Annotated in this window: 41 protein-coding genes and 2 pseudogenes; 21 read left to right on the forward strand and 22 right to left on the reverse strand. The window is 71.4% G+C overall.

Features of this window, described 5'->3' with window-relative positions:
- Together MKW14_RS37655 and MKW14_RS37660 are read right to left on the reverse strand one after the other, a co-directional pair.
- Window positions 1–582 (reverse strand): maltotransferase domain-containing protein (locus tag MKW14_RS37655; RefSeq protein ID WP_240870800.1); only part of this gene is annotated, 582 nt, incomplete at its 3' end.
- A gap of 70 nt (window positions 583–652) precedes the next feature.
- Window positions 653–952: a DUF5133 domain-containing protein gene (locus MKW14_RS37660; protein WP_240870803.1), complete on the reverse strand. Its 300-nt coding sequence runs from the start codon at window positions 950–952 to the stop codon at window positions 653–655.
- A gap of 316 nt (window positions 953–1,268) precedes the next feature.
- Here MKW14_RS37660 and MKW14_RS37665 point away from each other — a divergent pair, with 316 nt between their 5' ends.
- A complete protein-coding gene (locus MKW14_RS37665; protein WP_240870806.1) occupies window positions 1,269–1,778 on the forward strand; it encodes a pep a2 in 510 nt (169 codons plus the stop codon).
- On the forward strand, window positions 1,775–3,922 hold the full coding sequence (gene glgX / locus MKW14_RS37670) for a glycogen debranching protein GlgX (RefSeq protein ID WP_240870808.1): 2,148 nt from the start codon (window positions 1,775–1,777) through the stop codon (window positions 3,920–3,922). Before MKW14_RS37665 ends, glgX begins: the two co-directional genes overlap by 4 nt.
- 26 nt (window positions 3,923–3,948) lie before the next feature.
- Here glgX and MKW14_RS37675 read toward each other — a convergent pair whose 3' ends face one another.
- Window positions 3,949–4,752 carry a VOC family protein gene (locus MKW14_RS37675; protein ID WP_240870810.1) on the reverse strand — a complete coding sequence of 268 codons (804 nt, stop codon included), beginning with the start codon at window positions 4,750–4,752 and terminating at the stop codon, window positions 3,949–3,951.
- Between the two features lie 168 nt (window positions 4,753–4,920).
- Between MKW14_RS37675 and MKW14_RS37680 the strand changes: the two genes are divergently transcribed.
- On the forward strand, window positions 4,921–5,253 hold the full coding sequence (locus MKW14_RS37680) for an ANTAR domain-containing protein (protein ID WP_240870812.1): 333 nt from the start codon (window positions 4,921–4,923) through the stop codon (window positions 5,251–5,253).
- Between the two features lie 21 nt (window positions 5,254–5,274).
- Here MKW14_RS37680 and MKW14_RS37685 read toward each other — a convergent pair whose 3' ends face one another.
- A complete protein-coding gene (locus tag MKW14_RS37685) occupies window positions 5,275–6,069 on the reverse strand; it encodes an RNA polymerase sigma factor SigF (RefSeq protein ID WP_240870814.1) in 795 nt (264 codons plus the stop codon).
- Window positions 6,070–6,327: 258 nt separating this feature from the next.
- Between MKW14_RS37685 and MKW14_RS37690 the strand changes: the two genes are divergently transcribed.
- The 4 genes from MKW14_RS37690 to MKW14_RS37705 all read left to right on the forward strand — a co-directional run bounded on the left by MKW14_RS37690 (window position 6,328) and on the right by MKW14_RS37705 (window position 9,168).
- Window positions 6,328–6,795: a MarR family winged helix-turn-helix transcriptional regulator gene (locus tag MKW14_RS37690; RefSeq protein ID WP_240870816.1), complete on the forward strand. Its 468-nt coding sequence runs from the start codon at window positions 6,328–6,330 to the stop codon at window positions 6,793–6,795.
- Window positions 6,792–7,634, forward strand: coding sequence for an ABC transporter ATP-binding protein (locus MKW14_RS37695; RefSeq protein ID WP_240870819.1), 843 nt, complete (start codon window positions 6,792–6,794; stop codon window positions 7,632–7,634). Before MKW14_RS37690 ends, MKW14_RS37695 begins: the two co-directional genes overlap by 4 nt.
- Window positions 7,594–8,454: an ABC transporter permease gene (locus MKW14_RS37700; RefSeq protein ID WP_240870821.1), complete on the forward strand. Its 861-nt coding sequence runs from the start codon at window positions 7,594–7,596 to the stop codon at window positions 8,452–8,454. Before MKW14_RS37695 ends, MKW14_RS37700 begins: the two co-directional genes overlap by 41 nt.
- A gap of 192 nt (window positions 8,455–8,646) precedes the next feature.
- Window positions 8,647–9,168, forward strand: coding sequence for a hypothetical protein (locus MKW14_RS37705; RefSeq protein ID WP_240870823.1), 522 nt, complete (start codon window positions 8,647–8,649; stop codon window positions 9,166–9,168).
- A 37-nt stretch (window positions 9,169–9,205) separates the two neighbouring features.
- Here the strand turns inward: MKW14_RS37705 and hemC are convergent, their stop codons facing one another.
- Window positions 9,206–10,141: a hydroxymethylbilane synthase gene (gene hemC, locus MKW14_RS37710; protein WP_240870825.1), complete on the reverse strand. Its 936-nt coding sequence runs from the start codon at window positions 10,139–10,141 to the stop codon at window positions 9,206–9,208.
- A 201-nt stretch (window positions 10,142–10,342) separates the two neighbouring features.
- Entirely contained in the window at window positions 10,343–11,527 is a 1,185-nt protein-coding gene (locus MKW14_RS37715) for an MFS transporter (RefSeq protein WP_240870827.1), read from the reverse strand.
- A 131-nt stretch (window positions 11,528–11,658) separates the two neighbouring features.
- Here MKW14_RS37715 and MKW14_RS37720 point away from each other — a divergent pair, with 131 nt between their 5' ends.
- Window positions 11,659–12,648: a DUF5937 family protein gene (locus tag MKW14_RS37720; protein ID WP_240870829.1), complete on the forward strand. Its 990-nt coding sequence runs from the start codon at window positions 11,659–11,661 to the stop codon at window positions 12,646–12,648.
- Between the two features lie 56 nt (window positions 12,649–12,704).
- Here the strand turns inward: MKW14_RS37720 and MKW14_RS37725 are convergent, their stop codons facing one another.
- The gene (locus MKW14_RS37725; RefSeq protein WP_240870831.1) at window positions 12,705–14,279 is read right to left on the reverse strand and encodes a serine/threonine-protein kinase; all 1,575 of its coding nucleotides are present in this window, start codon (window positions 14,277–14,279) and stop codon (window positions 12,705–12,707) included.
- 99 nt (window positions 14,280–14,378) lie between these two features.
- Here MKW14_RS37725 and MKW14_RS37730 point away from each other — a divergent pair, with 99 nt between their 5' ends.
- The gene (locus MKW14_RS37730; protein ID WP_240870833.1) at window positions 14,379–14,849 is read left to right on the forward strand and encodes a MarR family winged helix-turn-helix transcriptional regulator; all 471 of its coding nucleotides are present in this window, start codon (window positions 14,379–14,381) and stop codon (window positions 14,847–14,849) included.
- Window positions 14,850–14,866: 17 nt separating this feature from the next.
- On the opposite strand, the gene MKW14_RS37735 is transcribed toward MKW14_RS37730, so the two are convergent.
- Complete coding sequence (locus MKW14_RS37735; protein WP_240870835.1) at window positions 14,867–15,355, reverse strand: carboxymuconolactone decarboxylase family protein; 489 nt, start codon at window positions 15,353–15,355, stop codon at window positions 14,867–14,869.
- Window positions 15,356–15,432: 77 nt separating this feature from the next.
- Between MKW14_RS37735 and MKW14_RS37740 the strand changes: the two are divergent.
- Together MKW14_RS37740 and MKW14_RS37745 are read left to right on the forward strand one after the other, a co-directional pair.
- Window positions 15,433–15,810: pseudogene (locus MKW14_RS37740) on the forward strand (5,10-methylene tetrahydromethanopterin reductase); the annotation flags it as partial.
- Window positions 15,811–15,851: 41 nt separating this feature from the next.
- Window positions 15,852–16,286: a tetratricopeptide repeat protein gene (locus MKW14_RS37745; RefSeq protein WP_240870837.1), complete on the forward strand. Its 435-nt coding sequence runs from the start codon at window positions 15,852–15,854 to the stop codon at window positions 16,284–16,286.
- 213 nt (window positions 16,287–16,499) lie between these two features.
- On the opposite strand, the gene MKW14_RS37750 is transcribed toward MKW14_RS37745, so the two are convergent.
- The 5 genes from MKW14_RS37750 to MKW14_RS37770 all read right to left on the reverse strand — a co-directional run bounded on the left by MKW14_RS37750 (window position 16,500) and on the right by MKW14_RS37770 (window position 23,662).
- On the reverse strand, window positions 16,500–17,522 hold the full coding sequence (locus MKW14_RS37750; RefSeq protein WP_240870840.1) for an LLM class flavin-dependent oxidoreductase: 1,023 nt from the start codon (window positions 17,520–17,522) through the stop codon (window positions 16,500–16,502).
- Between the two features lie 71 nt (window positions 17,523–17,593).
- Window positions 17,594–18,508 (reverse strand): LLM class flavin-dependent oxidoreductase, encoded by a 915-nt coding sequence (locus MKW14_RS37755; protein WP_240870841.1) that lies wholly within the window; start codon window positions 18,506–18,508, stop codon window positions 17,594–17,596.
- Between the two features lie 96 nt (window positions 18,509–18,604).
- Entirely contained in the window at window positions 18,605–21,361 is a 2,757-nt protein-coding gene (locus tag MKW14_RS37760) for a bifunctional YncE family protein/alkaline phosphatase family protein (RefSeq protein ID WP_240870843.1), read from the reverse strand.
- Between the two features lie 4 nt (window positions 21,362–21,365).
- Window positions 21,366–22,724, reverse strand: a complete 1,359-nt coding sequence (locus tag MKW14_RS37765) for an ABC-2 transporter permease family protein (protein ID WP_240870845.1) — start codon at window positions 22,722–22,724, stop codon at window positions 21,366–21,368.
- Window positions 22,721–23,662 (reverse strand): ABC transporter ATP-binding protein, encoded by a 942-nt coding sequence (locus MKW14_RS37770; RefSeq protein WP_240870849.1) that lies wholly within the window; start codon window positions 23,660–23,662, stop codon window positions 22,721–22,723. Before MKW14_RS37770 ends, MKW14_RS37765 begins: the two co-directional genes overlap by 4 nt.
- 232 nt (window positions 23,663–23,894) lie before the next feature.
- On the opposite strand from MKW14_RS37770, the gene MKW14_RS37775 reads away from it, so the two are divergent.
- On the forward strand, window positions 23,895–24,944 hold the full coding sequence (locus MKW14_RS37775) for a hypothetical protein (protein ID WP_240870850.1): 1,050 nt from the start codon (window positions 23,895–23,897) through the stop codon (window positions 24,942–24,944).
- 24 nt (window positions 24,945–24,968) lie between these two features.
- Here MKW14_RS37775 and MKW14_RS37780 read toward each other — a convergent pair whose 3' ends face one another.
- The 4 genes from MKW14_RS37780 to MKW14_RS37795 all read right to left on the reverse strand — a co-directional run bounded on the left by MKW14_RS37780 (window position 24,969) and on the right by MKW14_RS37795 (window position 34,359).
- The gene (locus tag MKW14_RS37780) at window positions 24,969–26,207 is read right to left on the reverse strand and encodes a cation:proton antiporter (RefSeq protein ID WP_240870853.1); all 1,239 of its coding nucleotides are present in this window, start codon (window positions 26,205–26,207) and stop codon (window positions 24,969–24,971) included.
- Window positions 26,208–26,212: 5 nt separating this feature from the next.
- A complete protein-coding gene (locus MKW14_RS37785; protein ID WP_240870854.1) occupies window positions 26,213–26,698 on the reverse strand; it encodes a cation:proton antiporter regulatory subunit in 486 nt (161 codons plus the stop codon).
- Between the two features lie 104 nt (window positions 26,699–26,802).
- Window positions 26,803–31,998: a family 43 glycosylhydrolase gene (locus MKW14_RS37790; protein ID WP_240870857.1), complete on the reverse strand. Its 5,196-nt coding sequence runs from the start codon at window positions 31,996–31,998 to the stop codon at window positions 26,803–26,805.
- Between the two features lie 294 nt (window positions 31,999–32,292).
- On the reverse strand, window positions 32,293–34,359 hold the full coding sequence (locus MKW14_RS37795) for a SpoIIE family protein phosphatase (protein ID WP_240870860.1): 2,067 nt from the start codon (window positions 34,357–34,359) through the stop codon (window positions 32,293–32,295).
- A gap of 202 nt (window positions 34,360–34,561) precedes the next feature.
- Between MKW14_RS37795 and MKW14_RS37800 the strand changes: the two genes are divergently transcribed.
- The 5 genes from MKW14_RS37800 to MKW14_RS37820 all read left to right on the forward strand — a co-directional run bounded on the left by MKW14_RS37800 (window position 34,562) and on the right by MKW14_RS37820 (window position 42,371).
- Window positions 34,562–37,036 (forward strand): SpoIIE family protein phosphatase, encoded by a 2,475-nt coding sequence (locus MKW14_RS37800; RefSeq protein ID WP_374116656.1) that lies wholly within the window; start codon window positions 34,562–34,564, stop codon window positions 37,034–37,036.
- 427 nt (window positions 37,037–37,463) lie between these two features.
- Window positions 37,464–38,117 (forward strand): hypothetical protein, encoded by a 654-nt coding sequence (locus MKW14_RS37805; RefSeq protein ID WP_240870865.1) that lies wholly within the window; start codon window positions 37,464–37,466, stop codon window positions 38,115–38,117.
- A gap of 275 nt (window positions 38,118–38,392) precedes the next feature.
- Window positions 38,393–41,020 (forward strand): alpha-L-rhamnosidase-related protein, encoded by a 2,628-nt coding sequence (locus MKW14_RS37810; RefSeq protein WP_240870866.1) that lies wholly within the window; start codon window positions 38,393–38,395, stop codon window positions 41,018–41,020.
- A gap of 70 nt (window positions 41,021–41,090) precedes the next feature.
- Window positions 41,091–41,726, forward strand: a complete 636-nt coding sequence (locus tag MKW14_RS37815; protein WP_240870868.1) for a gamma carbonic anhydrase family protein — start codon at window positions 41,091–41,093, stop codon at window positions 41,724–41,726.
- 144 nt (window positions 41,727–41,870) lie between these two features.
- A complete protein-coding gene (locus MKW14_RS37820; protein WP_240870871.1) occupies window positions 41,871–42,371 on the forward strand; it encodes a universal stress protein in 501 nt (166 codons plus the stop codon).
- Between the two features lie 2 nt (window positions 42,372–42,373).
- On the opposite strand, the gene MKW14_RS37825 is transcribed toward MKW14_RS37820, so the two are convergent.
- Entirely contained in the window at window positions 42,374–42,709 is a 336-nt protein-coding gene (locus MKW14_RS37825; RefSeq protein ID WP_240870874.1) for a hypothetical protein, read from the reverse strand.
- Window positions 42,706–43,170: a hypothetical protein gene (locus MKW14_RS37830; protein ID WP_240870876.1), complete on the reverse strand. Its 465-nt coding sequence runs from the start codon at window positions 43,168–43,170 to the stop codon at window positions 42,706–42,708. The genes MKW14_RS37825 and MKW14_RS37830 overlap by 4 nt, the downstream gene beginning before the upstream one ends.
- A 167-nt stretch (window positions 43,171–43,337) precedes the next feature.
- Between MKW14_RS37830 and MKW14_RS37835 the strand changes: the two genes are divergently transcribed.
- A complete protein-coding gene (locus MKW14_RS37835) occupies window positions 43,338–44,762 on the forward strand; it encodes a phytoene desaturase family protein (RefSeq protein ID WP_240870877.1) in 1,425 nt (474 codons plus the stop codon).
- Window positions 44,763–44,903: 141 nt separating this feature from the next.
- Window positions 44,904–48,134 carry a fused isobutyryl-CoA mutase/GTPase IcmF gene (gene icmF / locus MKW14_RS37840; RefSeq protein WP_240870879.1) on the forward strand — a complete coding sequence of 1,077 codons (3,231 nt, stop codon included), beginning with the start codon at window positions 44,904–44,906 and terminating at the stop codon, window positions 48,132–48,134.
- Window positions 48,135–48,237: 103 nt separating this feature from the next.
- On the opposite strand, the gene MKW14_RS37845 is transcribed toward icmF, so the two are convergent.
- Entirely contained in the window at window positions 48,238–49,950 is a 1,713-nt protein-coding gene (locus MKW14_RS37845; RefSeq protein WP_240870881.1) for an IlvD/Edd family dehydratase, read from the reverse strand.
- A gap of 50 nt (window positions 49,951–50,000) precedes the next feature.
- Here MKW14_RS37845 and MKW14_RS37850 point away from each other — a divergent pair.
- Window positions 50,001–50,270, forward strand: a pseudogene (locus MKW14_RS37850) (helix-turn-helix domain-containing protein); the annotation flags it as partial.
- A gap of 99 nt (window positions 50,271–50,369) precedes the next feature.
- Here the strand turns inward: MKW14_RS37850 and MKW14_RS37855 are convergent.
- Complete coding sequence (locus MKW14_RS37855) at window positions 50,370–52,661, reverse strand: FUSC family protein (protein WP_240870882.1); 2,292 nt, start codon at window positions 52,659–52,661, stop codon at window positions 50,370–50,372.
- A 193-nt stretch (window positions 52,662–52,854) separates the two neighbouring features.
- Between MKW14_RS37855 and MKW14_RS37860 the strand changes: the two genes are divergently transcribed.
- Window positions 52,855–53,334, forward strand: a complete 480-nt coding sequence (locus MKW14_RS37860) for a flavin reductase family protein (protein ID WP_240870885.1) — start codon at window positions 52,855–52,857, stop codon at window positions 53,332–53,334.
- A gap of 353 nt (window positions 53,335–53,687) precedes the next feature.
- On the opposite strand, the gene MKW14_RS41130 is transcribed toward MKW14_RS37860, so the two are convergent.
- On the reverse strand, window positions 53,688–53,819 hold the full coding sequence (locus MKW14_RS41130; RefSeq protein ID WP_308314677.1) for a Beta-galactosidase C-terminal domain: 132 nt from the start codon (window positions 53,817–53,819) through the stop codon (window positions 53,688–53,690).
- Between the last annotated feature and the right edge of the window lies 1 nt (window position 53,820).

Below are 53,820 nucleotides of genomic sequence, written 5' to 3' on the forward strand. Positions count from 1 at the left end.
TTCCACCAGCAGCGGCAGCGTCTCGGAGGCCGTCACCAGCTCCCGCAGCGGGTGCCGGGCCAGCACCGCGTCCACCTCCGGCGTCAACGCCCCCGCCAGCCGCGTCGCGATGGGCAGTGAGTCGTCGCGCAGGGTCTCGGCGGCCAGCAGGATCGTGGCGCGCCCGGCGCCCTCGGGCACTCCGGCGGCCACCTTGTCGTACAACTCGGCGCCCTCCTCCAGGACCAGGCCGGCGTCGATGCCGGCCGGGACCTTGATGCGGGCGCGGTGGCGCCAGCTGGCGACCGGGTCGCTCCAGGCCTCCACCCGGAAGGTCCAGCGGCCCTCCGCGGTCGGTGTGACCTCGGCGCCCCAGCGGTCGGAGCCGGGGGCGAGCTCGCGCATCGGCGTCCAGGGGCCGTGGGTGCCCTCGGGATCGGTCAGGACGACGTTCGCGGCGACCGCGTCGTGCCCCTCGCGGAACACGGTCGCGGTGACCTGGAACGTTTCTCCTGCGACTGCTTTCGCGGGACGTCTGCCGCACTCGACGACCGGATGGACGTCGCGCACCGGGATACGGCCGATGGCCGGGATCGAACTCATGGGTGTCACCTCCGCCGTGCTCGAGGCCGGGCGCGGGGCCCGGCCGGGGATACGAACCGCGCCGGAGGGATCACCTTCCGGCGAGAAAGCCGCGGACCTCGGTCGCCGGACCGTGCCGGTCGGCCTCCTCGTCGCGGGGACGCTCGTCCTGCTCCGCCAGATAGGCGACCAGACTCGACCGCAGATAACGCTCGGCGGCGTCCGCGGCCTCGCGGGCACAGCGCTTGCCCATCAACACGCACAGCGTGTACCCGGAGTCCTCGAAGGTGGCCCGCACCGCGCGGTCCGTGGGGGACGCGAGCATGACGCGTTCCCACGCCCGGTACCGCCGCAGTTGGCGGGCCACTTCGGCTTTGGCCGGTAGCAGCATGACGCCCTTCACTTTCGGGGCTCGATGGCGCGTTTCCCGACCGTCGGGCGGCGGCCGTGCGTGGACACGCACGGATCCGTTACGGGCATCGAGATCTGTGACACATGGTGCATGTGCAACAACGCAGCGTCTTGTTGGAAATTCAACCGCGTCGTGCGCACCACCCACCTGGCGTCCGCTCGTGTTGCACGAATGGCGTAGTTCGCCCACGCTTGGGGTGACTCAGGAGCGATCAGTGCTCACGCTTCGTGTTCGGGGCCCCGTCCCACCAGGGGCGAGGAGGAGCGAGAGCTTCGCCGGTGAGGAGCCAACGACGATGAAGACCGCAGTGCCCTGCTACTACCACCTCGACGTGGAAGTCAGTCCGGAGCGAGTCGGACAGGTCAGGCGCATCCTGGCCGCTCACCTCAGGCTCTGGGACCTCGAGACGCTGGTCGACCCCGTCTGCCGCGGCGCCGAGCTGCTGCTGAAGGCCATCGACGAGCACGCGACGGACAAGAACACGTCGATCGAGATGTGGTGGAACGGCCAGCACCTGATCACCGCCATCGGGGAGAACGACTGTGAACTGCGCCCGGACCAGGACCTGCGGTCCTGTCTGCAGCGCATCGCCGCGATGAGCGACGGCTGGGGCTGCTGCGCCACGGACACCGGCAGCAAGGTCATCTGGTTCTCGCAGCGCGCCCGCGCCGGCGAACGCGTCCCCCTCGTACCGGTCGCGCCCGCGCCCAGTCTGCGCGAGGTGCGCCAGGTGCCCCGCGAGGTGCCCGTCGCGGCCCTCGCGGCCCCGGCCCACGGCCCCGGCGTGCTGGTGGACGCCCGGTGACCGCGAGACGCCGCCGCAAGGCAGGGGTGCCCGTGTGGAGCGGGCACCCCTACCCGTTGGGTGCCACCTACGACGGCAGGGGCACCAACTTCGCCCTCTTCAGCGAGGTCGCCGAGCGCGTGGAACTCGTCCTGGTCGACGACCAGGGCGTCGAGAGCACCGCCGCGGTGACGGAGGTCGACGGGTTCGTCTGGCACTGCTACCTGCCGGACATCGGACCCGGACAGCGTTACGGCTACCGGGTGCACGGCCCCTGGCACCCGGAACTCGGCCACCGCTGCAATCCGGCGAAGCTGCTCCTGGACCCGTACACCAAGGCGGTCGACGGGCAGGTGGACAACCACGCCTCCCTCTTCGAGCGCGCCCCGCACGGCCGCTCCCGCGCCGACAGCGCCGGGCACACCATGCTCGGCGTGGTGACCGACCCGGCCTTCGACTGGGGCGACGACCGGCCGCCGGGGCGGCCGTACGCCGAGAGCGTCATCTACGAGGCCCATGTCCGCGGCCTGACCCGCACCCACCCGGACGTCCCCGAGGAACTGCGCGGCACCTACGCCGGCCTCGCCCACCCGGCGGTGATCGAGCACCTGACGGCGCTCGGGGTCACCGCCGTCGAACTGATGCCGGTGCACCAGTACGTGCAGGACGGCGTGCTGCAGGACAAGGGCCTCGCCAACTACTGGGGCTACAACACGATCGGCTTCTTCGCCCCGCACAACTCCTACGCCGCCCACGGCACCCGCGGCCAGCAGGTCACCGAGTTCAAGACCATGGTCAAGGCGCTGCACGCGGCCGGCCTCGAGGTCATCCTCGACGTCGTCTACAACCACACCGCCGAGGGCAACGAGAAGGGTCCCACCCTCTCCTTCCGCGGCATCGACAACGCCTCCTACTACCGCCTGGTCGACGGCGACTGGAAGCACTACTACGACACCACCGGCACCGGCAACAGCCTGCTGATGCGCCACCCGTACGTGCTGCAGCTGATCATGGACTCGCTGCGGTACTGGGCCACCGAGATGCACGTCGACGGCTTCCGCTTCGACCTCGCGGCCACGCTGGCCCGGCAGTTCCACGAGGTGGACCGGCTCTCGGCGTTCTTCGACCTCATCCAGCAGGACCCGGTGATCAGCCGCGTGAAGCTGATCGCCGAGCCCTGGGACGTCGGGGAGGGCGGCTACCAGGTGGGCAACTTCCCGCCGCTGTGGTCGGAGTGGAACGGCAAGTACCGCGACGCCGTACGGGACTTCTGGCGCGGGGAGGAGCACACGCTGGGCGAGTTCGCGTCCCGGCTGACCGGCTCCTCCGACCTGTACCAGCACAGCCGGCGCCGCCCCCGCGCGAGCGTCAACTTCGTCACCGCGCACGACGGGTTCACCCTGCGCGACCTGGTGTCGTACAACTACAAGCACAACGACGCCAACGGCGAGCACAACCAGGACGGCGAGAGCGTCAACCGGTCCTGGAACTGCGGCGCGGAGGGCGAGACCCACGACTCGGCCGTCCTGGAACTGCGCGCCCGCCAGCAGCGCAACTTCATCGCCACGCTGCTCTTGTCGCAGGGCATCCCGATGCTCTGCCACGGCGACGAACTCGGGCGCACCCAGGGCGGCAACAACAACGCCTACTGCCAGGACAACGAAGTCTCCTGGGTGGACTGGGGGTTGAGCGAGGAGCAGCGGGACCTGGGGGACTTCACGCGCCAGGTGATCGCGCTGCGGGCCGCCCATCCGGTGCTGCGCCGCCGCCGCTTCTTCCGTGGCGAGACCCCCGTCCACCCCCGCCGGCCGCTGCCCGACCTGGTGTGGTTCGCGCCGGGCGGCCGGGAGATGACGGAGGAGGACTGGCAGCGCCCGGACGCCCACTCCGTGGCCGCGTTCCTCAACGGCGACGCCATCGCCGAACACGACTCCTGCGGCCGCCGCGTGGTCGACGACTCCTTCCTGCTGCTGTTCAACAGCTACTGGGAGCCGATGGAGTTCCACCTCCCGGACGCCAAGTTCGGCGAGCGGTGGACGACCCTGATCGACACCGCCGCCGCCAAGGGAGCGCCGGACGAGACGGAACACAAGGCCGGCACCCGGATGCTGGTGGAGCCGCGCAGCCTGGTGCTCCTGTCACGCCCCGCCCGCAGAAAATCCTGAGGTGAACGGCCGAGGGGGGCGGGACGCTACCGTTCGCGGCGCGACGTCACCGTGAACTGCGCCCCGTCGGCGTCCCGCAGCACCGCCTCGTCGCTGCCCTTGGTCAGCACGCTGCCGCCGTGCAGTTCCGCGGCCCGCACGCACGCGGTCACGTCCTCGACCGCGAAGTGGACCTGCCAGTGGGGCCGGATGGTCGGGTCGGGCGCCGCTCCGAGCGCCCCGGACTCGATGCGGGCCACGATGTCGCCCTGGCTGCGCAGCACCACCTCGCCGCCCTCGTAGTGCACCTCGCAGCAGCCGGGCCGCTCGGTGGCCCACTCCAGCACCTCGCCGTAGAAGATCGCCGCGTCGAAGGCGTCGCGGGTGTGCAGCCGGACGAAGGTCGGGGCGGCGAGGCGCCACTTGTCCCAGTCGGAGACGAGCTCGCCCTCCCAGATCCCGAAGGTCGCCCCGTCCCGGTCGGCGAGCAGGGCCGCGCGGCCCGGCGGGAAGGAGATCGGCCCGACCGCGGCCGTGCCGCCGCGTTCCTGGGCGCGGGCCACGGCTTCGTCGGCGCTCGGCACGGCGAAGTACGCCGTCCAGGCCACCGCCATCTGCCACATGGAGGCGACACCGGCGATCCCGGCCACCGGCGTGCCGTCCACCATGGCCATCCGGAACCGGTCACCGAGCTTGGCCGAGCGCCACTGCCAGCCGAGCACGGCCGAGTAGAAGTCCTCGGTGGCGTCGAGGTCCCGGCTGGTCAGGCTCACCCAGCAGGGGGCCCCGAACACGGAGTGCGTGGAGACGACGTTCGTCTTACCGCCGCGGCGTGTCGTGTGGTCGTTCATGGCACTCGCGTCCTGGGTCTCGTCCACCGGCGGCCGCCGGTCTGTCACCAGTGTCCAACCGGAACCGCTGGATGGCCTGTCGAGTACCCCGGCGACGGGGCCGAAACTGGCTCCCGCCGCTGCGGCGCCTCGGCTGGCGCGGGGCGCGGCGAGTGCGACCATGGAGGCGTGGCAGCACAGCGCGAGCACTCCGCCCAGACCCAGCGGATCTTCGAGCTGGAGGAGCAGGTCGACCAGCTCAAGGAAGCCGTGGCGTCGCATGCCGTCGTGGACCAGGCGATCGGTATGGTCGTCGCCCTCGGCAGGGTGTCACCCGATCAGGGGTGGGCGGTCCTGAGGGACGTCTCCCAGCACACCAACATCAAGCTGCGCAATGTCGCGGAGCTGATCGTCATCTGGGGCCGCAGCGGCATGATGCCGACGGAGATCCGGGCCGAACTGGAGGACGCCCTGGACCGCCACGGCCCGACACAGGTTCCCGGCGCCCCGTCGGAAGAGTGAGACGCCGGGGTCCGGGACCCCTCAACGGGTCTGGGCCAGCAGCTGCTCCCGCAGCTCCGCGAAGCAGGCGCTGAGCAGACGCGAGACGTGCATCTGCGAGATGCCGAGCTGCTCGGCGATCCGGCTCTGTGTCATACCGCGGAAGAACCGCAGGTAGAGAATGGTGCGTTCGCGCTCGGGAAGGGCCTGCAGGCACGGGCTCGCCGCCACGCGGTCGACCACGACGTCGTAGCCCGGATCCGGTCCGCCGATCGCGTCCGCCAGGGCGTAGCCGTCGGTTCCGGGCATCTCGGCGTCGAGGGACAGTGTGGAGAAGCAGTCCAGGGCCTCCATCCCCATGGTCACCTCGGCCTCGCTCAGGTGCGCCCGCTCGGCGATCTCGGCGACGGTCGGCGCCCGTCCCGGGGTGGTCTGCGACAGGTCCTTCGCCGCCTGCCGCACCCGGTTGCGCAGGTCCTGCACCCGGCGCGGCACATGCAGAGTCCACATGTGGTCGCGGAAGTGCCGCTTGATCTCGCCGGTGACGGTGGGGACCGCGTAGGCCTCGAAGGCGTGCCCGCGGCCCGGGTCGTAGTGGTCGACCGCCTTGACCAGGCCGAGTGCGGCGACCTGGTAGAGGTCCTCCAGGGTCTCCCCGCGCCCCTTGAACCGCACGGCGATCCGCTCGGCCATGGGCAGCCAGATGCGGACCAGTTCGTCCCGCAGCGCCTTGCGCTCGGGGCCGTCGGGCATCCGGGCCAGCCGCCCGAAGGCGTCGGCCGTGTCGGGGGCGTCGTCATGCGGGTGGGGTTTGGCTCTGCTGGTGGTGACGCGCATCGCGCGCACCTCCCTCGGGCGGTGCTGGGTGAACAGACACCGCGGGAGGCGCGGACCGGGCCTGCGGAGACATCCGGGGCCTGACCGGCTCCCACGGACGTGCCTCCAGTCCGAAGCACTTAATTTCTGATGCCCGGGACCACCGCTTTCAAAACAAAAGGGGCAATACGGTAACGGGTCGTCGCCGGGTGGCCGCACAGCGGAGCTTGACTCTCTCTTGAGGTTGGTTACCTCTGCTACAGAGGTAATCTCTTGGATGTGGAACCGGACAACTTCCAACCGGACGACTTCCCGGACGACCTGATCGACGCCCTCATCGGCGTCCAGCGCAGGCTCAGGCGCCGGCTTCGTCAACAGATCGCCCCGCAGCTGCGCGGCGCCGAGGTCGAGTTGCTGCGCCTGGTCGTGACCCGGCCCGGCATCGGCATCTCGGACGCGGCCAAGGACCTGCACCTGGCCGGGAACTCGGTGTCGACGCTGGTCAACCAGCTGTCCCGGCAGGGCTATCTGGTCCGCGAGACCGACCCGGCCGACCGCCGTGCCGCCCGGCTGATGCCCACCCCGGCCGCCGAGGCGCGGATCGCCGAATGGCGCAAACGGCGCGCGGAACTCGTACGCGGCGGCCTCGCCGGGCTCGACGAGACGGACCGGGAGGCCCTGCGCGCGGCCGTCCCCGTTCTGCGCAGGCTGGCCGAGAACCTGCACGAGGAGGCGGAGGAATCATGACGCCGGACGCCCGGACCGAACACGCCGAGGCCATCGCCTGCACCGGCCTCAGGTACGCCTTCGGCGAGACCAACGCGGTCGACGGACTCGATCTGACGGTGGGGGAGGGCGAGGTCTTCGGTCTGCTCGGCCCCAACGGCGCCGGCAAGACCACCGCCATCCGCTGCATCACCACCCTGCTGCCGGTCCCCGCCGGCATGGTCCGCGTCTTCGACCACGACGCCGCCGAGGACCGTATGGCCGTACGACGCCTGCTCGGCTACGTGCCGCAGCAGCTGTCCGCCGACGCCGGTCTCACCGGACGCGAGAACGTCGAACTGTTCGCCCGCGTCTTCGACGTCTCCCGCCGCGAGCGGGCCGCACGAGTCGACCAGGCCCTGGCCGCCGTCGACCTCACCGACGCCGCCGAACGGCTCGCCAAGACCTACTCCGGCGGCATGATCCGCCGCCTCGAACTCGCCCAGGCCCTGGTCAGCGCACCCCGGCTGCTGATCCTGGACGAGCCGACCATCGGGCTCGACCCCATCGCCCGCACCGGCGTGTGGGAGCACATCAACGCCGTGCGCGAAGCCACCGGCATGACCGTGCTGGTGACCACCCACTACATGGACGAGGCCGACCAGTACTGCGACCGGGTCGCGCTGATGCACCGCGGCCGCGTCCGGGCCCTCGGCACGCCCACCGAACTGCGCCAGGGCCTCGCCGACCGCCGGGGCACCGACACCCTGCCGACCCTGGAGGACGTCTTCCGTGACGTCGCCGGCAGCGGTCTCGACGACGAGTCAGGAGATTTCCGCGATGTCCGAAGCACCCGCCGCACCGCGAACCGTGTCGGCTGACGCCCCCCGCGCCGGCGGCATCGACCTGCTCCTGCGGCCGCCCCGGCCGCGTGCCGGCTGGCGGCTGCTGCCCGCCCGGGTCGGGGCGATGTGCGCCGTCGAACTGCAGAAACTGCGCCACGACCGCACCGAGCTGTACACCCGAGCGGTCCAGCCCGCCCTGTGGCTGCTGATCTTCGGCCAGACCTTCACCCGGATCCGGGCGATACCCACCGGCGGCATCCCCTACATCGACTACATGGCGCCCGGCATCATCGCCCAGTCCGCGATGTTCATCGCGATCTTCTACGGCATCCAGATCATCTGGGAACGCGACGCCGGCGTCCTCAACAAACTGCTGGTCACGCCGACCCCGCGCTCGGCACTGATCACCGGCAAGGCGTTCGCGGCCGGCGTGAAGTCGGTGATCCAGGCCGTCGTGGTCGTCATCATCGCCGCGCTGCTCGGCGTGGCCCTGACCTGGAACCCGCTGAAACTGCTCGCCGTGGCGGCCATCGTGGTCCTGGGATCCGCCTTCTTCTCCTGTCTGTCGATGACCATCGCCGGCATCGTGCTGAGCCGCGACCGCCTGATGGGTATCGGACAGGCCATCACCATGCCGCTGTTCTTCGGCTCCAACGCCCTCTACCCGGTCTCCGTCATGCCGGGCTGGCTCCAGGCGGTCAGCAAGGTCAACCCGCTCAGCTACGAGGTGGACGCCCTGCGCGGCCTGCTCATCGGCGTCCACGCGCACGCGGCGCTCGACTTCGGGGTGCTGCTCGTGGCCGCCGCGCTCGGCATCGCCGCGGCCTCCTCGCTCCTGGGCCGGCTGGCCCGCTGATCACACCCGCGGAACGTGATGTGCGGCACGCACGCGTGAGAGGGCGCGTGGCCGGTTTTCGCGATTGTTCCTGCGCACGGCTTGATCAGTGATCAAAGGGGGTGAAGTAGCTGGCCACAGCGCATTCTGCTCATTTGACAGTGCACTGAGCACACAGATAGGAAGCAGCTTGCTGAGGTCGAGAGGTGGACTGTGTACGAGCCGAACGTGGTCGGGGACTGGCAGGAGTACGACGAGCATGCCGGCCTGCGTGTCCGCGTCCACCGTCTGGAAGCGGCCGAGCCCCCGCGCGGACGGGACGACGCGGCCGCCGGGCTGACCTACTTCGCCCTGCGGGTGACCGTCGAGAACCGGGGCGAGCAGGCCTGCACCATCCACCTCGAGGACGGCCAGATCGACGTGCGGATCGGCCCCGACGGCGAGTCCGCGTTCATCGACTGGCGCAACTCGCAGTTCATCGAGGGCTTCGACGTCTACCCGCTGCGCCGCGCCACCGCCGTGCTGTACGCGGCCGGCCCCGAGGACAGCCTGAGCCAGGTCGACGTCCAGATCCAGCTGCGCGTCGACGACGACTGGGCCGACCGCCGGCTGTGGGCGGGCGGCATCGGACTGCACGAGGACTCCGTCGGCGCCCCCGCCGGAACCCTGCGCGAGGGACTGGCCCACCAGGTCAGCAACTTCCTGCGCGACCAGGCCGAAGAGGGCACCGCCTGACGGACGTTCGCCGCCGCCGTCATGGGCGCGGCGGACCTCAGTGCGGGATGCCGTCGATGATCTCCCGGGCGCCCTGACGCAGCAGCGCCACGGCCACCGACGTACCCAGCGTGGCCGGGTCGAGCCGGCCGGCCCACTCGTGGGCGTTGAGCCGGGTCTTGCCGTCGGGGGTGAACACACAGGCGCGCAGCGACAGTTCCCCGGCGTGGTCCACGCGCGCGTACCCGGCGATCGGGCTGTTGCAGTGGCCCTGCAGGACGTGCAGGAACATCCGCTCGGCGGTGGCCTCCCGGTGCGTGCCGGGGTCGCCCAGCCCGCTGACCGCGTCGATCAGCTCGGTGTCGCCCTCCCGGCACTGCAGCGCGAGGATGCCCGCCCCGATGGACGGCATCATCGTCTCCGGCGAGAGGGCCTCGCTGATCACGTCCGTACGGCCGATGCGCTCCAGCCCCGACACCGCCAGCAGCAGCGCGTCCGCCTCGCCCGCCTCCAGCTTGGCCAGCCGCCGGTTGGCGTTGCCGCGGAAGGGCACGCACTGCAGGTGCGGGTGGGTGGCCGCGAGTTGGGCGACCCGGCGCACCGCGGAGGTGCCGATCCGCGTCCCCTCCGGCAGCTCGTCCAGCGTCAGGCCGTCCGGATGCACCAGCGCGTCCCGGATGTCGTCCCGCTTGAGGAACGCGGCGAAGGTCGTCCCCGCCGGCAGCGGACGGTCGGCGGGCACGTCCTTGAGGCAGTGCACCGCGAGATCGGCCTCGCCCGCCAGCAGCGCCGCGTCCACCTCCTTGGTGAACGCGCCCTTGCCCTCCACCTGGGACAGCACGCCCATCCACTTGTCACCGGTCGTCTTCACCGGCACGACCTCGGTGCGCACACCGGGGTGCAGTGCGGCCAACTCGCCGCGGACACGCTCCACTTGGGCCAGCGCCATGGGCGAGTCGCGGGAGACGATACGGATCAGTTCGGGGAGGGACATGCGGACACGATAGACCTCCGGGAGGGGGTGTCCGTGCCGTATCGCCCCAATAGGGACGCGCATCACGCCCCAGAAGTGCCCGGCCGTCCGTCGAAGGGACACAGGTCCGCTTCCCGACCGGGCGTACGTCCGGGCTCGGCCGTGTTGACCGGGGTGCGCACCGGACACCGCTGATGCCGCAGCTCACGCCGCTCCTCGGGATCACCGCGACCGGGCGGACGCTGTCGCCGGCTCGGGGTTCGGCCAGGTCAGCACCGTGAGAGCCGCTGCCGTGAGCAGCCCGCCGGCCAGGAAGGCGCCGCGCAGCCCGACGAGCGGCAACAGGCCGCCGCCCAGGAGTGCCCCGGCGGCCACACCCACGTTGAAGGCGGCCGAGTTCGCCGCCAGAGCCGTCTCGGTACGGCCGGGGGCGACCCGCAGCACCTGGCTCTGGGTCGCCATGAACACGGGCCCCACGGACGCGCCGAGCAGCATGAGCAGCGCGACGGCCGTCACCTGGTCGCTCCCGCCCGCGTACAGGCCCAGCAGGGCGGCCGCCTGCGCCGCCACCGGCACGCTCAGCGTGGCGCGCGGGAAGCGGTCGAGCAGCGGTCCGGTCAGGGTGACCCCCGCCAGTCCCGCCACCCCGAAGGCGAACAGCACGGCGCTGACCGCGTCCTCGCCGAATCCGCTGACCTCGTCCAGGAAGGCCACCACGTACGTCCATCCCGTGAACGTCCCGGTCACCGACAGCGCGGTCGTGGCGAGGACGACGAGGAACCGGCGCCGGTCCGGCGCGGCGCCGTACGCGGCGTGGCTCTCGTGCGGACGCGATGTCGGCAGCAGAGCGGCGACGACCAGGAGCGAGACCAGCGCCAGCGCCCCGAGCACCGCGAACGGCGTCCGCCAACCCCCGTGTCCGCCCAGCCAGGTCCCGGCCGGAACCCCGAGCACCGTGGCCAGCGAACCGCCCACGGACAATAACCCGATGACGCGCCCGCGCCGTTCGGGCGGAAACAGGCCGACCGCCACGGGGCCCATCACCGCCCAGAACAGCGCCTGCGCCAGCGCGGTCGCGACGCGCGCCACCAGCAGCAGCCCGTACGACGCCTTGGTGAGCGTCGAGGCCCAGCAGCCCACCGCCAGCACGCCCAGCAGCCCGGCGAGCAGATACCGGCGGGGGACGGACCGGGTGACATGGGCGACCGGCAGCGAGACCACGGCCACGGTCAGGCCGTACCCGGTCACCAGCGCGCCCACGGCCGTGAGGGAGACACCCAGGTCGTCCGCCATCAGGGAGAGCAGGCCCACGGGCAGGTTCTCGGTGGTGTTGAAGGTGAACGCCGCCAGCATCAGCGCCGCGACGACGGCGGCCCTGCGCCAGTGGGCCGGAGGCGGGGTACCCATCCGAAGGTCTCCGTGGTGGTGTCGGTGTCGGGGGACGGCCAAGTGCGGCCGGGCGCAAGGGTGCTGGGTCCAGGCGACGGCTTCTACTGTTTCGTTCGGGATCGAATCGCCGACCGCCGACGGAGGCCGCTATGCCGTTGACCCTGCATCTGGGCACCGAGGACCTGACGCGCTGCCGGTTCGCCATCTCGCCGCTGTGCCAGACCCACGAGGCGCTGCGCATGCTGCGCCGCCCGGCCCGGCACGGCTACCACCACACCTGGCTGCGCCGGATGCGCCGCACCCTGGCCGGCCTCGACCTGTCGCCCCTGTGGCTGTTCATCCCGCGCGCCGGCGGCTACACCCCCGACTTCCTCGGCCCGCCCCCGCAGGAACCCTGCCCCTCCATCGAGGACGAACTGGCCCGGATGCGCGCCACCGACCCCGCCCTTGCCCGCGCCGAGATCGCCCGCTCACTCGCCTGTACGCCCGGTCTGGCCGAGTCGCCGCAGGGCCGCGCCGCCCTCGACGATCCGGCCGCGACCGTCCGCCGGCTGGCCGACCTCACCGAACTGGCCTGGCACGCCCTGCTCGCCCCCGACTGGCCGCGCCACCGTGCCGTCCTCGCCGCCGACATCGCCGACCGCTCCCGCCGGGCGGCCGAGGGCGGCCTCGACGCCCTCCTCACCGACCTTCACCCCTGCATCGACTGGGCCGGTCACACCCTCACCCTGCGCATGTACGGCGACCTGGCCGAGGCGCAGCAGGCCGACGGACGCGGCATCCTGCTCATGCCGAGCGTCTTCGTCTGGCCGGACGTGGTCAGCGGCTTCGCCCGCCCGTGGCAGCCGACGGTGATCTACCCCGCCGTGGGCATGGGGCGCTTCCACGCCGCGCCGGCACCACGCCCGCCCGCGGCCCTGGCCCGCCTCCTGGGCCGCCAACGCGCCGCGCTGCTCACCGACTTGACCCTCCCCGCCGCCACGACGGAACTCGCCGAACGGCACGGTCTGGCACCGTCCACGGTGTCGGCCCACCTGACGTCCCTGCGGCAGGCGGGGCTGCTCGACGCACGGCGCGAGGGCCACTACGTGCGCTACGAGCGGACGGCGCTGGGAGACGCGCTGGTCACCGGCGGGTAGGGCGTTGTGGTGGCCGCTTGTCGATCGGGCCTGTTCAGGTCGGGGCGAGGCTGCCGTCACTCCTCGGCGGGTACCACCCGCGTCACCCTGCCCTGGGGATCGGCTGCCACGTAGCAGGTGCCGTAGTCGTCGCTGAGGTAGACGGCCATGCCGGCGGGGGAGTTGGTGAAGCGGTTCGGTGACTGCAGGAGCAGATACTGACTTGTCGGTTTGTCGACATGGCACTTCTTCTCGGCGAGCGCGAGCAGTGAGGGCACCGCGTCCCAGTTGAAGCCCTTGAGACTGACGGGCTTCTCGGCCCCCAGGGAGCCGCTGATGATGCCCTTCTTCACTCCCTCGCCGGGGCGGTAGGTGTAGGTGTCGTAGTGGCTCTGGCTCCCGGGGACCATCATCCGCATGGACACGTACTCGGGATAGACGTTCAGAGAGCCGAAGCTGTCCCTCCCGGTCTTGTCCTCGACCGCCTTGATCGCGGTGCGGATTCCGGTGGGCGTCAGCATGCCGTTGGCCAGCGTCGACGTCGCGCTGGGTGCGGGTGACCCGAGGGAGGCGGAGGCCGAGGTCGTGGGCGTGGAGTGGGGAGCGGGGCTGGAGGACGCCGACGCCTTCTTGCCGTCCCCGCCGGACAGGGCCACCCAGGTCACCGTCCCGACGAGCAACGTGCCCGCCGCGACCGAGGCGAGCACGGCACCGCGCCGTCGACGCGGGCCGGGCACGACCGTGCTGGACTGCGGCGGTAGCGGCGGTTGCGGTGGCGCGAGGGGATAGGAGGTCGTGGCCGGTCGGGCGACGTCCGTGGCCGCCACGGCCAGCAGCCCGTCCACGGCCTCCGCGCCCGGCCGCGCGCCGGGATCCCGCACCAGCAGGCGTTCCAGTACGGGCGTGAGCGCCCCGGCCTGTCGGGGTGGCGGCACGTCTTCGTGGAGTACGGCGGCCAGCGTGGCCAGGGTCGTTCCGCGCTGCAGCGGATGGTGCCCCTCGACGGCCACGTACAGCATCATCGCCAGGGACCACAGGTCCGAGGCGGGTCCGCCGTCGCCGCCGGAGATGCGCTCGGGAGCCATGTAGTCCGGGGTGCCGATGATCGAACCGGTGGCGGTCAGGGCGGTGGACTCACGGATCGCGGCGATGCCGAAGTCGGTGAGCACGGGCCTGCCGTCGGTGCGCAGCAGGACGTTGGCGGGCTTCACGTCGCGGTGCTGGACGCCGACCGCGTGGGCCGCGCGCAGCGCGTCCAGCACACCCCGGCCGATGCGGGCGGCCTCGGCGGGTGCCATGGGGCCACGTGCCAGCCGGTCGGCGAGGGAGCCGCCGTCGACCAGCTCCATGACGATCCAGGGACAGGTGCCCTCGCCGCCGTCGACGATGTGATGGATCGTCACGACGTTCGGATGCTGCACCCGGGCCAGCGCCCGGGCCTCGCGCAGCACCCGTGCGCGCAGCATCCGCGCGGCGTCCGGGTCGTACTCGGCGAGGTCCGGGTCGGCGGGCCGGACCTCCTTGACAGCCACGCTCCGCTGCAGCAGCAGGTCGTGGGCGCGCCAGACCGTGCCCATGCCCCCGCCGCCGAGTCTGCTCTCCAGCTCGAAGCGCCCGTCGACGACCCGTCTGGCGCTCACCCCGTCGCTCATGGCCCCGGAGCTTAGAGGACCCACCCGTACGGCCCCGGGGGTGGTCATGGCGCGCACACGGAAAAAGGGTGAGGTGTCAACCACGTCTACACTTTCCGCATGGAAGAGACGGTGCGCTGGCTGACGTCGGAGGAGCAGCACGCGTGGCGGAGCTTCGTCCGCCTGCACGACAGGCTGTTGGGCCGGCTGTCACGCCGGTTGCAGGCGGAGTCCCATGTGTCGTCCGCGGACTTCGCGGTGCTGGTCGAGCTGTCGGAGGCACCGGACGGGCGGCGGCGGATCCTGGAACTCGCCCGTGTACTGGAGTGGGAGAAGAGCCGGATGTCCCACCACATCGCCCGCATGGTCAAGCGCGGGCTGGTCGTGCGGGACGAGTGCCCCGAGGACGGACGCGGGGCGTTCGTGGTGATCACGGACGCCGGGCGCGAGATGATCGAGGCCGCCGCCCCGCGCCATGTGGGGGCGGTGCGCGAGCTGTTCCTCGACCATGTCACGCCGGCCGAACTGCGCACGCTGGCCCGGATCTCCGAACGCGTCGTGGAGAAGCTCGACGGCGAGGAAGCGCCCTGACCGTGGGACGGTGACGCCTACCCCTCGTGGGCCGGCGGGACCGGATGCTTGCTGAGGATCGACACCCGGTTGAACGCGTTGATCGTGACCGCCACCCAGATCACGGCCGAGATCTGGTCCTCGGTGAAGATCCGCCGGGCCCCCTCGTACGCGGACTCCTGCGCGTCCGCGTCCGTCGGAGCGGTCGTCGCCTCCGCCAGCGCGAGTGCCGCCCGCTCCTGCTCGGTGAAGACCTCGGTGTCCCGCCAGGCCGCCAGGACACCCAGTCGCCGTGGTGACTCGCCCGCGCGCAGGGCCGCCTTCGTGTGCACGTCCAGGCAGTAGGCGCAGCCGTTCAGCTGGGAGACACGGAGGTTGATCAGTTCCACGGTGGTGCGGTCGAGCCCGGCGTCGGCCGCTGTCGCGCGCACCGCCTCGGAGGTCTGCACGAGCGCGTGGAAGGCCTTGGGGCTCTGTTTGTCGATGAATATCCTGCGCGGTGCCGATCCGGTGGTGCGGTCGCTCACTTCGGGTCTCCTCCTGGGCCGTCCGTGATGGCCCGCACGTCGGTGTGTCGTCAGGTGATGGTAGGGCCGACGGCCGGAATAGCCGTGACCGGCCTCGTGTTCCACAGCTTTGGTTGATGTATCAACCTCATGCGGGCGGGGGGATGTCCATGGAGGAGTACATGGAGCAGACAACGCTGACGGTCGGCACCCCCGAGCAGGTCATCGAGAAGACGCTCACCTTCCGCGAGTACGCCGGCGACTACCAGCGCCAGCTGTTCGTCGTGGACGGCGGCGGCATACCGCTGAAGACCGCGCTGGAACAGATCGACATGCTCGGCGAGGAGGTCGTACCGGTGCTGCGCGAGGAGTTCGCCAGGAACCGGCCGGCCGGCGTGCCCGAGGCGCCCACCCACGCGTCCCTGCTCGCCGCTCGTGACGCCGAGCGCGCCCGGGCCGGCGGACCGGTGCCGTGAGCCGGCCCCGCCGCGGACTGCAGGAAGGACGGGAAGGAACGATGACGGACAACAACTTCAACGGATACCTCGCCGGCGACGGCGTGGCACCCGACCGGTGGGCCAGCGCCCTGCACCTGTTCGACAACGGCGCCGGCGTGCCGCACGAGGAGACCACCACGGAGCGCTGGGAGCGGGCACAGCTGCTGTTCGAGGCCCGGGACTACATCGGCGCCGCGCGGTTGCTCGCGGCCGTGGTCGAGGAGGCCCCGGAACAGACCGGGCCCCGGCTGCTGCTGGCCCGTGCCTACTACCACTCGGCCCAACTGCGGCGCGCCGAGGAACAGTTGCGCTTGATCGTCGAGCGCGACCCGGTGGAGCACTACGCCCACCTGATGCTGGGCCGCACCCTGCAACGCGCGGGACGCCCGGACGAGGCGACGCCGTGGCTGCGGATGGCCGCGGCGTTCGCGGGCGAGTTCCCCGACGACGAGTGAGCGCGCGGGACCGAAACGAGGAACGGGGGTCACCGGGCCGACCCGGTGACCCCCGCTCACGCTGTCCGACCGGACGCGGAACCGGCACCGATGAGCGACCCGCCGGTCGAACTCGTCGTCCGCGCCTCCACGGCACCGCCCACCGACAGGGCCGAGCCACCGCACTCGCCCACGCCGGAGTGATCCGAGGCTGCACTGTGCGCCGGTGAGGGCTCAGCGCCAGCCGAGTTCCGGGGCGACGTGGGTGAGGATGCTTTCGAGGACGTGCGCGTTGTAGTCGACGCCGAGCTGGTTGGGCACCGTGAGCAGCAGGGTGTCGGCGGCGGCGATGGCCTCGTCCTCGGCGAGCCGTTTGACGAGTACGTCGGGTTCGGCGGCGTAGGTGCGGCCGAAGACCGCGCGGGTGTCGGCGTCGATGTACCCCACGTGGTCCTTGGAATCGCGTTCCCGGCCGAAGTAGGCGCGGTCCCGGTCGTCCACGAGCGCGAAAATGCTGCGGCTGACGGAGACCCGGGGCTCGCGTTCGTGGCCCGCGGCGCGCCAGGCCTCCCGATAGGCCTCGATCTGCTTGCGCTGCTGGACGTGCAGCGGTTCGCCGCTCTCGTCGTCCTTGAGGGTCGAGCTCTGCAGGTTCATGCCGAGCTTGGCGGCCCACGCGGCGGTCGCGTCGGAACCGGACCCCCACCAGATCCGCTCCCGCAGCCCCTCGGAGTACGGCTCGATCCTCAGCAGCCCCGGAGGGTTGCCGAACATCGGGTTCGGGTTCGGTTCCGCGAATCCCTCGCCCTTGAGCACCTCCAGAAGCACCTCGGTGTGCGCACGGGCCATGTCGGCGTCGGTCTCGCCCTCCGCGGGCCGGTACCCGAAGTGCCGCCAGCCGTCGATGACCTGCTCCGGTGAGCCCCGGCTGATCCCGAGCTGGAGCCGCCCGCCGGAGATGAGGTCGGCGGCGCCGGCGTCCTCGGCCATGTACATGGGATTCTCGTAGCGCATGTCGATGACACCGGTGCCGATCTCGATCCGGCTGGTGCGGGCACCGATGGCGGCGAGCAGCGGGAACGGTGAGCCGTGCTGCCTGGCGAAGTGGTGGACACGGAAATAGGCGCCGTCGGCGCCCAGCTCCTCGGCGGCGACCGCCAGGTCGATCGCCTGCAGCAGGGAGTCGGCGGCGGACCGCGTCTGCGAATGCGGCGACGGCGTCCAGTGCCCGAAGGACAGAAAACCGATCTTCTTCATGGTTGGTTCAACGTTCTACGATCGAGTTCATTCCGGGGCCGCACCGCATCGAAGCCGGAAGGTGCGTGGCATCAAGCGGACAGCGCGGGGATCACCTCGGCGGCGATGCGCTCCGCGAGTGGGGCCGGATCGCCGAGCGGGGTGAACAGGACCAGGCCCGCGCCGGCGTCGATCACCTCGCGGACGCCCGCCACACAGTCGTCCAGGGGCCCGGCGACCGCGGCGGCCTCGATACGGGCGATCCGGCGGCCGTAGATCCGGGCCAGCCCGGCGTTGACCCGCTCCCGCGCCCGTTCGGCGTCGTCGTCGATGTCGATGTAGACCCGCTTGGCGACCGGGAAGTCCGTCCTGCCCGCCTTGGCCGCCTCCTCGGTGACGAACGCGACCTGCTCACGGAACGCGGCCGTGGTGGACGAACCCGCGCCGAAGAACCCGTCCCCCAGCCGCACCGCGCGCCGCAGCGCCGGCTCGCTCGACCCGCCGAACCACAGCGGCGGATGCGGCTTCTGGAGCGGCTTGGGCTCCATCGCGGCGTCCTCGAGCTGCCAGAACTCGCCGTCGAAGGTGACGCTCGGCCGTGTCCACAGCGCCTTGACGAGGTCGATGCCCTCGGTGAACCGCGCGAGGTAGCGGGCCTTGTCCATGCCGAACGCGGCGAACGGCCGGTTCGGGCCGCCGGAGCCGACCCCCACCTCCAGCCGGCCTCCGCTCATCTGGTCGAGGGTCGCCAGCGCCTTCGCGAAGTGGACGGGCTGGTGGAGCGTGCTCACGAAGACGGTCGTCCCCAGCCGCAGCCGGGTCGTGCACGCGGCGGCGTACGTCATGGCCTCCATCGGCGACAGCACCGCCCCGGCGCCGAGCGGCGAGTCCTGCGCCCAGACACTGTGGTAGCCGAGGTCCTCGGCCCGTGCGAGGTACTCGCGGAAGGCTCCCGGATCGAACTCGCCGTCCAGGTAGAACTGGGGGATGGAGATGGCGAAGCGCATGCCTCCAACGTAGCGGTGAACACTGCCGCACGCAGAGGGCCCTCCGGCCGGCGCTGACGCCGGCCGGAGGGCCCTGTCGGGATGAGCTCGGCCCGGTCAGCCGTCGGACTCCGACGACGGGAGGTAGGCGCCGGGAACCGCGTTCGGCGCGTAGACCTTCTTGTCACCCGGGTACGGCTTGGTGAAGTTGTGCGTCTGGTACCAGGTGTAACGGTTCATCTGCTCGGGGTTGGCGTAGTCCGGCACGGCGTTCGGGCCGGTCAGGCGCTGGTGCGAGGCCCAGGCCTTCCACTGCGCCGCGACCGACTGCGCCGCCTGGGGCACCGCGGTGGTCGTCGGCGCGGCGGCCGCCTGCTTGTCCTGCGCCGCCGGGGTGTCCGAACCGCAGGTGGGCTGCGGGCTCACGCCGAGGGTCAGCGAGGTCCGGTTGGGCACCGCGGTGAACGGGGTGTTGTTCGCCTTCTGGGTGAACGCCCCGTACATCGGGGTGGCCGCGCTGTCGAGCTGGTTCATCGGGTGGATGCCGAGGATCTGCTCGATGGTGCGGACCATCGTGATCTGCGAGTAGTAGTGGCTGTCGACAGTGCCGTGGTTGGCGTACGGGCTGATGACCTGGACCGGCGCACGGTGGCCGTCGACGTGGTCGAGACCGTTCTGGGAGTCGTCCTCGACGACGAAGATCGCCGAGTCCTTCCAGTACTTGCTGTGCGAGATCTCGTCGACCATCCGGCCGACCGCGAGGTCGTTGTCCGCGACCTCGGCGGAGGCGTTCGCCGGGCCGCCGGTGTGGTCGTTGGAGAACCAGAACATGTTCAGGTTCGCCGGACCGTTCTTCTCGAAGTCCTGCTTCCAGATCTGTTCCTTGTAGATGTCCGGGACACCCAGGTCGAACAGCGGGAAGCCCTGCACCGCCACCTTGTTGAGCGACGGGATCGCCGAACCGGTCTTGATGGGGTACTGGGTCTGCGCCCCCGTCGCGGCCATGGTCTTGCTGTCGCAGTACAGGTTCTGCCAGGTCGCGCCGGCCGGCTTGGACTCGATCGACTGGAACTCGCCGAAGTCCTTGACGGACTTCCCGGCCGCCTGCGCGCCGGTCCAGATGAAGCCGGTCTTCTGGTGGCCGAGGACGTCGTCCTCGGTGTCGTAGCTGCGCGTGTACTCGCCGGCGGAGGACTCGGTGTACTCCGGGTTGTCCGACTGCATCAGCCAGTTGTGGCCCTCGGCGGAATTCGTGCCGACGTCGTAGAAGTTGTCGTAGAGCCCGAACTGCTGGGCCAGCGCGTGCTGGTTGGGCGTCACGTTCTCGCCGAACGTCGTCAGCGAGGAGTCGCCGTCGCCCTGCGGCAGGTCGCCCAAGACCTGGTCGTAGGTCCGGTTCTCCTTGACCAGCAGGAAGACGTGCTTGATCGTCGAGGGGTCGCCCAGACGGGCCGGGACCGGCACCGGCTTGGCGTGGCTCTTGCCCTTGGCGGTGAGGACCGAGCCGGCCGTCCAGCCGTTCTGCTTGAAGACGTTGGCCGTCTGCGAGCGGACGACGCTGTCGGAGGGCAGCGTGAACCGCGTCAGGCTGGACGTCGTGTCGTGGGTGTTGTGACCGCCGGCGGTGGTGGGGCGGCGGGCGTCGACACCACGGGTGTTGGAGACGATCACCTGCTTGCCGACGGTGGTGATCTCCGCGGGGAAGTAGTCCGTGGGCAGCAGGCCGACATAGCGGGCCGGCTGCTGGGCGGAGGTGTAGCGGTAGACGGCGACGGCGTTGGCGCGGCCGAGCGTCACCAGCAGGCGGCCGTCGTCGGTGAGCGTCACGGCGTTGGGCTCGTAACCGACGGAGGCCTCCGGCCACGGCTGGGTGGCGATGGTCTGGACGACCTTGTCCTTGGCCGTGTTGATGACCGAGACGCTGTTGTCGGCGGTGTTCGTGACGAACACCGTGCCCTTCCTGGCGTACACCGCGGTCGGGTGCAGACCGACGTCGATGCTGCCGACGGCGGCCGACGGGTCGGTCGTGTCGATGACGCTGACGGTGCCGGTGGTGGCGGCGCCGGTGGCGGGGTTGGCCGGCACCTGGGTGCCGTAGGAGTTCATGGTGGTCTCGCCGGCCTTGGCCGGGCGTCCGCCCTCGTTGCTGACGTAGAGCTTGCCGCCCACCAGGGCGAGACCGCGCGGGGCGGTGCCGACGGCCCAGCTCTGCTTGATGGTTCCGCCGGCCGCGTCGATGGCGACGACCCGGTTCTGGCCGTTGACCGCGGAGTACACGGTGGAGCCGTCGGCCGAGAAGACCGCCGCGCCCACCAGTGCGTGCTTGGTGCCGTCGGCCGGGATGGAGACGGTCACCGGGTTGGCGAGGGTGCCGTCGGCGTTGACGGTGAACTTGGTGTAGCCGTCGGCCTGGCCCAGCCACAGCTGCGTGCCGTCGGGCGAGTACGTCGGGCCTTCCTGGCCGACGGAGCCGGACTTGATGCGCAGGTCGTCCGCCGCGTTGGTGCCGACCTTCTGTTTCACCTGCCCCGTCGCGAGGTCCAGGACGACCAGTGAGGCGTCGCCGTCGGCGACCGCCGCGGCCAGGTGGGTGCCGTCGGGGCTGACCGTGGACGACATGATCTTGCCGTCGGTCATGACGGTGCGGTCGCCGTAGGGCTTGATGTACTGGTCGCTGGGGAGCACCTGGCCGTTGCGGGTGACCTGGGCGACCTGCTGGGTGCCGAACTGCCACGTCGAGGCGACGGCGGTCCCCGTGACGCCGAGCGCGACGGTGATGCCCGCCGTCACCAGGAGGGTGCGCCGGCCGACCCGTCTGCCGAAGAGGCTGACCTGCTCTTTCCCGCTGACCCGGCGCTGCCGTGTTACCTGCATGGACTTATCCCTTCGAGGTGGTGTCGAGCAGTTCGACGTTGCCGTCGAACTGCCAAAGGGGGTTCGGGGCGTCCCCGGTGGGGGTACGGACGAGGAAGTAGCCGTTGACTTCCTTCGGTCCGTCGCCGTCGGCCACGAACCGCCCGTCTGAGGCGACGTCGAGCTGGTAGACGGCCGTACCGGCCACCGCGACGTCGGGGAGATGCCAGGTCACGACGCAACGCCAGTCGTTGCCCGCGCCTTCTTGAGCGCCCTGGCCGTCGCTCTTGGTGCACGCCGCCGTGGTCCGCAGCTTCGCCTCCGTGACGGCGGGGCGGTGCAACTGCCGGGTCTGCAGCCGGTAGAGGTGGGCGAACGCGGTGGCCACCGAACGCTGCACCTTGTTCTGCTCGATGCCGGAGCCCGTGGACGGGGTCGCCACGGCGACCACCGCGACGGTGACGGCGGTGAGGGCGGCCGGCGGCAGCAGTCCGACCGTGAGGGCGCGGCGACCGGCGCCGTCGTAGGCCAGGTTGGTGAAGTCCCGCCGCAGGAACAGCAGATAGGCCAGCGCCGTCGCCAGCACGGCCCACACCAGGCTGACCGCGACCCCGATCAGCAGCGGGGCGAGCTGGGCCGGGCTGGTGAACAGGCCGTTCCAGGAGATGAAGGCGTAGCCCGGCAGGGCGAGGCGTACGGCGACCGGCAGCGGCAGCATCTGGGCGACCTGCATGCCGAGCGCGACCAGGGGCGGCAGCAGCAGGCCCATCGGGGAGCGCCCGAGGGCGACCGACCCGAGCAGGCCGAGCGCGGTGAGTGCCAGGGTCGGAGCGAGCGCGCACAGCCACGCCAGCACGACCCGGCCGGCCGCGTCCCCCGGTGTCAGCAGGTGGCCGTCGAGGCCGACCAGCGGCTGGTCGCCGACCGACGCCAGCCCGCCGATCACGCTGGAGCAGACGAGCCCGGCCACCAGCAGCAGGATGACGGTGAGGCTGGCCAGTGACTTCGCCACGAAGATCCCGCGGGGTGAGCGCACCGCCACCAGCAGATGCCGCCAGGTCCCCAGCCGGTCCTCGGCGGCGAACACGTCACCGGCGACCGCCGAGGTCAGCAGCGGCAGCGCCCAGGTGCCCGCGAAACCGAGCATCACCAGCGGCCCGGCCCACCCCGTGGCGTGCATCCAGCGGCCGAACAGCGTGTCGGAGGGCAGTGTGCTCTGCTGACCGACCCCGGCCACGAAGAGCGCCGGCGCGATCCAGCAGGCGAGGACCAGCAGCCGGATCCGCCACTGCGAGACCAGCTTCACCACCTCGAAGCGGTAGCCGCGCGACAGCGGCACGCGGCGCACGACGGCAACGCCGTCTTCGGCGATGGCCGTGGTCATCGGCCGTCCTCCTGGGGCTCGGTGAGGGCGAGGAAGGCGGCCTCCAACGGCGAGACGACGGGCGCCAGTTCGCGTACCGCGACACCCGACCGCACGAGGTGCGCCACCAGTTCGTCGAGCGCGGGCACCAGTGCCCGGACGACCAGTACCTCGGCGTCCTGCCGCGTCCTGGTGTCCTCGACGACCCTGATCCCGTCCGTGTCGTCGGCCAGCCGGCGCGCGGCCCGCGGATCGGAGGTGCGCACCCGGTAGTCGAGTTCGCGGTTCTCCGCGGCCAGCTTGTTCAGCGGTCCGGAGAAGACGACCCGTCCGGTGGCGAGGATGGTCACCTCGGAGCACAGCGCCTCGAGGTCGTCCATCCGGTGACTGGAGACGACCACACCGGTGCCGGCCGCGGCGAGCCGGGTCAGAACCCGGTGCACCTGTCTTTTGCCGGACGGGTCAAGGCCGTTGGAGGGTTCGTCGAGCACCAGCAGCCGCGGTCCGGTGAGCAGGGCGGCGGCCAGACCGAGGCGTTGCCGCATGCCGAGGGAGAAGCCGCGGGCCTTGTCGTCGGCGACGTCGGTGAGCCCGACCTGGTCGAGCACCTCGTCGATCCCCGCCGTCCGCGCGTCGTGGCCCCGGAGTCGGGCCAGCGCCGCGAGGTTCTGCCGGGCGGTGAGGGAGGGGTAGAGGCCGGGGCCGTCCACGAAGCCGGCGACCCCGTCGGGAACCGCGAGCGCCCGCTCGACCGGCGTACCGAGGATCTCCAGCCGGCCGCCGTCGGCGACGGCCAGACCCAGCAGAAGGCCGAGCAGTGTCGTCTTGCCGGCGCCGTTCGGCCCCACCAGGCCGTGTATCTGACCCTGCGTCACATCCAGGTCGACGCCGTCGAGTGCCACGACATCGCCGAAACACTTGGTGATCCCACGCGCCCGGACCGCGAGAAGTGCGTCCATAGTCCCCTCTCCCCAAACCCCCAGGCAACCTAGGGACGGCACACAGCGCGGGCGAGGGACCAGGGTTGAACGTCCAGGGAACGGATCGTCAAGTGATTGGCAAGTACATGAGTACGAAGTACTCGCATCGGCCCAGAACCGGGCAACGCCGTCCGACGCCCGTCAACGGCCGGTAATGCGCCGGTCCCGTGCCGCCCGGCGAAGGACTCCCGATGGGCGGACACTGGAAGGTATGACACGCGAGCCCACGCAACCGTCCCGGCGCGTCGTCCTGCTGGGCGCGGCGGGCGGTCTGCTCGGCGCGGCGGGCTGCGGCAGCGGCACGACCCACACGGCTCCGTCACCGTCGGCCTCCTCCCCGTCGGCCCCCTCCCTGTCGGCTCCGTCACCGTCGGGCACCGCCCCGGCCGGTGCGCCCACGTCGCCGCCGCCCACGACGCAGGCCGCCGCCCTGCCGCGTACGACACCGTGGCGGCCGACTTCCGCGGAGATCACTCCGGCCGCCAAGCTGCGTGCGGTTCAGCTGGTCGAGGCGATCGGGGCGTGGCCGCAGGGCAGGGGCGGCGCGGCGGCGGCCCGGACGCGGGTGGCCGCGCTGAGGCTTCCCGCCTCCCTCGTCGCCCAGGCCGGCCCGCTGCTGCCGGACGCGGACGCCGCTGTCGTGCAGGTGGTCGACGCCCAGTACGGCGGCATCCTCACCGACTCCGCCAGCGTGCTGGTCGTCTGCCGTCAGTGGACGCTCCGGGGCGGCAGGGTCGGCGCCGGCGGTACGACGGTGGACGTACGGCTCACCCGCGCCGCCTCCGGCTGGACGGTCACCGCCCTGCACCCCGCGCGGCCCGGCGCGGCCGTGTCACCGCTGCCGGGCCGCGTCCGCGCGATCCTCGCCGACTCCCGCATCGAACTGCCGCCCGCCGCCCAGGCCGATCTGCGCAGCGGCCGCATCCACGACAGCGTCCTCACCGCGATGCGGCAACTGGCGGGCACCTACCGGATCTACGTCAGCGTCGTCCGCTCCGGCCATCCCCTCGACGTCTTCGGCACCAGCCGCCCCAGTGACCATCCCCGCGGCCGCGCCTTCGACGTGTGGCAGATCGACGGCCACGCGGTGGTCGACCCGGCCACGCCCCGCGGCCTCATCGAACGCTTCATGCGGGACGCGGCGGCGGCCGGCTCCTACAACGTCGGCGGACCCGTCCAGCTCTCCGGTGGCGCCACCGCCAACCAGTTCTTCAGCGACAACACCCACCACGACCACGTCCACATCGGATTCACCGGCTGAGCCCGGCCGCTGCCGTACGACGGTTCAGGGCCGGCCCACCTCGTGCGGTTCCGCGACGGCCGGCTCGCTCTCGCCCGGCGCCTCCTTCGGCCGTTCGGGCCTGCGCGGCCGGTGTGTCAGGGACAGCGCCACCGGCTCCGTGTAGCGGGCGGTGAGCGGGCCCAGGATCACCAGGATCAGGACGTACGCCGTGGCCAGCGGGCCGAGCGAGGGCTCGATGCCGGCGGTGACGGCGAGACCGGCGATGACGATGGAGAACTCCCCGCGCGCGACGAGCGTGCCGCCCGCGCGCCAGCGGCCCTTGGCGGAGATGCCGGCCCGGCGTGCCGCCCAGTAACCGGTCGCGATCTTCGTCGCGGCCGTGACGACGGCCAGGGCGAGGGCCGGAAGCAGGACCGGCGGGATGCTGGCCGGGTCGGTGTGCAGGCCGAAGAAGACGAAGAAGACGGCGGCGAACAGATCGCGCAGCGGGGCCAGCAGGTTGTGCGCGCCCTCGGCCACCTCACCGGACAGGGCGATGCCGACGAGGAAGGCGCCCACGGCGGCGGAGACCTGCAGTTGCTGCGCGAGACCGGCGACGACGAGAGTCAGCCCGAGGACGACCAGCAGCAGCTTCTCCGGGTCGTCGTTGGAGACGAAACGCGAGATGTGCCGTCCCCAGCGGACCGCGACGACGAGGACGAGCCCGGCCACCCCGAGGGCGATGCCCAGGGTGAGACTGCCCGCCGCGATCCCGGCGCCCGCCAGCAGCGCGGTGACGATCGGCAGGTAGACCGCCATGGAGAGGTCCTCCAGCACCAGGATGCTGAGGATGACCGGCGTCTCACGGTTGCCCAGCCGCCCGAGGTCGCCGAGCACCTTGGCGATCACGCCGGACGACGATATCCAGGTCACCCCGGCCAGGACGACGGCGGCGACCGGCCCCCACCCCAGCAGCAGCGCCATCACCGCGCCGGGAAGGGCGTTGAGGGCGGCGTCGACGAGGCCGGCCGGGTACTGGGTCTTGAGGTTGGAGACGAGATCGCTGGCGGTGTACTCCAGGCCGAGCATCAGCAGCAGCAGGATCACCCCGATCTCGGCGCCGATGGCGACGAACTCCTCACTGGCGCCCAGCGGCAGCAACCCGCCCTCGCCGAAGGCGAGTCCGGCGAGCAGATACAGCGGGATGGGGGAGAAGCGGAAGCGCGCGGCGAATCGGCCGAGCAGTCCCAGGCCGAGGATGATGCCGCCGAACTCGATCAGGAAGCGTGCGGAGGAGTGCATACGGCTCACTCCCGCCCGAGTATCGCGGCGGCCGCCTCGACGCCCTCACGGGTACCGATCACGATCAGCGTGTCGCCGCCCGCCAGCCGGAAGTCCGGAGTCGGCGAGGGAATCGCCTCGGCCCGGCGTAGCACCGCCACGATGGACACGCCGGTCTCGGTGCGCATCCGGGTCTCACCCAGCAGCCGCCCGTTCCAGTACGACACGGCGGACAGCTCGATCCGCTCGGCCACCAGGCCCAGTTCGGTCGTGGACAGCAGGTTCGGGCTGTGGTGCGTCGGCTTCATGGCGTCGACCAGTGCCTCCGCCTCGCCCGCGGTCAGCCGCACCGACAGCGCGCACGCGTCGGGATCGTCCGTGCGGTACGCGCTCATCGTGCGGGTGCCGTCCCGGTGCGCCACCACCGACAAGCGGCGCTGTTCGCGCGTCGTGAGGTCGTAACGGACCCCGATCCCTGGCAACGGCGTACTGCTGAGGCGTGGCGCACCCACGGCCGACCCCCTCCGACTTTGACATCTCTTTGGGAAACCTTGAACCCCACCCTACGGGGTGAGGTTCAAGGGGGCCGTGCCGTAGATCAGGTTGTGGATCCGGTTCAGCGAGCGTGGTCGCCGATCGTGAGGACACCCAGGAGCCTGGGGCTGGTGGCGTTGTCGTACACGACGTCACCGTCGGACTTCTTCCAGATCCCGATGCGGAAGTTGTCCGGGGTGTCGGTGGCGGTGACGCGGAAGGCGTAGCCGGACTTGCCGTTGACCGTTCCCGACCCCTGGTACACGGCCTGGTCGCCGGTGACCACGAGCCAGTCGGAGGCGGTCGAGCGGAGCCTCAGCTTCGCCGGGCCGAACTCGAAGGACGCCTCCCCGGCCGGGACGGTGCCCCGCTTCGGGTAGTGGGCGGTGAAGAAGAAGGCTGCCTTGCCGGTCAGGTCCGGCTGGGCGGGGTACGCGCCGGCGGGGGAGGTGAAGACTCCGGTGCCGAACGCGGATCCGGCCGAGCGGTCATAGGCGATGAGTTCGGGAAGGGTCCTGCTGGCGGAGCCACCGTCGTCGTCCGTCACCGTGATCACCGGGCGGCGGATTCCGGCCTTGGCATACGTGTGTTCGGCCCGGCAGCCCGCAGCGGTGACCGTCCCGGGGGTCGGCCTGCCGCCGTCCTTCCAGTCGACCGCGCAGGTGTGGGTGTCGCTCGTCCCCGGGTCCCTGAACCGGGCCGTGACGACCGCCCGTTGGCCGACCGGCACCGCGGATCGCGGACCTTGGGCGGAGGTGATGGCGGGGGCCGCGTTGGTCACCGTGACCCTCGCCGTGTCGTGGCTGCGTCCGCCGGTCAGGGTGACCGTGTAGGTGCCGTCGTCGGTGCACGTGATGGTGGTCCTCGCGGCGGCGGGGTCGGCGAGGGTGCAGGGCGCTCCCTGCTCGACCGTCCACCGCGCGCTGCCCGCACCGGAGAGCGAGCCGTTCAGCGTGATCGCGTCGCCCTCCGCGCCTGCCGCGTTCCCACCGGCGTGCACGATGGTCACCGGGTCGATGCTCGTCAGCGTGGGGACGACCGGCTTGATGAGGCCGTCGGAGTCGAACTCCAGCCTGTCGACGGTCGTTTCGCGGTGTGTGCCGTCGCCGCCGGGGATGGCGAAGCGGTGGTAGGCGATGTACCAGTCGTCGGTGTTCGGCACCTGGACGACCGAGTGGTGGCCGGTGCCCTTGATGCCCAGGGAGAGGTCCTTGGAGAGGATCACGCCCCGCTTGGTCCAGGGACCGGTGGGGGAGGGGCCGGTGGCGTAGGCGACGCGGTAGTTCTCGTCGCGGGTGTCGTTCTCCGACCACATGAAGTAGTAGGTGCCCTTGCGCTTGATGACGAAGGAGCCCTCGTTGTAGCCGCTGGGCGTGATGTCCTTGACCTTCGCGTGGTCCAGCGAGGTCATGTCGTCGTTCAGCGGCACCACGTACGCGTGGCCGTTGCCGAAGTACAGATACGACTGGCCGTCGTCGTCGGTGAAGACCGCCGGGTCGATCATCTGGCCGCTGAACTGCCCTGCCTTCAACAACGGCTTGCCGAGAGCGTCCTTGAAGGGGCCGGTCGGGGAGTCGGCGACCGCGACACCGATGTTGGCGTCGGCGCAGAAGTAGAAGTAGTACTTGCCGTTCCTCTCCGCGATCGTCGGCGCCCAGGCTCTGCTGTCCGCCCAGGAGACGTCGGGACCGAGGTCGAGGATGACGCCGTGGTCCTTCCAGTGGACCAGGTCGGTGGAGGAGTACGCCTTGAACTGCGTGCCGCTCCAGCCGTCGTAGCCGTCGGTGGTCGGGTAGAGGTAGAAGGTGTCGCCGAAGCGGACGATGTTCGGGTCGGCGTTGAGGCCCGGCAGGACCGGGCTCTTCATGACGAGCGCCGAGACCGTCCAGCTGCGCTTCGTGCCGTCGGACCCCGTCACCTCGTACGTCACCGGCTTGCCGAAGTCCTGCACGCTGCCGGAGGCGGGGCTGATCGCCGCGCCGTGGGCGAGGGTGAACTCCGGTGCGAGGGAGGTGAGATCGGTGCCCTCCTTCATCGGCAGCGTGATCCTGCCGTCCGCGTTGTCGACGATGGCGTCGACCTTGAGGTCGGGGTGGGAGACATGGGCGATCCCCGCCGTGTTGCCGCTGAGCTCCATCACCTCGGCGGCCGACAACGCCCGGTCGTAGATGCGGAAGTCGTCGACCTCGCCGCCGTAGTACGGGTCGGCCGAGTACAGCGACCGGCCGATGTAGCCGGTGTAGTCCTTGTGCGCGTCGTACAGTTCGGACGGTTTGATGCTCGTCGTCGTACGGGCCGCCTCGACGCCGTCGACGTAGAGGACCATCGTGCCGGTGGAGCCGTCGAGGGTGACGGTGACGTGCCGCCACTGGCCGGGCGTGAGCTGCGAGCCGGCCGTCAGCTTCGACTCCGCCGACCAACTCGCCTTGGTGATGGCCGAGTAGAGGCTGGAGCCGCCGTTGGAGGGCGTGGCGAAGAGGTACTTGTCGCTGTCCGGCCCGAGCCCGAACAGCCACTGGAAGGCGTTTCCGCCCTGCCACTTGGCGTACGTCGACACGGTGACGCTGTCGGCGTCGTTCAGCACACCGTTCGGGATCCTCACGTACGGCGAGTCGGAGGCGCCGGACATCTTGAACGAGCCGCCGTCGACGCCGGTGCCGAAGGCGGGGGTTCGGACGTACGTGCCGTGGTAGCCGTGTCCGCTGGAGTCGACCACGATGCTGCCGGACGTCTCGTCGAAGCCGTAGTGCAGCAGCAGGTCGGCCGGGACGGCCGGGCCCTCCTCCGACACCGTCACCCGGGCCCGGACCGGGAGCGCGGCGCCGTCGGGCAGGCTGCCCGTCACGGTGAAGGTGCCGGCCTGGGCGTACTTCGACTCGGGCACGTCCTCCCAGGAGACGGCGACAGGGCGCTTGACACCGTCGGCGTAGGTGGCGAGCACCGTGGCCGGCAGGACCGGCCGTTCACCGGTCCGTGTCGTCACCGGCACGTCCTCGACGCTCTCGACCAGTTGGTCCGGCTGGTAGGCGCGCAGCAGCCGGTCGTACTCGGCCTGGGTGACGGGCAGGACGGTGCCGTGGCGCGGCTTGGCCGGCAGGTCGTAGTCGGTGACGGGGGTCCAGTTGCCCGAGTCGAGGTCGCTGGTCTCGAACGGGAGGTAGCCGCGGCCGCCGAACTCGTCCAGGAACGCGTACCACTTGTCCTCGGTGTTCGACTTGAAGACCAACGGCCCCTCGGCGGCGCTCATCACGCCCTTGCCGATCCCCTCGGCGACCGGGCTCCACGAGCCCAGGATGGAGTCGCTCTTCTCCTCGAAGATGAACTTGCTGTTGGGAGTCGAGGAGGAGTTGTTGCGCTCGTCCTTCGAGAGGCGGTAGTACGTACCGTCCTTCTGGATCATCGTGGAGTCGATGACGGACCAGCCGCGGTCGATCCAGACCCTGGGCTCGCTGAAGGTGTAGAAGTCGCGGGTGGTCGCGTACATCATGCGGTTGTACGTGTCGCCGGTGTGCCCGGCGTTGTCGTACAGCTTCGACGCCCAGAAGACGACGTACTCGCCGAGCTGGGCGTCGTAGAACGCCTCCGGGGCCCAGGTGTTGCCCGCGCTGTCGGGGGAGACCCTGACCAGGCGCTGGTTCGTCCAGTGGACCAGGTCGGTGGACTCCCAGACCATGATGGACTTGCTGCCGCTGCGCTGGGCGGCGTCCCAGTCGCCGTTGCCGTAGATCCTCAGGTCGGTGGCGATCTGGTAGAACTTGTCGCCCTCGGGGGAGCGGATGATGAACGGGTCGCGCAGGCCCTTCTCGCCGAGCGTGGAGGTCAGCACGGGCTTGCCGTCGTTCAGCTCCCGCCACTTCAGGGGGTCGTCGCCCTTGCTCAGCGCCGCGTAGAGCTGTTCGCCGTCCGCGGTTCCCTCGCCGGTGAAGTAGCTGAACATGTAGCCCTTGAGGGCCTGTCGCGCGGGGAGTTCGGGGACCTTCGCGGTCAGGACGCGGGTCGTTCGCGCCTCGCCCTTGGTGACGGTGGCGGTCAGCTCGACGGTGGTGGCACCGGCGCCGTGTGCGGGGCGGTGGACGACGCCGTCGGCGGAGACGACGTCCGGAGCGGCGGAGGACCAGGTGACCCGGGTGCCGTACGAACCGGTCGCCGGGAGCGACAGGTTGCCGCGTACGTCGTCGAGGTTGTGGACGGTGAGGTCCTCGGCGGCGTGCTCGGTGGCCGTTTGGTCGTCGAAGTCGGGCAGCACCGTGACGTCGAAGGACTTGGTGTCGCTCACGGCGCCCTTGCGCAGGGTGGCCGTGAGCTTCGCGTGGGCGGCGGGTTCGCCGGCGGCCGGGCGGGTCACCCTGCCCGTGTCGCTCACCACGCCGGTGTCGTCGCTGGCCCAGCTGATCGTGGAGCCGCCGGCCGTCCCGGTCTTCGGCAGGTCCAGGTCGGCGGTCACCGCGCCGGTGTCGCCGAGGCTGAGGGCGGCCTTGTCGTCGGCGACGCCCTGTGTGGCGACAGGAAGGGCGAGCCGGGCGACCTCGGAGGCGTCGAGGGAGCGGTCGTAGACGCGGAAGTCGCGCACGCGGCCCTTGAAGAGCTTGTCGCCGGAGTAGAGCGACTTTCCGATGTAGTTGCCGGTCGTGGTGCCCGAACCGATGGAGCCGGGGGTGATGGTGACCGAGGTGTTGCGGCCGACCTCGACGCCGTCCTCGTACAGCACGCCCGTGGTGCCGGCCTGGGTGTAGGTGAGGTGCTTCCACACCCCGCGGCTGAGGTTGTGCGCGTCGGCGGGCTTGGTGGTCTGCTCCGTCGACCAGTTGCCGGTCGCGATCGAGGTGCGCAGGGAGTTTCCGGTGGTGAAGAGGTAGCCGTTGCCGTTGCCGCCGCTGGAGTTGCCGAAGCCGTAGAGGAAGTACGGCGTGGACTGGGCGGAGTCGATCAGCACGTCCGTCGAGACGGTGATCGCGGACATGCCCTTCATGACGTCGTTCGGCACCTTGATGTAGGTGTCGGAGCCGTTGAAGGCGAGTCCCTGCCCGGTGGCCGACCAGTCGGCGGTGCCGTTCACGGTGCCGTCGCGGCCGTTGCCGGAGGCGTCGGGGACGGTGCTTCCGGAGTCCGCGTCGAGCTTGTACCAGAGGGCCAGCCCGTCGGCGACGTCCGAGGTGTCCGCCGCGTGCGCGGGGGAGAGCGGTGCGGTGAGGCCCAGGAACAGCGACACGGTGGTCAGACCGGCGAGCCGGCCGGCCCGGCGTCTGACACGGGTGCGCCGGCGTGCGAGGTACGTCATGTGGGGTTCCTTGCGGAGGCATGGCTGACGGGGGGAGCAAGGCAGGGGAAGCCGGCCGGGAACGGGCGCCTCGGCCAGGGGCGCCTGATCGTTTCGGCTGGGTGACGTCGTGTTGCGAGAGTGTCAATCGAAGGTCATGCCACCGTCAAGAGGTTTCGAACAATGTCCGACCAGCCGCACACGTTCACTGTCGGGTCTCAACTGCCCGTCGGTCAGAGAGCGTTCTCGTACGTCCTTCCGGCGCCGACGCGGGCAGAGCGACGGCGCCCGACGCGGCGAGTGCGGTGCCCTTGCCTACAGGGCCCGGGCGATGAGGAGGGCGACGTCGTCGTAGTCGTCGGGGTGGCGCAGGCCGTAGAGCAGGAGGTCGCAGGTCTCCTCCAGGGGGCGGTGCGGCTCGTCGAGGAAGCCGAGCAGGGTCTGCAGACGGTCGTCGATGGAGTGGTGCCGGGTCTCGACCAGGCCGTCGGTGTAGAGGACGAGCAGATCGCCGGGGTCAAGACGGACCGAGGTGGTCTCGAAGGTGATGCCGCCGACACCGAGCGGTGCGCCGGAGGGCAGGTCGAGCAGCTTCGGGGCGTGACGGGGGCCGACCAGAGCGGGCGGCATGTGGCCGGCGTTGGCGAGCAGGCACTCGCGGGTGCGGGGGTCGTACACGGCGTAGAGGCAGGTGACGATGTAGTGCTCCAGATCGCAGGTGATCTTGTCGAGGTGGCGGAGCACGGAGCCGGGTTCGAGATCGAGGTCGGCGTAGGCACACGTGGCGGTGCGCAGCCGGCCCATGGTGGCGGCGGCGTCGATGCCGTTGCCCATGACGTCGCCGACGACCAGCGCGGTCTTGTCGTCGTCGAGCGGGATGACGTCGTACCAGTCGCCGCCGACCTCGCTGGTGGCCTGGGCGGGCTGGTAGCGGGAGGCCAGCTCCAGGCCCGCGTGCTGGGGCGGATGATCGGGCAGCAGGCTGCGTTGCAGCGTGAGGGAGGTGTTGCGCACGCTCTGGAACCAGCGGGCGTTGTCGATGGCCACCGCCGCCCGCCCGGCGAGCTCGGCGGCCAGCACGACGTCGTCGTCGTCGAACGGCGCCGGATTGCGGGTCCGTTTCAGGTCGAGCGCGCCGAGCACCTCACCGTGGGCGATCAGCGGCACCGCGAGGTACGAATGGACGCCCGCCCGGGCCAGCAGCGAGCCGGCCTCGGCGTCCCGCGCGATGCGCGGCAGGTCCCGTTCGCCGACGTGCCGCACCAGGACCGGGCGGCCGCTGTGGACGCACAGGGTGACCAGCCGGTCGCCCTCGTAGGCCGCCAGTCCGCCGGGCGGGTCGGCGGCGCGCAGGGCCACCGTCGGATGGGCCGCCTTGAGCGCGAGGGCGCGGAAGAGTTCGGGTCCGTCGTCCGGTCTGCGGGAGCGGCGGCAGGCCAGCGCCGAGTCCAGGACGTCGACGGCGACCACGTCGGCGAGCTGCGGCACGGCGATCTCGGCCAGCTCCCGGGCGGTCTCCTCCACCTCCAGCGTGGTCCCGACCCGCACCGAGGCGTCCGCGATCAGCGCGAGCCGGCGCCGCGCCCGGTCGGCCTCGGCCGCCGCGCGGTGCCGCTCGGTGACGTCGACGACCGAGGCGGCCGCGCCCAGGACCCGGCCACCGGGGTCTTCAAGTCGGTAGAACGACATGGACCAGGCGTGTTCGTGCTCGGGGTCGGTCCGCGGACGGCCGACGTGGTACTGGTCCAGCAGCGGAGTGCCCGTCGTGAGCACCTGCCGCAGCGCGGACTCGATGGTGTCGATGTCCGGCAGCGGCAGGGTCTCCCGCAGGCCCCGGCCCACGTGCTCCTCGGCCGGGACGCCGTCGATGCGCTCCAGCGCCGGGTTGACCAGCAGGTAGCGCAGATCGGGGTCGAGCAGGGCAAGGCCGATGGGGGACTGCCTGATCAGCCGGTCGCACAGGGCCAGGTCGGTCTCGACGCGCTGCAGGAGGTTGTGGTCGGCGGCGATGCCCAGCGCGTAGACGTCCCCGAGATCGTCCTGCAGCCGCATGTTGCGGAACTCCATGACCCGGGTGGTGCCGTCCTTGTGCCGGATCGGGAAGGCGCCGGCCCAGCTGCGGCCGGTCTGCAGCACCTCGGTGAACAGCCTGACCACGGCCTTGAGATGCTCGGGATGGATGAACAGCCGTGCCGCGTACTTGCCGAGCGCCTCCTGCGCGGAGTACCCGAACAGTTCCTCGGCCTGCGGGGTCCAGAACACGATGCGCCCGTCGGCGTCGACGACCGTCGCGGCCACGCTCAGCAGGTCCAGCAGACCGGTCGGCGGGGGTGACTCGACGTCGGGGACATCGTCGTCCGTCGAGAAGGATTCGGCTGTCATCCGGCACGCACCTCCACCGTTCCGCAGGATCCGGCGACCCTTGCCGGCGTCGTCGCACACCCGGGTTTTGACCAGCGGTCCTTCCATGGTCCCTCCGCTTCCGGACGGGCGGAAGCGGGCGAGGGCGGGCAGCCCGGTCCGTCAGGCCCGTGCGCTTCGGGCGGTCTAGCAGGAACATGGGGGTGTACAGGACGGCACCCGGATGGCACCCATGGATCCAGCGCGAGACGAGCCCGACGGGCCGACGCCCGCGGGACCGCGCGATCTCCTCGACGCGTCCAGCGACGCGGCGGCGGTCCTCACCGCTCAGGGGGTCGTGCTCGGCTGGACCCGTGCCGCCGAGGCGCTGCTCGGCCACCCGGCCGCCGAGGTGGTCGGCACGTCCGCCGCCCGCCTGCTGGCCGTCCCCAGGGACCCGGCGCGGGTGGCCGGGGTGGTGCGGCGGTGCCGGGCCGGCATGGGGTGGAACGGCCTGGTCCCGCTCCGGCACCGCGACGGCCGGTCCGTCGACGCCGACCTGCGGGTCTCCGCGTCCTTCCAGGTCGGGGAGAGCGAGTGCTTCCTGCTCTCGGCGCGGGAGCGGCGTCAGCAGTGGATGATCGGCCAGTCCGTGCTCGACGGGTTCCTCACCCGTTCCCCGGTCGGCATGGCGGTGATGGACCTGGAGCTGCGCTACGTGTGGCTCAACGACACCCTCGAATCCTTCGGCGGCGTGCCGCGTGAACAGCGGCTCGGGCGCCGGCTGAGCGAACTGCTGCCGGGGCTGCAGGCGGCCACGCTCGAAGGGCTGATGCGCAAGGTCCTGCAGAGCGGGGTCCCGGTCACCGACTACGAGTACCTGGGCTGGAGCTGGGCCGACCCGCACCGCCAGCGCGCGTACTCCACGTCCTTCTTCCCCCTGGTGGACGCGGGGGAGACCGTCACCGGGGTCTGCTACATGGTCCAGGACGTCACCGAGCGCTGGACCGCGCGACGGCTGCTGACGCTGGTCAACGAGGCCGGCACCTGCGTCGGCACCACCCTGGACGTCATCCGGACGGCCCAGGAACTCGCCGACTTCGCGGTACCGCGGTTCGCGGACTTCGTCGTCGTCGACCTCCTGGAGCCCGTCCTGAGCACCGAGGGGCACGGGGCGTGGCTCACGGACGCCGGGCCCGCCCCCGCCCAGCCGGTGCTGCGGCGTGCCGGGATGAGTTCGGTGCGGGAGGGCTGTCCCGAGGCCGTGGTGCGGATCGGGGAGAAAGCGGGCTTCCTGCCCCCGACACACGATCTGAGCCTGCTCATCGACGGTGAACCGATCCTGCTCCCGGTCGTCGATCCCTCGGCGAAGGAGTGGGTCACCGAGCAGCCCGAACGCGCCCAGCGCATCCGTGAGTTCGGCCTGCACTCCCTGATATCCGTGCCGATGCGGGCACGCAACACCGCGCTCGGCATCACCACCTTCATGCGCTCCCTCAACCCGGTCCCCTTCCAGCCGGACGACGTACTGCTGGCCCGGGAAGTGGTGGCCCGGGCGGCGCTGTGCGTCGACAACGCCCGCCGCTACACCCGCGAGCACACCGCGGCGGTGACCCTGCAGCGCAGTCTGCTGCCGCAGGCCCTCTCCGGCGGAACCGCGCTGGAGGTGGCCTCCGCCTATCTGCCGGCCGACCCCACGGACGGTGTGGGCGGCGACTGGTTCGACGTGATCCCGCTGTCCGGGGCCCGGGTCGGTCTCGTCATCGGCGACGTGGTGGGACACGGCATCACCGCCGCGGCGGCCATGGGCCGGCTGCGTACGGCGGTGCAGACCCTCGCCGACATGGAACTGCCGCCCGACGAACTGCTGGCCCACCTCGACGACCTCGTCCTGCGGCTGAGCGCCGAGAAGACCGACGGTGGCGGGCCGGCCCAGGGAAGCATGACCGCCTTCCTCGGGGCGACCTGCCTGTACGCCGTCTACGACCCGGTCACCGGTCGCTGCACGATGGCCCGCGCCGGACACCCCCCGCCCGTCGTGGTCGCACCCGACGGCCGGGTCTCCTTCCCCGAGCCCCCGGCCGGACCGCCGCTGGGACTGGGCGCCATGGCGTTCGAGGCCACCGAGATCGAACTCGCCGAGAACAGCCTGATCGGCCTCTACACCGACGGTCTCATCGAGGGGTCCGACGGCGACATCGAGCGCGGCATGTCCCGCCTGGCCGGGGCTCTGACCCGCTCCGAGACCGACCTGCCCACGCTGTGCACGTCCGCGGTGCAGCAGCTCGTCCCCGGATCGCAGCCCGACGACATCGCCCTGCTCCTGGCCCGCACCCACACCCTGGGCGCGGATCATGTCGCCTCCTGGGACGTGCCCGTGGACCCGGCCGCCGTCGCCGACCTCCGCGCGCGGGCCACCCGCCAGGTGGAGGCCTGGGGACTTGAGGACCTCGCCCTGACGACGGAACTCGTCGTCAGCGAACTGGTCACCAACGCGATCCGCTACGCCGAGCCGCCCATACGTCTACGGCTGATCCGCGACACCGACCTGACCTGCGAGGTCGCCGACTCCAGCAGCACGGCCCCCCGCCTGCGACACGCCCGCAGCACGGACGAGGGCGGCCGCGGCCTCTTCCTCGTGGCCCAACTGACCGACCGCTGGGGCGCCCGCTACACCCCCGAGGGAAAGATCATCTGGGCGGAGCAGGAAAGGCCGTGAGGCTGGGTCCGTCGGCGGAGCGCGCTCCGGCCGCGACGAGGATTCCGGCGGTCCCGGGATGGGGGGCCGTGGTTCGCCCAGTCGAGGGGCGCCCGGACAGGAGTTGAGTTCGAGGCTCTCCGGAACGAGCAAGGCGCGCATGAGGTGCGTGATGCTGTCCCTGGCGGCCTGGCCGACCCTGTGGCCCCCGTCGGCCCCGGCTCCCACCGCGTCACCAAGCCGTTTTCGCGACGCCGCATTCCCTGGGGGCGCGGTGGCGGCCGCTAGGTGAAACCACGGAACTTGCTACTGACGTTCGCCGTGGAAGTACGCGGGCCTGAAACGGCGTCGGTGGGCGGGGCTAGGGTGCGAGGCACCCGATGGTTTCCGGGCCGGTCGTCGGCGGACGCCGGTCAGGTCCGCTGCTGCTGCCCCGAGGAGACACGTGATGGGCGCTCGTTCGTTCATGCTCGCGACACGGATACCGATGTCGCGCGATGGCTTCGCCGAGTGGCTGCGCACGCCCTTGCCGGGCCTTGACATCATCGAGAACCCGTCCGCGATGTACGTGGGGTGGGCCAGCGACGGCGCCGCCCCGGACTGGGACCTGGCCGAGACCGCCGCCCACTACCCGCAGGCGGTGGCCGGGATCCGCGCCGGGCGGGACAAGACCCCCCTGCAACTGCTCGCCCCCCGCGCCGCCCAAGGCTTCAGCCTGCTCCGCCACCGTGACGAGGCTCTGGAGGTCTATCTGTACGACTACCACGGCGAGGAGACCAGCACCCAGACCGATCTGCTGATGCTGGCCGGCGCGGGCCGCTTCGCGCACCCAGGCACCGAGGCACCGGTCATGTACTGGGGCGGCGACGTCTACCCCGGCCTCCCGATGCCCGGCGACGAGCCCCTCGCGATCATGCTCGTCACTCACACCCGAGCCCGCTTCGTGGACACCCACCCACTCGACACCCTGATCGCGAACCTGACGCCCATCGAGACCGACTTCCTCACCGCAAACGCCTACGGCGAGGACGAAGCCCCGCCCCAGGCCTCCCATGACCTGCTCGACCCCGCGCTCCGCGCCGACCCGGTCGCCGACCAGTGAGCCCTCGCCGACCTGAAGTCGCAGATCAAAGAGCTGTTGCGTGACAACGCCGGAGCCGTCCTGGGTATGCGGTCGACGGCAGATACAGGAGCCAGCCGTCCGGTTCACACCCGCCCGGGTTGAGAGGCCGACTCCGATCTGGTGCATGCAGGCGGAAGAACTCTTGCCTGGTGTCAAGCGCTGCGCAATCCCTGTACGAGATACCGGACTTGAGATAGCGTCACCCTGCCCCAGCGTATTGAATCGTTTCAACCGCCTGTGAGGGACGAGGTGCCATGACTTCCAGCAGCCCATCCGAGCACCCTGCACAACCCGGCCCCCGCCGCCGTACGGTCCTCGCCGCCGGCGCCGGAGCCGTCGCCCTGACCGCCGGACTTCCCGCCGTGACCTCCGCGGCGGCCGACACCGGAGCGGCCACCGCCAGACCCCCGCGCATCGGCACGGGCTGGCAGCGCTACGTCCAGGGCCCCGCCTCCCGCACCGTACGACCCGAGCGTGTCCTCGCCTCGACCGGTGACGTCCGCAAGCCCGAGGCCCTGCTGAAGCCCGGCGGCGCCAGAACCGTCCTGCGCCGCCCGCAGCCCGCCCCCACTCCGCGCTGGCCGGAGGGCACACAGGCCTCGGCGTCCTCCACGCACGCCGGCAACAACGGCAACGACGGCCAGCCGCGCACCTATGACGCCGCCAACGCCATCGACGGCAACCCCGACACCTTCTGGAACGACGACACGATCGCCGCCTTCCCCGACACCCTGACCATCACCCTGCCGCAGCCCCGCAGCATGTCCGGCATCACCGTGATCTCCAACAGCGACGGAGTGCCGACCGACTTCACGGTCGACGTCTGGGTCAACGGGGCCTGGCAGACCGCCGCGACGATCTCCGACAACGATGTCATCCAGCGGGCGGTGCCCTTCGGCGCCACGTTCTCGACGACCCAGGTCCGCATCACCGTCACCGCCGTCCAGGACACCCCGCGCGGGGCCTTCACACGGATCAACGAGGTCTGGCCCGAGGCGGTCCCACCGGTCGTGGCCCCCAGCGTCACGGTCGACTTCGGCAAGGTCGTGGTCGGGTACCCGCGCGTCCGCTTCACCTTCGCCTCGGACAACTCGCCCGGCGTGCGCCTCGCGTTCTCCGAGACCAAGCAGTTCCTCACCGACCGCTCCGACTTCACCCGCTCCGACCAGTCCGGCGTCGCGGCCCAGGGGACCGACCAGTTCGCCGTACCGGCCAAGGGCGCGGACTGGACCGACCACAAGGGCTTCCAGTCCGGCGACAAGGTCTACGCCGACGGACTGCACGGCTTCCGCTACCTGCGCATCGCGCTGGACGCCCTGGCGACCGACGTCCCGGCCGCGCAGCCCTGGGGAACCGTCGAGATCGACTCCGTCAGCCTGGACTTCACCGCCTATGTCGGCACCCCGGGCACCTACCGCGGCTGGTTCCTCTGCTCCGACGACGACCTCAACCGCTACTGGTACGGCGCCGCCTACACCAACGAACTCGTCACCGACACCTTCCGCCAGGACGACGTCGATCCGCGCAACGCCTGGACCGCCTCCCTGGAGGGCAAGCTCGTCCTGCACGACGGAGCCAAACGCGACCGCGACCCGTACGTCGGCGATCTCGCCGTCTCCGCCCGGACCCTGTACCTCACCCACGACGACACCGCGGCCGCCGCCCGCAACGTGCTCGCCGACCTCGCCGACCACCAGCGCGCCGACGGCTGGATCCCCCCGGCCTCCATCGCCGACTACACCCTCCCGCTCTTCGACTATCCGCTGTGGTGGGTGACTTGCAGCTGGGACTACGTGCTCTACACCGGGGACCGCGCCTACGCCACCCGCTACTACCCCAACCTGCAGAAGGTCCTGGACACCTGGTACCCGAGCGTCACCGACGAGGCCGGGCTGCTCAGCAAGGGACTCAACAACACCGGCGGATACGGCGACTACGCCTTCCTCGGACGCACAGGCAGGGTCACCTACTACAACGCCCTCTACGTCCAGGCACTCAAGGACGCCGCCCAACTCGCCCGTCTACTCGGCCAGCAGGCCGACGCGACACGCTGGACGCAGCGGGCCGCCGCGGTGACGGACGCCATCAACTCCCGCCTGTGGGACGCGAGTTCAGGCGCCTATCTCGACTCCGGAACCGGGGCCGTCCGGCACGCCCAGGACGGCAACTCCCTCGCCGTCACCGCCGGAGTCGCCGACACCGACCGCGCCCGGTCCGCGCTCGCCCATCTCGACGCCACCACGAGGCGCCCGTACGGCAACGCCTTCATGGACAACGACACGATCTTCGACGGCGCCTCCCAGCGCGTCTACGCCTTCACGTCGTACCCGGAGATCGTGGCCCGCTTCATCTCGGGACGCGCCGACTCCGCGCTCGACCAGATCCGCCGGACCTACGGCTGGATGGACGCCCACGACCCCGGCATCACGAACTGGGAGGGCATCGGCCCGGGCGGCTCGCTCTACGAGGACGCCTACACCAGCATGGCCCACGGCTGGTCCACCGGCGTCCTTCCGGCACTGACCCACCACCTGCTGGGCGCCCGGCCGACGTCCCCCGGATACGCCACCTGGGAGGTGCGCCCCGAACCCGGCGACGTCACCTGGGCGCAGGGCCAACTCCCCACCCCGCACGGCGCCTTGCGCGTCGCATGGGAGAACTCCGGACGCGTCTTCCGACTGGACGTCGACGTCCCCGAGGGAACCCGGGGCACGGTCGCGCTGCCGGGGGACAGCGGCCGTCTGACCGTACGGGCCGACGGGCGGCGGGTGTGGGACGGGCACCGCGCGTCGGACGGCAGGGTCGGTGTCGAGGACGGACGCGTCACCATCTCCGGACTGGCCTCGGGCACGCACACCGTCACCGCCCGCCGGGACGGCTGACCGGGGCAGGCGCGGACACGACGTCCGAAATCCGCCAGGCGCCGAGCCCGCCGGCGGAAACAATCGACGTATGACCGTGAACCAGGACGGGATCCGCATCGAGCACCGCGGGCACGCCCCGCAGGTCCACCCCACCGCCTACGTGGCACCGACCGCCACGCTGGTCGGCGACGTACGGGTCGGGCCACGGGCGCGGGTGATGTACGGCGCGGTGCTCGATGCCGAGGGCTCCCGGATCGAGATCGGCGAGGCGTCGGTGATCTGCGAGAACGCGGTCCTGCGCGCCTCCGCGGTGGCCGGCGACCAGCCCGTGCTGCTCGGCGACCACGTCTTCGTGGGACCGCACGCCACCCTGCTCGGGTGCGAGGTGGGCCGGTGCGCCTACCTCGCCACCTCGGCGACCGTCCTGCAGGGCGCACGGCTCGGCGCCGGCGCGGTCGTGGCCGTCGGCGCGCTGGTCCACGCCCGGGCCGTGCTGCCGGACGAGTTCTTCGTGCCCCCGCACACCCTCGCCCTGGACGACCCCGTGCGCGTCCTGGCTCCGGGCGACCCGGGGGTCGCCGCGGCCGTCGCCCAGGTCGGGTTCGCCCGGGTCGCCTTCGGCGTCGACGCGGCCTGGACCGACCGGATCAGGCGGTACGAGCGCGTGGCGGAGGTCCGGGTGGCGGAGTTCGGCGCCCATGCGGAGGACAGGATGCCCGGCTGACCGGGCAGGACGCCCGGCTGCGGAGGACAGGATGCCTGGCGTCGAATGACCTTGCCCTGCGGCGGGATCATGGCACTGTAGGTGTCGCAGTCATCGCCGTTCATCGGCGAGTGCCGCCCGTCGTCGCCGAAGGAGGCTGGCCGCGTGAATGTGGTGGTCTGGATCGTCGAGGGCACCTGGCCCGCGTGTGTGGACGCCGCGCGCAGACACGCGCCCGAGGACGCGGACGTCCTCCTGCTCCATGTGACCCCGGAGGACCTGCCGAGCGTGGCGCACGGCGCGTTCGCCGGGCTGCTGGGCCGAGGACACGCGGAACGCGATCCCGGCACCCGCGTCGAACACCTCGCCGCGGCCTCCGCCGACCAGCTCCTGCGCGCCGCCGCCGACCGGCTCGGCCGGCCCTGCAGCCGCACCGAGCGCACCGGACGCGTCGAACGCGAGGTCGTCGCGGCGGTCGAGGACGCCGATCTGCTCGTCCTGGCCCGCGACGGCGACCGTACCCACCTGGGCCCGCACAGCCTCGGCCCCGCCAGCCGCTTCGTCCTCGACCACGCCCCCTGCCCCGTCCTCCTGGTCTGGCCCGAACCGGCCCCCGGCCTGGCCACCATCCCACCCCCACCGCCGCATCCCCCGCACCACCGATAGCGTCAGCGCGCCGACACGGAGAGTGCGAGGTAGGGCAGCAGGACGGCGGGCAGCGTCAACAGCCAGGGCTTGAGCGGACGTTCACGTCTGAGAGGCACGAGCACAACGGCGATCACCATCAGCGCCAGCACGAACAGGCCGGTGATAACGAGGAGGCCCAGGACCGGACCACTGTGGTCGATCTGGTTGTAGGTGCAGCCGTCCAGGTCGGGCCGTTCCAGGTCGTCGAGCCCGCAGTGGCCGTACGCGGCATACCAACGGGCGCACCACACCACGACGACGGCCGGTATCCCGATGAGGACATGGACCAGCAGCGGCCCACCGTAGCGACGGATCACCGCAGCGCCTTCCGGGCGCGGAACTCGGTCACACAGCCGGCGCCGATCACGAACAGGGCGGCGCAGACACCGAGGAGCAGGGTCGTCCAGTTCATCCAGCCGTAGTTCGGATCGCTGGGGTACGTGGTGCCGTCGTCGCGGACGCAGTCGAAGCGCAGCGGCAGGTACGACGCCTCGTGCCGGACGAGGTGCCGGACCGTGTCGGCGCTGAAGCCGTCCCGGCACGCGGGCGCGGGCACGGAGTCCGCGCCGTCGTTGTAGGCGAGCTGGGAGGCCAGGACGCCGGTGAGTCCCAGTGCGTAGACCGCCGCCGCGCAGGCCGCCGCCAGCCACGCGGCGCGGTGCAGCAGATGGACCGCCCAGGGCTGGGGGCGGCCCGGCAGAGCCATCGCGAGGACTGAGACCGCGGCGATCAGCACGCCCAGGGCGCAGATGGCGAAGACGCCGAGTCCGGCGATCATGAGCCCCCCCTGTTCGGCATGATCTTTGTCGGTTCGGGCAACTCCACCAGGCCCGAGGGCGTTGGACTGTGACGGAGGCCACTCCTCCGGTCACAGTGGTGTCACAAGAGCCCGCATGGGCCGCTCGCCCCGTCCACCGCGCCCGATCCGCACGCCGAGGAGTTTCCATGAGCACAGCCGTCGTCGTGGGCAGTGGTCCCAACGGTCTCGCGGCGGCCGTCCGGCTCGCATGCGAGGGGGTCACCGTCACCGTGCTGGAGGCGGCGGACGTCATCGGCGGTGGTACCCGCACCAGCGAACTCACGCCCGGCCTGCTGCACGACCACTGTTCCGCGATCCACTCGATGGCGGCCGGCTCGCCCTTCCTGCGGACCCTGGACCTGGAGCGGTTCGGCCTGCGCTGGTGCCTGCCGGAGATCGACTGCGTGCATCCGCTGGACTCGGGAGCGGCGGGCGTGCTGCACCGGTCGGTGCGGCGGACCGCCGAGGGGCTCGGCCGTCCCGACGGTGACCGATGGGAGCGGCTGTTCGGGCCCCTGGGTGAGCAATTCGACGCGCTGGCCGAGGACTTCCTGGGCCCCCTGACCCGCGTGCCCCGTCACCCGCTGCTGCTGGCCCGTTTCGGCGTCCCGTCGATGCTGCCGGCGTCCGTGCTGGCGCGAGTGTGGCGCTCGGAGGCGGCGCGGGCACTGTACGGCGGCATCGCCGCGCACGCCTTCCGGCCGCTGAACCGCCCGGCCACGTCCGCCATCGGGGTGTCGATCATCGCGTCCGGGCACCGGTACGGCTGGCCGGTGGCGGCGGGCGGCTCGCGCGCGATCAGTGATGCCCTGGCCGGTCTGCTGGGAGAGCTGGGCGGCCGGATCGAGACGGGTGTCCGGGTGCGGTCCGCGGCTCAACTTCCCCTCGCCGACGTTGTGTTGTTCGATCTGGCGCCGGTCGCGGTGGCCGACGTGCTCGGCGACCGGCTGCCGCCCCCGGTCACCCGCGCCTACCGACGTTTCCGGCACGGGCCGGCCGCGTTCAAGGTGGACTTCGCGGTCCAGGGCGGGGTGCCCTGGACCAACGAGGCAGCCCGGCGGGCGGGAACCGTGCACCTCGGCGGGACCTTCGAGCAGGTCGCCGCCGCCGAGCACGCCGTCCACCTCGGCCGTATGCCCGAGCGGCCGTTCGTCCTGGTCGGACAGCAGTACCTGGCCGACCCGCAGCGCTCCCGAGGAGACCTCCACCCGGTGTGGACGTACGCGCATGTGCCCCACGGTTACGACGGCGACGCCACCGAGGCGATCGTCGGGCAGATCGAACGGTTCGCCCCCGGGTTCCGCGACCGGGTCGTCGGCAAGGCGGTGCGTACGCCGGCCGCCTTCGAGGAGTGCAACCCGAACTTCGTCGGCGGCGACATCGTCACCGGCGCCAACACCGTCCGCCAGCTGCTGGCCCGTCCCCGACCCGCCCTCGACCCGTACGCCACGGGCGTGCCCGGCATGTTCATCTGCTCGGCCGCCACCCCGCCGGGAGCGGGCGCGCACGGCATGTGCGGTGCGCACGCGGCCGAGTCGGCGCTGCGGTATCTGCGGAGTGCCGGGCGTTGACCGTGCCGCGCGAGGGCACAGGTTAGTAGGACGTCCAAGTAACTGTGCTCCTCCTCACACGCCGCCCCCCGCCGTCCCGTTACTAGGACGTCCTACTATTTCTTCGTCAGCGCCCGCGACCTGCCCTGGGAAGGCCCCGCCATGAGCGATCTGCACCGGCCCGTGCACCCCGTCCGTCTGGTCACGGCCTCGGCCCTGTTCGACGGGCACGACGCGTCGATCAACATCATGCGGCGCATCTTCCAGTCCCAGGGCGCCGAGGTGATCCACCTCGGTCACAACCGCTCCGTACAGGAGGTCGTCGACGCCGCCCTCGAAGAGGACGCGCACGGTGTGGCGGTCTCCTCCTACCAGGGCGGGCACGTCGAGTACTTTGAGTACCTCGTCCAGTCGCTGCGCGAGCAGGGTGCGGAGCACGTGCGGGTGGTGGGCGGCGGTGGCGGGGTCATCGTTCCCGAGGAGATCGCCCGGCTGCGGGGGAGCGGGGTGACCATCTTCTCCCCGGAGGACGGGCAGCGGATGGGTCTGGCGGGGATGGTCAACTCGGTCGTGCGGGACTGCGACTTCGACCTGTGGGACGCCAAGCCTGCCGATGCCGCCGCCGTGCTGGCCGGCGACCGGTTCGCGATCGCGCGTGCCGTCACCGGCGCCGAACTCGGCAAGCTGGACACGGAGTTCCTGGGCCAGGTGCGCGCCGCGGCCACCGCCCGGACGGTGCCGGTGCTGGGCATCACCGGCACCGGCGGCTCCGGAAAGTCCTCCCTCACCGACGAGTTGGTGCGCCGCTTCCGCGTCGACCAGCAGGACAAGCTGCGCATCGCGGTGATCGCCGTCGACCCGACCCGCCGCCGCGGCGGGGGCGCCCTGCTCGGCGACCGGATCCGGATGAACTCCCTGGACGGCAACCGGGTGTTCTTCCGCAGTCTGGCCACGCGCGGCAGCCGCGAGCTGCCCGAGCACCTGTCCGACGTCATCGACGTCGTGAAGGCCGCCGGGTTCGATCTGGTGATCGTGGAGACGCCGGGCATCGGCCAGGGCGACGCGGCGATCGTGCCGTTCGTCGACACCTCGCTGTATGTGATGACGCCGGAGTTCGGCGCCGCCTCCCAGCTGGAGAAGATCGACATGCTCGACTTCGCCGACGTGGTGGCGATCAACAAGTTCGAGCGGCGCGGCGCGAAGGACGCGATGCGGGATGTCGGCCGCCAACTGGTGCGCAACCGCGAGGCGTTCGGCCAACGGCCGGAGGACATGCCGGTGTACGGCACCTCCGCGGCGACCTTCAACGACGACGGCGTCACCGCCCTGCACCAGCACCTGAAGACCGTCCTCGCGGGGAAGGGGCTGCCGCTGGTCGAGGGCACGCTGGCACCGGTCGAGGTACGGCACTCCTCCGGCATCCGCCAGGTGGTCCCGGCGGACCGGGTCCGCTACCTCGCCGAGATCACCGACTCCGTCCGCGCCTACCACACCACCACCGGCCAACTGGCCGACGCCGCACGGCGGGTGCAGCGCCTGGCGACGGTCGAGGGGGAGCTGGTCGACGCCGGCCTGGACGCCGAGGACGTACGGTCACTGCTGGACCAGGCGCGGCGGCAGCTGCCGTACGAGATCACGGAGCAGATCCAGAACTGGCCCGCGGTCGTGGCCGCCTACTCCGGCGACGAGCAGGTGGTGAAGGTGCGGGACAAGGAGATCCGTACCAAGCTCACCCGCGAGTCGCTGTCCGGCAACAAGATCCCCCGCGTCGCCCTGCCCCGCTTCACCGACCACGGCGAACTGGTGCGGTTCTGGCGAGCGGAGAACCTGCCCGGCCACTTCCCCTTCACCGCCGGGGTGTTCCCCTTCAAGCGCGACGGCGAGGACCCGGCCCGGATGTTCGCCGGCGAGGGCGACCCCTTCCGCACCAACCGGCGCTTCAAGCTGCTCTCCGAAGGCCAGCCCGCCACCCGCCTCTCCACCGCCTTCGACTCCGTCACCCTCTACGGCCGCGACCCCGACGAACGCCCCGACATCTACGGCAAGGTCGGCACCTCCGGCGTCTCGGTGGCCACCCTGGAGGACATGAAGGCGCTCTACGACGGCTTCGACCTCGTAGCGCCCACCACCTCGGTCTCCATGACCATCAACGGGCCCGCGCCGACCATCCTGGCCTTCTTCCTCAACACCGCGATCGACCAGCAGCTGGAGAAGTTCCGCGCCGCCGAGGGCCGCGACCCGTCCCCCGAGGAAGCGGCCGAACTGCGGGCGCACGCGCTGGCGACCGTGCGCGGCACCGTGCAGGCCGACATCCTGAAAGAGGACCAGGGACAGAACACCTGCCTGTTCTCCACCGAGTTCTCGCTGCGGATGATGGCCGACATCCAGGAGTGGTTCATCCAGAACAAGGTCCGCAACTTCTACTCGGTCTCCATCTCCGGCTACCACATCGCCGAAGCCGGCGCGAACCCCATCAGCCAGCTCGCCTTCACCCTGGCCAACGGCTTCACCTACGTCGAGGCCTACCTCGCCCGCGGCATGCAAATCGACGACTTCGCCCCCAACCTGTCCTTCTTCTTCTCCAACGGCATGGACCCCGAGTACTCCGTCCTCGGCCGGGTGGCCCGCCGGATCTGGGCGGTGGCGATGAAGGAGAAGTACGGCGCGGGCGAGCGCTCGCAGAAGCTGAAGTACCACGTCCAGACCTCCGGACGCTCCCTGCACGCCCAGGAGATGGACTTCAACGACATCCGCACCACGCTGCAGGCGCTCATCGCCATCTACGACAACTGCAACAGCCTGCACACCAACGCCTACGACGAGGCCGTCACCACCCCCACCGAGGACTCCGTCCGCCGGGCCCTGGCCATCCAGCTGATCATCAACCGGGAGTGGGGCCTGGCGATGAACGAGAACCCGCTGCAGGGTTCGTTCGTCATCGACGAGCTGACCGACCTGGTCGAGGAGGCTGTGCTTCAGGAGTTCGAGCGGATCAGCGAACGCGGCGGTGTGCTCGGCGCGATGGAGACCGGCTACCAGCGCGGACGCATCCAGGACGAGTCGATGCTGTACGAGCAGCGCAAGCACGACGGCTCGCTGCCGCTGATCGGCGTCAACACCTTCCGCAACCCGCACGCCGACACCGCCGAGCCGGCCGTCGTCGAACTCGCCCGCGCCACCGAGGAGGAGAAGCACGGCCAACTGGGCCGTGTCCACGACTTCCAGGCCCGCCACCAGGAGCCGGCCCATGCCGCCCTGGCCGCCCTGAAGGACGCCGCGGTCAGCGGCGACAACGTCTTCGCCGTCCTGATGGACGCCGCCCGGGTCTGCTCCCTCCAGCAGATCACCGACGCGTTCTTCGAGGTGGGCGGACAGTACCGCCGTAACGTCTGACGGTCATCGTCCGGGCGCCCGTCCGGCGACGCGTACTGGGCAGAGCCGCGGCTCTCGGCGTGGGTTCGGGGTCGCGGCGACGGAGTGAGCGTCACCGCGGCCCTCAGTGCGACTCGCGGCTGACCTCCGAGCCGCTGGAGCCGACCAGGAAGTCCAGGTCGGCTCCGGTGTCGGCCTGCAGGACGTGGTCGACGTAGAGGCGTTCCCAGCCGCGCCCGGGGTTGGCGAAGCCGGTGACGGTGGCCTTGGTCGGGGTGCGGCGGGCGAGTTCCTCGTCCGGTACGTCCATGTCGATGCGCCGGGCCGCGACGTCGAGGGTGATGAGGTCCCCGGTCCGGACGAGGGCGAGGGGGCCGCCCGCCGCGGCTTCCGGGGCCACGTGCAGGACGACCGTGCCGTACGCCGTACCGCTCATACGGCCGTCGCAGACGCGGACCATGTCGCGGACGCCCTGCGCGAGGAGCTTCCTGGGCAGCGGCATGTTCGAGACCTCGGGCATGCCCGGGTAGCCCTTGGGGCCGCAGCCGCGCAGGACCAGGACGGAGTCGGCGTCCACGTCGAGGTCGGGGTCGTCGATACGGGCGTGGAAGTCCTCGATGGAGTCGAAGACGACCGCCCGGCCCCGGTGGCGCAGCAGGTGCGGTGAGGCGGCCGCCGGTTTGACGAGCGCGCCGTCGGGGGCGAGGTTGCCGCGCAGTACGGCGATGCCGCCCTCGGCGACGAGCGGTTCGGCGCGGGTGCGGATGACCTCGCCGTCCCAGATCGGCGCCTCGTCGAGGTAGTGGACCAGCGGTTCGCCGGTGACGGTCAGCGCGTCGGGGTCGAGCAGGTCGCGGACCTCGCGCAGGACGGCGAGGAGGCCGCCGGCGCGGTGGAAGTCCTCCATCAGGAAGCGGCCGGCCGGCTGGAGGTCGACCAGGACGGGCACGCGCGAGCCGATGCGGTCGAAGTCGTCGAGGCTCAGCTCGACGCCCAACCGGCCCGCGATCGCGAGGAGATGGACGACGGCGTTCGTGGAGCCGCCGATCGCGGCCAGCGCCACGATCGCGTTGTGGAAGGAGGCCTTGGTCAGGAAGGTCGACGGCCTGCGGTCGGCGCCGACCAGCTCCACGGCCAGCCGGCCGGTGTGGTGCGCGGCCTGCAGCAGCCGGCTGTCGGGCGCGGGGGTTCCGGCGACGCCGGGTACGACGGTGCCCAGGGCCTCGGCCACCAGCGCCATCGTGGAAGCGGTTCCCATCGTGTTGCAGTGCCCGCGGCTGCGGATCATCCCGGATTCGGAGCGGGTGAACTGCTCCTGGGTGAGCGTCCCGGCGCGGACCTCCTCCGACAGCCGCCACACGTCCGTACCGCAGCCCAGCGGGCGCCCGCGGAAGGTCCCGGTCAGCATGGGGCCGCCCGGCACCACGACCGCGGGCAGGTCCACGGACCCGGCGGCCATCAGCAGGGACGGGATCGTCTTGTCGCAGCCGCCGAGCAGGACCACGCCGTCGATGGGGTTGGCGCGGAGCATCTCCTCCGTGGCCATCGCCGCCATGTTGCGCCAGAGCATCGCCGTCGGACGGACCTGGGTCTCGCCCAGCGACACCACGGGCAGATCCAGCGGGATGCCGCCTGCCTCGTGGACGCCGTCGCGGACCGAGGCCGCCACCTCGTCGAAATGCGCGTTGCAGGGGGTGAGATCCGAGGCGGTGTTGGCGATGGCGATCTGCGGCCGGCCCGAGAACGCGTCCTCGGGAACCCCTCGGCGCATCCACGCCCGGTGGATGTAGGCGTTGCGGTCCTGACCCTCGTACCACTGGGCGCTGCGGAGCGTCACCCTCGAGTCCCTTCCGGCATGCGACACACAGGTCTAATCTGTGGAACGCCATGGAGCATACGCAGCCCGATGGGGGATCGGCAGACCCCGGCGAAGACGGCTCCGAGCGCGTCGGGGGTGCTCGGCTGGTTGGGTCGGACCGGGTGCTCGCGGTCCTCAAACAGCTCGCCCGGCATCCCGAGGGCGTGGGCCTGGAGGAACTGACCCGGGCGATGCGCAGCCCGAAGCCCACCGTGCACCGGGCGCTGGCCGCCCTGCGGCGGGCCGGATTCGCCGACCAGGACGGGCGCGGCCACTATCTGCTCGGCGACGAGTTCCTTGGCCCGCGCAGGCGGGTCCCGGACCCAAGGTCCTCGTCGATCCACGGCGGGAGGACGCTCGTCCGGCGCACGAGTGAGGGGGCCTCGTGCGAGCTGGTCTCACGTCTCGGCGGGCCTCGCCGCCGCGGCCAGCCCGGACTGCAGGCGGCGGGCCGCGTCGAGGTGGTCGGCGGTCCAGATCATGCGGACCGCCGTGTCCGTGGCCTTTCCGTCCTCGTCGCTCAGATCGCGCCGCAGGGAGGTGACCAGGCGGGCCTCGGCGGCCGGGTCCGGGGGCATCGGGTCCGGCACCGCGGTGCCGCCGTCCAGGCCCTTGGCCAGGTCGCGGTACCAGACGGAGACATGGTCCGCGGTGCCCATCAGCACCAGACGTGCGTCGACCCGGTCCGTTCCGTCGGGCTGCTCACCGGCGCGCTGCCACAGGCCCAGGACGGCGTCCGCGGCGAGCCGCAGTCCGACGACGCCGGTGACGAGGGTGGTCATGTCGGCCAGGGGCACCGGTTTGGATCCGCGTTCCGCGAGATAGCTGCGGAAGGCGTCGTCCAGGCGTCGAGCCGCGGCCGCCGCCTGGCGGTTCTCCTGTTCCGGGGCCGCGACGGGCGGGGGACCGCCGGCGCAGCGGCCCACCGCGTACCGCACCGCGCCGGCCAGATAGCGCGCGCTGTCGGTGTAGGCGGCGGCGAGGGCACGGTCGACGGCGGCCGTCGCGCCGCGCGGCCAGAAGAACAGACCGACCAGCACGCTCACCCCGCAGCCCAGCGCGATGTCCTCGATCCGCAGCAGCACGATGTGCCAGTCCGGATGCCGGCCGATGTTGAACAGGATGACCAGCGTGACGGTGAAGGCCGCCTGACCCGCGGCGAAGGAGATGGCGGCGGGGGCGATGCCCGCGACCAGCACGGCGACCGGCAGCAGGAACCACAGCACCGTGCTGTGGTCGCCGATCAGCTGGAGCAGCCCGGCGCCCAGGACCGAGCCGACGAGGGTGCCGCCCAGCGCGCGCACGGCGTTCTGGCCGGTGTTGAGGGCGTTGGAGCGCAGGACCGACAGCGTGCCCAGGAGCACCCAGAAGGAGTGCTGGACGCCGGTGGCGTCGGCGAGGGCCACCGCGACGCCGAGGCCGAGCGCGCCGCGCAGACTGTTGTGCAGCCAGACGGAACCGCGCTGGAGGTGCGCGGCCGCCCGCTCGCGCGCCGAGGCCAGCGGCTGGACGACGGTACCGGGTTCGAGGCCCAGCAGCCGCTCCGGCCAGCTGCGGCGCTCGGCGGCCGCGGCAAGGTCCACGTTGGCGGCGATCTGCAGGGTGGCGAACCCCAGTTCCTGCGCGCGGAAGGACAGGTCCAGGGAGCCGAGGAAGTCCCGGATCTCCGCCTCCGTGCTCGGGCGGGGCCGGTGCGTCGGCAGCCGGGTGACGGCCCCGTGCTCCATGCCGTCCATGACCTCCCGCAGCTCCGCCGAGGCGGCCCGCAGAGCCTTCGGATCCGACCGCGGGGCGTCCAGGAGATCGGCGGCCCGCTCCAGGACCACGGCGACGGATCGTCGTACCCGGTGCGCGTCGCGGTCGCAGCCGGCGTTCTCGTCGTCCGGCGGTGCGCTCTCGGCCACGATGGCGCTCAGCCAGGTCAGTTCGTCGACCAGTCGGACGACGGCCCGCGACCCGGTCGACAGGCCTGTCGGCCGGTAGGGCGTGGCGTCGAAGGCGGCGCGCAGCTCGGCGGCCGCGGTGGCGGCGTCGGCGGCGGCCGCCCGGCAGTGCGCCGGGCTCGGCGCCTCCGGGTCGGCCGCGAGCCGGGACGCGTCGGCGTGCAGCTGGGCCCCGGCCGCGCGGCAGACCCGGGCGGCGGGCGCGCTGAGCGGGTCCGCGGTGGGCCGGGGCCACAGCAGGGCGATCGCGGGCAGGGCGGCGGCCGCCGCGAGGCCCGCGCCGGCGAGCCGGTCGGGCAGCTGAGAGAGCGGTCCGGGTGAGGTCACCGGAAGGACGAAGGCCAGCAGCAGTGCCGTCGACGCCCCCGCGAGGACGGAGCTGACCACACCCGAGAACAGCACCAGGAAGCCGACCACGACGGTGACCACGACCGCGAGCCAGGTCTGCCGGGCGACAAGCGTGCCCAGACAGATCAGCAGCGCCCACGCCACCGCGAGCCCCACATGGGCGCGCAGCCGCTGCACCATCGGACCGGTGAACTCCACGAGCAGCAGCATCGAGAACGAGCCGAACGCCGCGAACGTGGCGATCGTCGGCGCGTGCAGGACCTGACTGCACAGGGCGAACAGGGCCGGCATGACCAGCGCGGTCCGGCCCGCCCGGCGCGTCGCCGCCAGCCCCGGATCGTGGTCCCGCAGCCACGCCATGAGCCGCCCGGCGACCGGGAGACGACCAGGTATCCGCATACGCCCGCACACCTCCCGTCGGCACGACGCCCGCGCGCCCCACAGGTGTCGAGTATGTGCGCCCCAGGGCCGCGCCGCCCGCATTCCGGCCGAAAAGGCCCGGGCCGCAGGGCCGTGTTCACGCCCGTGAGCCGGGGTGGAAGGCGGGCACTCGTACGCGGAGTGATCGGCGAGGGATCCGGAACGGGCAGCCATGACAGACATCGACACGTTCACCGACCGGCTGAACCCCGACATGTGCGTGGTCACGGCCTCGGCAGGTGGGCGGCGGGCCGGGTGTCTGGTGGGGTTCTTCAGCCAGTGCTCCATCCAGCCCGCGCGGTTCGCGGTGTGGATCTCCAAGGCCAACCACACCTACGACGTCGCCCGCCGGGCCGACTGCCTCGCCGTCCATCTGCTGACCCGGGAGCAGCACGCGCAGGCGGAGCTGTTCGGCGGCCGGACCGGCGGCCGGACCGACAAGTTCGCCCGGACACCGTGGACGGAAGGGTACGGCGGCTCGGCCATCCTGGACGATGTCGCCGCGTGGTTCGTCGGCACCGTCGAGAGCCACATCGACGGAGGCGATCACGTCGGCTTCGTCCTGGCACCGGTCCAGTGGGGAGGCGGCACGGACGGTCCACTGCTCAGGCTCCGCGACGCGCTGGACATCGACCCGGGCCATCCGGCCTGACCGTCCCCGGGAGCGGCGGTGTCCTAGTAGGACTCCGTTATGTCTGTCTTACGGTCCTGTTTGGGGGCAGGTTGGGGGTGTGGATGCACATGAAGTGAACCGGGCTCGGGCGAAGTTGGAGTTATTCGTCGCGGACGTGTTCGCGTCGGTGCCGCGCAAGGATCAGCGGGCGAAGGGCGACGCCGAGCGACGGCTACATGTACGTCTGCGCGTGCGACGTACTGAGGAGGACGTTCCCCTACCCGGTGCAGATCGAGGACGGCCGCGTCTACGCCCTCGTCGTGGAACGCCTCGTCCTCGCCTCCGTCCCCCTCATCATCTCGATCAGGTCAACAGGGTTCGCGATGACCAGGTCAGCGGGGTTCGCGTACCACCGCCACCTCGCCCGCCGGCACCGTGACCGAACCGGTCGCGGGTTTGCCGGAGAGGAGTTCGGTGGCGTCCCCGGAGACGGGGATCTGGGCGTCGTGGTCGGTGTGGTTGATG

It is taken from the genome of Streptomyces gilvus, from assembly GCF_022513565.1.
Taxonomy (GTDB): Bacteria; Actinomycetota; Actinomycetes; order Streptomycetales; family Streptomycetaceae; genus Streptomyces; species Streptomyces gilvus.

Bases quoted from the DNA above. Each gene is read 5' to 3' on its own strand.
- MKW14_RS37715 (WP_240870827.1), bottom strand. From the start codon at position 11,527: ATGGGTACCCCGCCTCCGGCCCACTGGCGCAGGGCCGCCGTCGTCGCG.
- MKW14_RS37675 (WP_240870810.1), bottom strand. From the start codon at position 4,752: ATGAACGACCACACGACACGCCGCGGCGGTAAGACGAACGTCGTCTCC.
- MKW14_RS37855 (WP_240870882.1), bottom strand. From the start codon at position 52,661: ATGCGGATACCTGGTCGTCTCCCGGTCGCCGGGCGGCTCATGGCGTGG.
- MKW14_RS37760 (WP_240870843.1), bottom strand. From the start codon at position 21,361: ATGCAGGTAACACGGCAGCGCCGGGTCAGCGGGAAAGAGCAGGTCAGC.
- MKW14_RS37750 (WP_240870840.1), bottom strand. From the start codon at position 17,522: ATGAAGAAGATCGGTTTTCTGTCCTTCGGGCACTGGACGCCGTCGCCG.
- MKW14_RS37665 (WP_240870806.1), top strand. From the start codon at position 1,269: ATGAAGACCGCAGTGCCCTGCTACTACCACCTCGACGTGGAAGTCAGT.
- MKW14_RS37810 (WP_240870866.1), top strand. From the start codon at position 38,393: ATGACTTCCAGCAGCCCATCCGAGCACCCTGCACAACCCGGCCCCCGC.
- MKW14_RS37745 (WP_240870837.1), top strand. From the start codon at position 15,852: ATGACGGACAACAACTTCAACGGATACCTCGCCGGCGACGGCGTGGCA.
- MKW14_RS37775 (WP_240870850.1), top strand. From the start codon at position 23,895: ATGACACGCGAGCCCACGCAACCGTCCCGGCGCGTCGTCCTGCTGGGC.
- MKW14_RS37780 (WP_240870853.1), bottom strand. From the start codon at position 26,207: ATGCACTCCTCCGCACGCTTCCTGATCGAGTTCGGCGGCATCATCCTC.
- icmF (WP_240870879.1), top strand. From the start codon at position 44,904: ATGAGCGATCTGCACCGGCCCGTGCACCCCGTCCGTCTGGTCACGGCC.
- MKW14_RS37720 (WP_240870829.1), top strand. From the start codon at position 11,659: ATGCCGTTGACCCTGCATCTGGGCACCGAGGACCTGACGCGCTGCCGG.
- MKW14_RS37805 (WP_240870865.1), top strand. From the start codon at position 37,464: ATGGGCGCTCGTTCGTTCATGCTCGCGACACGGATACCGATGTCGCGC.
- MKW14_RS37660 (WP_240870803.1), bottom strand. From the start codon at position 952: ATGCTGCTACCGGCCAAAGCCGAAGTGGCCCGCCAACTGCGGCGGTAC.
- MKW14_RS37835 (WP_240870877.1), top strand. From the start codon at position 43,338: ATGAGCACAGCCGTCGTCGTGGGCAGTGGTCCCAACGGTCTCGCGGCG.
- MKW14_RS37730 (WP_240870833.1), top strand. From the start codon at position 14,379: ATGGAAGAGACGGTGCGCTGGCTGACGTCGGAGGAGCAGCACGCGTGG.
- MKW14_RS37770 (WP_240870849.1), bottom strand. From the start codon at position 23,662: ATGGACGCACTTCTCGCGGTCCGGGCGCGTGGGATCACCAAGTGTTTC.
- MKW14_RS37860 (WP_240870885.1), top strand. From the start codon at position 52,855: ATGACAGACATCGACACGTTCACCGACCGGCTGAACCCCGACATGTGC.
- MKW14_RS37795 (WP_240870860.1), bottom strand. From the start codon at position 34,359: ATGACAGCCGAATCCTTCTCGACGGACGACGATGTCCCCGACGTCGAG.
- MKW14_RS37685 (WP_240870814.1), bottom strand. From the start codon at position 6,069: ATGCGCGTCACCACCAGCAGAGCCAAACCCCACCCGCATGACGACGCC.
- MKW14_RS37790 (WP_240870857.1), bottom strand. From the start codon at position 31,998: ATGACGTACCTCGCACGCCGGCGCACCCGTGTCAGACGCCGGGCCGGC.
- MKW14_RS37815 (WP_240870868.1), top strand. From the start codon at position 41,091: ATGACCGTGAACCAGGACGGGATCCGCATCGAGCACCGCGGGCACGCC.
- MKW14_RS37725 (WP_240870831.1), bottom strand. From the start codon at position 14,279: ATGAGCGACGGGGTGAGCGCCAGACGGGTCGTCGACGGGCGCTTCGAG.
- MKW14_RS37755 (WP_240870841.1), bottom strand. From the start codon at position 18,508: ATGCGCTTCGCCATCTCCATCCCCCAGTTCTACCTGGACGGCGAGTTC.
- MKW14_RS37800 (WP_374116656.1), top strand. From the start codon at position 34,562: ATGGCACCCATGGATCCAGCGCGAGACGAGCCCGACGGGCCGACGCCC.
- MKW14_RS37700 (WP_240870821.1), top strand. From the start codon at position 7,594: ATGTCCGAAGCACCCGCCGCACCGCGAACCGTGTCGGCTGACGCCCCC.
- MKW14_RS37830 (WP_240870876.1), bottom strand. From the start codon at position 43,170: ATGATCGCCGGACTCGGCGTCTTCGCCATCTGCGCCCTGGGCGTGCTG.
- hemC (WP_240870825.1), bottom strand. From the start codon at position 10,141: ATGTCCCTCCCCGAACTGATCCGTATCGTCTCCCGCGACTCGCCCATG.
- MKW14_RS37765 (WP_240870845.1), bottom strand. From the start codon at position 22,724: ATGACCACGGCCATCGCCGAAGACGGCGTTGCCGTCGTGCGCCGCGTG.
- MKW14_RS37695 (WP_240870819.1), top strand. From the start codon at position 6,792: ATGACGCCGGACGCCCGGACCGAACACGCCGAGGCCATCGCCTGCACC.